The sequence below is a fragment of the Rhizobium sp. 18055 genome, assembly GCF_902706285.1.
GTDB lineage: Bacteria > Pseudomonadota > Alphaproteobacteria > Rhizobiales > Rhizobiaceae > Rhizobium.
In genome coordinates, this window is sequence record NZ_CACSKD010000006.1 from 1 (window position 1) to 57,189 (window position 57,189).

General features: G+C 61.0%; 53 protein-coding genes (1 of these 53 only partly in view). 27 read left to right on the forward strand and 26 right to left on the reverse strand.

Annotated elements, in window-relative coordinates; genetic code table 11:
- Positions 1-212: 212 nt before the first annotated feature.
- The 4 genes from GVL52_RS12405 (at position 213) to GVL52_RS12420 (ending at position 4,899) form a co-directional block, all read left to right on the forward strand.
- On the forward strand, positions 213-359 hold the full coding sequence (locus GVL52_RS12405; RefSeq protein ID WP_160007442.1) for a hypothetical protein: 147 nt from the start codon (positions 213-215) through the stop codon (positions 357-359).
- A 101-nt stretch (positions 360-460) separates the two neighbouring features.
- Positions 461-2,917, forward strand: a complete 2,457-nt coding sequence (hrpB, locus tag GVL52_RS12410; protein ID WP_160007950.1) for an ATP-dependent helicase HrpB — start codon at positions 461-463, stop codon at positions 2,915-2,917.
- A 27-nt stretch (positions 2,918-2,944) separates the two neighbouring features.
- Positions 2,945-4,255: an ActS/PrrB/RegB family redox-sensitive histidine kinase gene (locus GVL52_RS12415; RefSeq protein WP_160007444.1), complete on the forward strand. Its 1,311-nt coding sequence runs from the start codon at positions 2,945-2,947 to the stop codon at positions 4,253-4,255.
- 68 nt (positions 4,256-4,323) lie between these two features.
- Positions 4,324-4,899: an ActR/PrrA/RegA family redox response regulator transcription factor gene (locus tag GVL52_RS12420; protein WP_160007446.1), complete on the forward strand. Its 576-nt coding sequence runs from the start codon at positions 4,324-4,326 to the stop codon at positions 4,897-4,899.
- 3 nt (positions 4,900-4,902) lie between these two features.
- Here GVL52_RS12420 and GVL52_RS12425 read toward each other — a convergent pair whose 3' ends face one another.
- The gene (locus GVL52_RS12425; RefSeq protein WP_160007448.1) at positions 4,903-5,397 is read right to left on the reverse strand and encodes an MmcB family DNA repair protein; all 495 of its coding nucleotides are present in this window, start codon (positions 5,395-5,397) and stop codon (positions 4,903-4,905) included.
- Between the two features lie 182 nt (positions 5,398-5,579).
- On the opposite strand from GVL52_RS12425, the gene GVL52_RS12430 reads away from it, so the two are divergent.
- Positions 5,580-6,269 (forward strand): L,D-transpeptidase, encoded by a 690-nt coding sequence (locus GVL52_RS12430; protein ID WP_160007450.1) that lies wholly within the window; start codon positions 5,580-5,582, stop codon positions 6,267-6,269.
- A gap of 97 nt (positions 6,270-6,366) precedes the next feature.
- Here the strand turns inward: GVL52_RS12430 and GVL52_RS12435 are convergent, their stop codons facing one another.
- The 5 genes from GVL52_RS12435 to hslV all read right to left on the reverse strand — a co-directional run bounded on the left by GVL52_RS12435 (position 6,367) and on the right by hslV (position 13,139).
- The gene (locus tag GVL52_RS12435; protein WP_160007452.1) at positions 6,367-8,538 is read right to left on the reverse strand and encodes a malate synthase G; all 2,172 of its coding nucleotides are present in this window, start codon (positions 8,536-8,538) and stop codon (positions 6,367-6,369) included.
- 96 nt (positions 8,539-8,634) lie between these two features.
- The gene (locus GVL52_RS12440) at positions 8,635-10,041 is read right to left on the reverse strand and encodes a cytochrome P450 (RefSeq protein ID WP_160007454.1); all 1,407 of its coding nucleotides are present in this window, start codon (positions 10,039-10,041) and stop codon (positions 8,635-8,637) included.
- 51 nt (positions 10,042-10,092) lie between these two features.
- Positions 10,093-11,052 (reverse strand): DUF1402 family protein, encoded by a 960-nt coding sequence (locus GVL52_RS12445; RefSeq protein WP_160007952.1) that lies wholly within the window; start codon positions 11,050-11,052, stop codon positions 10,093-10,095.
- A 205-nt stretch (positions 11,053-11,257) separates the two neighbouring features.
- The gene (gene hslU, locus GVL52_RS12450; RefSeq protein ID WP_160007456.1) at positions 11,258-12,568 is read right to left on the reverse strand and encodes an ATP-dependent protease ATPase subunit HslU; all 1,311 of its coding nucleotides are present in this window, start codon (positions 12,566-12,568) and stop codon (positions 11,258-11,260) included.
- A gap of 40 nt (positions 12,569-12,608) precedes the next feature.
- On the reverse strand, positions 12,609-13,139 hold the full coding sequence (gene hslV, locus GVL52_RS12455) for an ATP-dependent protease subunit HslV (protein ID WP_160007458.1): 531 nt from the start codon (positions 13,137-13,139) through the stop codon (positions 12,609-12,611).
- Positions 13,140-13,316: 177 nt separating this feature from the next.
- Between hslV and hisB the strand changes: the two genes are divergently transcribed.
- Genes hisB through coaA form a run of 7 tightly spaced genes read left to right on the forward strand, consistent with a single transcriptional unit; the run spans position 13,317 to position 17,971 of the window.
- Entirely contained in the window at positions 13,317-13,925 is a 609-nt protein-coding gene (hisB, locus tag GVL52_RS12460) for an imidazoleglycerol-phosphate dehydratase HisB (RefSeq protein ID WP_160007460.1), read from the forward strand.
- 22 nt (positions 13,926-13,947) lie between these two features.
- Entirely contained in the window at positions 13,948-14,430 is a 483-nt protein-coding gene (locus GVL52_RS12465; RefSeq protein WP_160007462.1) for a DUF2628 domain-containing protein, read from the forward strand.
- A complete protein-coding gene (hisH, locus tag GVL52_RS12470) occupies positions 14,430-15,080 on the forward strand; it encodes an imidazole glycerol phosphate synthase subunit HisH (protein ID WP_160007464.1) in 651 nt (216 codons plus the stop codon). The genes GVL52_RS12465 and hisH overlap by 1 nt, the downstream gene beginning before the upstream one ends.
- Before the next feature lie 26 nt (positions 15,081-15,106).
- Complete coding sequence (hisA, locus tag GVL52_RS12475; protein ID WP_160007466.1) at positions 15,107-15,856, forward strand: 1-(5-phosphoribosyl)-5-[(5-phosphoribosylamino)methylideneamino]imidazole-4-carboxamide isomerase; 750 nt, start codon at positions 15,107-15,109, stop codon at positions 15,854-15,856.
- Positions 15,853-16,641 (forward strand): imidazole glycerol phosphate synthase subunit HisF, encoded by a 789-nt coding sequence (gene hisF / locus GVL52_RS12480; protein WP_160007468.1) that lies wholly within the window; start codon positions 15,853-15,855, stop codon positions 16,639-16,641. The genes hisA and hisF overlap by 4 nt, the downstream gene beginning before the upstream one ends.
- A gap of 14 nt (positions 16,642-16,655) precedes the next feature.
- Positions 16,656-16,976, forward strand: a complete 321-nt coding sequence (locus GVL52_RS12485) for a phosphoribosyl-ATP diphosphatase (protein ID WP_160007954.1) — start codon at positions 16,656-16,658, stop codon at positions 16,974-16,976.
- The gene (gene coaA / locus GVL52_RS12490; protein ID WP_160007470.1) at positions 16,976-17,971 is read left to right on the forward strand and encodes a type I pantothenate kinase; all 996 of its coding nucleotides are present in this window, start codon (positions 16,976-16,978) and stop codon (positions 17,969-17,971) included. Before GVL52_RS12485 ends, coaA begins: the two co-directional genes overlap by 1 nt.
- On the opposite strand, the gene GVL52_RS12495 is transcribed toward coaA, so the two are convergent.
- The 3 genes from GVL52_RS12495 to GVL52_RS12505 form a co-directional block, all read right to left on the reverse strand.
- The gene (locus tag GVL52_RS12495) at positions 17,968-18,579 is read right to left on the reverse strand and encodes an alpha-ketoglutarate-dependent dioxygenase AlkB (RefSeq protein WP_160007472.1); all 612 of its coding nucleotides are present in this window, start codon (positions 18,577-18,579) and stop codon (positions 17,968-17,970) included. The two genes, coaA and GVL52_RS12495, sit on opposite strands and share 4 nt — an antisense overlap.
- 14 nt (positions 18,580-18,593) lie before the next feature.
- On the reverse strand, positions 18,594-19,028 hold the full coding sequence (arfB, locus tag GVL52_RS12500) for an alternative ribosome rescue aminoacyl-tRNA hydrolase ArfB (RefSeq protein WP_160007474.1): 435 nt from the start codon (positions 19,026-19,028) through the stop codon (positions 18,594-18,596).
- 96 nt (positions 19,029-19,124) lie between these two features.
- Positions 19,125-20,735, reverse strand: a complete 1,611-nt coding sequence (locus GVL52_RS12505) for a phosphoenolpyruvate carboxykinase (protein WP_160007476.1) — start codon at positions 20,733-20,735, stop codon at positions 19,125-19,127.
- 343 nt (positions 20,736-21,078) lie between these two features.
- Between GVL52_RS12505 and GVL52_RS12510 the strand changes: the two genes are divergently transcribed.
- The 12 genes from GVL52_RS12510 to trxA all read left to right on the forward strand — a co-directional run bounded on the left by GVL52_RS12510 (position 21,079) and on the right by trxA (position 38,702).
- On the forward strand, positions 21,079-21,810 hold the full coding sequence (locus tag GVL52_RS12510) for a response regulator transcription factor (protein WP_200847815.1): 732 nt from the start codon (positions 21,079-21,081) through the stop codon (positions 21,808-21,810).
- A 77-nt stretch (positions 21,811-21,887) separates the two neighbouring features.
- The gene (locus GVL52_RS12515; RefSeq protein WP_160007956.1) at positions 21,888-23,675 is read left to right on the forward strand and encodes a sensor histidine kinase; all 1,788 of its coding nucleotides are present in this window, start codon (positions 21,888-21,890) and stop codon (positions 23,673-23,675) included.
- Entirely contained in the window at positions 23,672-24,124 is a 453-nt protein-coding gene (locus GVL52_RS12520) for an HPr kinase/phosphorylase (RefSeq protein ID WP_160007480.1), read from the forward strand. The genes GVL52_RS12515 and GVL52_RS12520 overlap by 4 nt, the downstream gene beginning before the upstream one ends.
- A 153-nt stretch (positions 24,125-24,277) precedes the next feature.
- Positions 24,278-24,679, forward strand: coding sequence for a PTS sugar transporter subunit IIA (locus tag GVL52_RS12525; RefSeq protein WP_160007482.1), 402 nt, complete (start codon positions 24,278-24,280; stop codon positions 24,677-24,679).
- Between the two features lie 13 nt (positions 24,680-24,692).
- Positions 24,693-24,971 (forward strand): HPr family phosphocarrier protein, encoded by a 279-nt coding sequence (locus GVL52_RS12530; RefSeq protein WP_160007484.1) that lies wholly within the window; start codon positions 24,693-24,695, stop codon positions 24,969-24,971.
- Between the two features lie 166 nt (positions 24,972-25,137).
- Positions 25,138-26,538, forward strand: a complete 1,401-nt coding sequence (gene ahcY / locus GVL52_RS12535; RefSeq protein ID WP_160007486.1) for an adenosylhomocysteinase — start codon at positions 25,138-25,140, stop codon at positions 26,536-26,538.
- Positions 26,539-26,738: 200 nt separating this feature from the next.
- A complete protein-coding gene (locus tag GVL52_RS12540) occupies positions 26,739-29,321 on the forward strand; it encodes a PAS domain-containing sensor histidine kinase (RefSeq protein WP_160007488.1) in 2,583 nt (860 codons plus the stop codon).
- A complete protein-coding gene (gene tsaE, locus GVL52_RS12545; RefSeq protein WP_160007490.1) occupies positions 29,318-30,835 on the forward strand; it encodes a tRNA (adenosine(37)-N6)-threonylcarbamoyltransferase complex ATPase subunit type 1 TsaE in 1,518 nt (505 codons plus the stop codon). Before GVL52_RS12540 ends, tsaE begins: the two co-directional genes overlap by 4 nt.
- Before the next feature lie 12 nt (positions 30,836-30,847).
- Positions 30,848-31,579, forward strand: a complete 732-nt coding sequence (locus GVL52_RS12550; protein ID WP_160007492.1) for a nucleotidyltransferase family protein — start codon at positions 30,848-30,850, stop codon at positions 31,577-31,579.
- A gap of 3 nt (positions 31,580-31,582) precedes the next feature.
- Complete coding sequence (gene addB, locus GVL52_RS12555; RefSeq protein ID WP_160007494.1) at positions 31,583-34,762, forward strand: double-strand break repair protein AddB; 3,180 nt, start codon at positions 31,583-31,585, stop codon at positions 34,760-34,762.
- Positions 34,755-38,306 (forward strand): double-strand break repair helicase AddA, encoded by a 3,552-nt coding sequence (gene addA / locus GVL52_RS12560; RefSeq protein ID WP_160007496.1) that lies wholly within the window; start codon positions 34,755-34,757, stop codon positions 38,304-38,306. The genes addB and addA overlap by 8 nt, the downstream gene beginning before the upstream one ends.
- Positions 38,307-38,381: 75 nt before the next feature.
- Positions 38,382-38,702 carry a thioredoxin gene (gene trxA, locus GVL52_RS12565; RefSeq protein WP_160007498.1) on the forward strand — a complete coding sequence of 107 codons (321 nt, stop codon included), beginning with the start codon at positions 38,382-38,384 and terminating at the stop codon, positions 38,700-38,702.
- 48 nt (positions 38,703-38,750) lie between these two features.
- Here the strand turns inward: trxA and GVL52_RS12570 are convergent, their stop codons facing one another.
- The 9 genes from GVL52_RS12570 to GVL52_RS12610 all read right to left on the reverse strand — a co-directional run bounded on the left by GVL52_RS12570 (position 38,751) and on the right by GVL52_RS12610 (position 47,701).
- Positions 38,751-40,103, reverse strand: a complete 1,353-nt coding sequence (locus GVL52_RS12570; protein WP_160007500.1) for a folylpolyglutamate synthase/dihydrofolate synthase family protein — start codon at positions 40,101-40,103, stop codon at positions 38,751-38,753.
- Between the two features lie 26 nt (positions 40,104-40,129).
- A complete protein-coding gene (gene accD, locus GVL52_RS12575) occupies positions 40,130-41,032 on the reverse strand; it encodes an acetyl-CoA carboxylase, carboxyltransferase subunit beta (RefSeq protein WP_160007502.1) in 903 nt (300 codons plus the stop codon).
- A gap of 39 nt (positions 41,033-41,071) precedes the next feature.
- Positions 41,072-41,911 carry a tryptophan synthase subunit alpha gene (gene trpA, locus GVL52_RS12580; RefSeq protein ID WP_160007504.1) on the reverse strand — a complete coding sequence of 280 codons (840 nt, stop codon included), beginning with the start codon at positions 41,909-41,911 and terminating at the stop codon, positions 41,072-41,074.
- A 3-nt stretch (positions 41,912-41,914) separates the two neighbouring features.
- The gene (gene trpB, locus GVL52_RS12585; protein ID WP_160007506.1) at positions 41,915-43,135 is read right to left on the reverse strand and encodes a tryptophan synthase subunit beta; all 1,221 of its coding nucleotides are present in this window, start codon (positions 43,133-43,135) and stop codon (positions 41,915-41,917) included.
- Position 43,136: 1 nt separating this feature from the next.
- Positions 43,137-43,805, reverse strand: coding sequence for a phosphoribosylanthranilate isomerase (locus tag GVL52_RS12590; protein ID WP_160007508.1), 669 nt, complete (start codon positions 43,803-43,805; stop codon positions 43,137-43,139).
- A 75-nt stretch (positions 43,806-43,880) separates the two neighbouring features.
- Positions 43,881-44,642, reverse strand: a complete 762-nt coding sequence (locus tag GVL52_RS12595) for a M48 family metallopeptidase (RefSeq protein WP_160007510.1) — start codon at positions 44,640-44,642, stop codon at positions 43,881-43,883.
- A gap of 129 nt (positions 44,643-44,771) precedes the next feature.
- A complete protein-coding gene (locus GVL52_RS12600; protein WP_160007512.1) occupies positions 44,772-45,206 on the reverse strand; it encodes a DUF2852 domain-containing protein in 435 nt (144 codons plus the stop codon).
- 145 nt (positions 45,207-45,351) lie between these two features.
- Positions 45,352-46,629 (reverse strand): polyhydroxyalkanoate depolymerase, encoded by a 1,278-nt coding sequence (locus GVL52_RS12605; RefSeq protein WP_160007958.1) that lies wholly within the window; start codon positions 46,627-46,629, stop codon positions 45,352-45,354.
- Between the two features lie 229 nt (positions 46,630-46,858).
- Positions 46,859-47,701, reverse strand: coding sequence for a fumarylacetoacetate hydrolase family protein (locus tag GVL52_RS12610; RefSeq protein ID WP_160007514.1), 843 nt, complete (start codon positions 47,699-47,701; stop codon positions 46,859-46,861).
- 247 nt (positions 47,702-47,948) lie between these two features.
- On the opposite strand from GVL52_RS12610, the gene GVL52_RS12615 reads away from it, so the two are divergent.
- A complete protein-coding gene (locus tag GVL52_RS12615) occupies positions 47,949-48,542 on the forward strand; it encodes a nitroreductase family protein (RefSeq protein ID WP_160007516.1) in 594 nt (197 codons plus the stop codon).
- 64 nt (positions 48,543-48,606) lie between these two features.
- On the opposite strand, the gene gyrB is transcribed toward GVL52_RS12615, so the two are convergent.
- From gyrB to GVL52_RS12640, 5 genes are all read right to left on the reverse strand, one after another.
- Positions 48,607-51,042 (reverse strand): DNA topoisomerase (ATP-hydrolyzing) subunit B, encoded by a 2,436-nt coding sequence (gyrB, locus tag GVL52_RS12620; protein WP_160007518.1) that lies wholly within the window; start codon positions 51,040-51,042, stop codon positions 48,607-48,609.
- A 133-nt stretch (positions 51,043-51,175) separates the two neighbouring features.
- On the reverse strand, positions 51,176-51,553 hold the full coding sequence (locus GVL52_RS12625; protein WP_160007520.1) for a helix-turn-helix domain-containing protein: 378 nt from the start codon (positions 51,551-51,553) through the stop codon (positions 51,176-51,178).
- On the reverse strand, positions 51,550-52,128 hold the full coding sequence (locus GVL52_RS12630) for a Smr/MutS family protein (RefSeq protein ID WP_160007522.1): 579 nt from the start codon (positions 52,126-52,128) through the stop codon (positions 51,550-51,552). The genes GVL52_RS12625 and GVL52_RS12630 overlap by 4 nt, the downstream gene beginning before the upstream one ends.
- Positions 52,128-53,246 carry a murein transglycosylase A gene (locus tag GVL52_RS12635; protein WP_160007524.1) on the reverse strand — a complete coding sequence of 373 codons (1,119 nt, stop codon included), beginning with the start codon at positions 53,244-53,246 and terminating at the stop codon, positions 52,128-52,130. Before GVL52_RS12635 ends, GVL52_RS12630 begins: the two co-directional genes overlap by 1 nt.
- Complete coding sequence (locus tag GVL52_RS12640) at positions 53,239-53,943, reverse strand: Tim44/TimA family putative adaptor protein (protein WP_160007526.1); 705 nt, start codon at positions 53,941-53,943, stop codon at positions 53,239-53,241. The genes GVL52_RS12635 and GVL52_RS12640 overlap by 8 nt, the downstream gene beginning before the upstream one ends.
- Positions 53,944-54,069: 126 nt before the next feature.
- Here GVL52_RS12640 and GVL52_RS12645 point away from each other — a divergent pair, with 126 nt between their 5' ends.
- Together GVL52_RS12645 and secB are read left to right on the forward strand one after the other, a co-directional pair.
- The gene (locus GVL52_RS12645) at positions 54,070-54,570 is read left to right on the forward strand and encodes an FxsA family protein (protein WP_160007528.1); all 501 of its coding nucleotides are present in this window, start codon (positions 54,070-54,072) and stop codon (positions 54,568-54,570) included.
- Between the two features lie 96 nt (positions 54,571-54,666).
- Positions 54,667-55,143 carry a protein-export chaperone SecB gene (gene secB / locus GVL52_RS12650; RefSeq protein WP_160007530.1) on the forward strand — a complete coding sequence of 159 codons (477 nt, stop codon included), beginning with the start codon at positions 54,667-54,669 and terminating at the stop codon, positions 55,141-55,143.
- A 48-nt stretch (positions 55,144-55,191) separates the two neighbouring features.
- On the opposite strand, the gene dnaQ is transcribed toward secB, so the two are convergent.
- The 3 genes in view from dnaQ to GVL52_RS12665 are tightly spaced (each overlapping or abutting the next) and all read right to left on the reverse strand, a layout consistent with a single transcriptional unit that may run on beyond the window.
- Positions 55,192-55,905, reverse strand: a complete 714-nt coding sequence (gene dnaQ / locus GVL52_RS12655) for a DNA polymerase III subunit epsilon (protein WP_160007532.1) — start codon at positions 55,903-55,905, stop codon at positions 55,192-55,194.
- Positions 55,898-56,509, reverse strand: a complete 612-nt coding sequence (gene coaE, locus GVL52_RS12660; protein ID WP_160007534.1) for a dephospho-CoA kinase — start codon at positions 56,507-56,509, stop codon at positions 55,898-55,900. The genes dnaQ and coaE overlap by 8 nt, the downstream gene beginning before the upstream one ends.
- Positions 56,509-57,189, reverse strand: the 3' portion of a protein-coding gene (locus tag GVL52_RS12665) for a shikimate dehydrogenase (protein WP_160007536.1). It continues 177 nt past the right edge of the window; 681 of the gene's 858 nt are visible here — the last part of the coding sequence; the start codon falls outside the window, past its right edge — the gene reads right to left on this strand; its stop codon occupies positions 56,509-56,511. The genes coaE and GVL52_RS12665 overlap by 1 nt, the downstream gene beginning before the upstream one ends.

Genomic DNA, 57,189 nt, shown 5'->3' on the forward strand with positions numbered 1-57,189 from the left:
AGCCCCAAACCTCAATCAGCATCGCAGCCAATTCGGAAACACATGAGCGAAAGTCGTCGTCGCCAGCAGCGCCGCCGCCCTCGTTCAGTGAGGCGCTTATACGGCTACCAACCTTTCTAAGTCAACACGCACATCAAAAGTTTTTTGACAGTTTTATAACAGTCTGTTTTTATTGAAGGAATTTCAGATGAGGAGGTTGTGGATCAGCGACCGTGCCGAACGGCGAACCGCCGATCTTTATCAAACGGTCAAAAAACCCGGTGAAACTGCGCTCCAGCGGTCAATTTCGCGACCGGATCACCCGCAAGAGCGCGCGCAAGGCTCACGGCAAGGCTTGGGAATCGGCTTCAATGGTATAGCGAGGGCCCAAAATGCTTGCGTGACGGCTTCGAATGGCTAGTTTCGCCGATCACAGAGCTGCCTTACCTATATAGAGAGGACATAAGCAGGCGTGATCGATATGCGTGTTCTGCCGGAGCTTCCGGTTTCCCATGTTTTGCCGCAGATAGGCGCCGCCTTGACGACAGGGCGGCGGGCGGTTCTTTCGGCGCCACCCGGCGCCGGCAAGACAACGCTGGTGCCACTTTATCTGCTCGATCAGGACTGGCGCCACGACGGCCGTATCATTCTGCTCGAACCACGGCGGCTGGCGGCACGCGCGGCGGCGGGCCGGATGGCGTCGCTGCTGAACGAAGCCGTCGGCGAGACAGTCGGTTATCGGATGCGACTGGATACCCGGATCTCGGCGAAGACAAGGATCGAAGTGGTGACCGAGGGCGTGTTCGCGCGGATGATCCTCGACGATCCGGAACTGTCGGGCGTGTCTCTCGTGATCTTCGACGAGTTTCACGAGCGGTCGCTGGATGCCGATTTCGGCCTGGCGCTGGCGCTCGACGTGCAATCGGCGCTGCGCGAGGATCTCCGCATCCTGGTGATGTCGGCGACATTGGATGTGGCCGGCGTGGCCGAGCTGCTCGACCATCCGCCGGTGATCGAGAGCATGGGGCGCGGTTTTCCGATCGACATCCGCTATCAGGACCGGCCGGGCGGTGAGCGGATCGAAGATAGCGTGACGCGGGCTGTGGTCGAAGCGCATAGAACAGAGAGCGGATCGATCCTGGCCTTCCTGCCCGGACAGGCGGAGATCACCCGGACGGCCGAGCGGCTGCAGGGCCGGTTCGGCAGCGAGACGCTGATTGCACCGCTCTACGGCAATCTCAGCCAGAGGGAACAGGATGCGGCGATCAAGCCGGCGGCATCGGGCACGCGCAAGATCGTCCTGGCGACATCGATCGCCGAGACCTCCATTACCATCGATGGCGTCCGCATCGTGATCGACAGCGGCCTACAGCGGCTGCCGGTGTTCGAGGCATCGACCGGCATTACCCGGCTGGAAACGGTGCGGGTATCGCGGGCTTCTGCCGACCAGCGGGCCGGGCGCGCCGGGCGAACGGAGCCGGGAATTGCCATCCGGCTGTGGCACCAAGGGCAGACGGCGGCGATGCCGGCGTTTACACCGCCGCAGATTCTATCGACCGATCTCTCCGGCCTGGTGCTCGATCTCGCGCATTGGGGCGTGCAAGATCCTCGCACGCTCGGCTTCATGGACCAGCCGCCGGAGACCACACTTGGCGAGGCGCGGGCGCTGCTGCGCCAGCTTGGCGCGCTCGACGCCCAAGGCGCGCTGACGCCGCGCGGCAAGGTGATGCGCGACATGGCCCTGCCGCCGCGGCTGGCGGCGATGGTGATTTCATCAGGCGAGACCGGTCATGCCAGGGATGCGGCGATGGTGGCTGTACTGCTGACGGAGCAGGGCCTGGGTGGAACCAGCATCGATCTCGAGGATCGGCTGCGGCGGTTCAAAGCGGAGCGTGGCGAGCGGGCCGAAGCGGCGCGGCAGCTGGCGGGACGACTGGCGAAGGGGATGGATCTCGCGAAAGCAAGTGAGCCGAGCCTGGCCGGCCGGCTGCTGATCCATGCTTTTCCCGATCGTATCGCGCTGCAGCGTGGCGGCCGCGGGCGTTTCGTGATGGCCAATGGACGGGGTGCGGAGATTGTCGAGACGGAGAGGCTGGCGAGCAGTCCGATGCTTGTCATCGCCGATCTGACCGGACGGGCGGCACAAGCGCGCGTGCTGGCCGCGGCCGAGGTGACGCGCAGCGATATCGAGGCGGAGCTGCCGGGCGCCATCCGGAGCGACGACCAGACATTCTTCGACCGGCAGAGTAAGCAGGTGCGGGCGCGGCGGGCGACGCGGCTCGGCGCGATTGTTTTTGACGAGACGCCCCTGCCCCGGCCGGCCGGAGAAGCGGTGACCCGGGCGTTGGCCGAGGGGGTGCAGGAGCTTGGGCTGGAGACGCTGCCTTTTTCCAGGGAGGCCACCCAATTGCGTGAACGCATCGGCTTTATCTTCAGAAGCATTGGCGAACCCTGGCCCGACGTCAGCGACGCGGCGCTCCTGGCGCGGATGGAGGATTGGTTCATTCCCTATCAGGCCGATGCACGCGGGATTTCCGACATCTCTGCGAGCGGTCTCTCGAACGGGCTGATGGCGCTGGTGCCGCATGAGTTGCAGCGCGAGCTGGCGCGGATGGCGCCGACGCATTTCGAGGCGCCGACCGGGCAGCGGCATCCGATCCAGTATGATGGTGAGGAGCCGACACTGACGATCCGGGTGCAGGAGCTGTTCGGGCTGAAGCAGCATCCGGCGATTGCCGGCGGGCGACTATCACTGCTTCTTGAACTGACATCGCCGGCGCACCGGCCGATCCAGACGACACGCGATCTTCCGGGCTTCTGGGCCGGGTCGTGGAAGGATGTGCGGGCCGATATGCGCGGGCGCTATCCCCGGCATCCCTGGCCCGAGCGGCCGGACGAGGCTCTGCCGACGACAAGGGTCAAGCCGCGTGGTACATGAGCCGCAAAGCCGTTCAGGAAAGCAGACATGGTCGATAATGTGGAAAGCATGCCGGAAGAAGACAGACATAGCAGCCGCCGGCTGAGGCTGGAAACACTGGTGCGGCTTCGCTGGCTTGCCGTCTGCGGGCAGACGGCGACGGTGCTGATCGTTGCCTTCTGGCTGAAGTTTCCGCTGCCTTTGTCTGCCAGCATGGCGCTGATTGCAGCGCTTGCGGTGGTCAATTTCCTTCTGATGATCCGCTACCCGCCGACGCACCGCATCGATCCGGTGGCGGCCTTCGTGCTGCTCGGCTTCGATCTGCTACAGCTCTGCGCTCTGCTGTTCATCACCGGCGGATTGGCCAATCCGTTTGCGGTGCTGGTCTGCGTTCCTGTGATCATTTCGTTTGCATCGCAGCCGATCCGCTACAGCATGCCGCTGATCGTGGTGGCGTTGATCTGCATCACCATTCTTGCCTTCTCTCCATTTCCGCTTCCCTGGTTCGGCGGCGCCGAGATCAATGTTCACAGCGTCATGCAGTTCGGCATGTGGTGCTCGATCGCATCGACCATGACCTTTGCGGCCTTCTATGCCTACCGCGTCTCGATGGAGGCGAGCCAGCTGGCAGGGGCGCTGGCGGCAACCGAACTCGTGCTGCAGCGGGAAAAGCATCTTTCGCAACTGGATGGTCTGGCAGCGGCGGCCGCCCATGAGCTTGGGACACCGCTTGCCACCATCAGCGTCGTTGCCAAGGAGATGGAGCGGGAGCTGAAGGAGGACGATCGTTTCCGCGAAGACGTGATGCTGTTGCGCAGCCAGAGCGAGCGATGCCGCGATATCCTGCGTCGACTGACGACGCTGTCGGCCGAGGGAGACGCGCATCTGCGGCGGCTGCCTCTGTCTTCGATGATGGAGGAGATCGTTGCGCCGCATCGCGAGTTCGGCATCAAGCTCAACCTGATCGAGAAGGACCCACGCAAGGGCGAGCCGGTCACCGACCGCAATGCCGGGATGATGTATGGCCTCGGCAACCTGGTCGAAAACGCCGTGGACTACGCGCGCAAAGATGTAACGGTGACCGTCGAGCACAATCAGGAACGGGTTCTGATTGTCATCGAAGATGACGGCGAGGGTTACTCGCCCGACATCCTGATGCGGATCGGCGAGCCTTACGTGACCAAGCGGCAGAAGGAGGACCGGGCCGGCGGGTTGGGGCTCGGGCTGTTCATTGCCAAGACGCTGCTGGAACGCTCCGGCGCAGTCCTGACCTTCGAAAACCGCGCGCCGGAAAGCGCCGGAGCCCGCGTTCGCGTCGAATGGCCGCGCATGCTGATCGATGCGCATTCGACAAAATGAACAGATCGGATTAATGAAAACGCCATGCAATCGGCCTATGTCAGGCTGACAGCGCCAGGATTGAACAGATGAGCGAGCAGATAAACGACCCTTCTTCAGCCAACGAGGATCACATCGGTCCCGATGCGAGCCTGCTGATCGTCGATGACGACGGTCCGTTTCTGCGCCGACTGGCGCGGGCCATGGAAACGCGCGGCTTTCAGGTGGAGACAGCCGAATCGGTTGCCGAAGGGGTCGCCAAGTCGAAAAGCAATCCGCCGAAATATGCCGTGGTCGATCTGCGGCTCGGCGACGGCAACGGGCTCGACGTGATCGAGGCGATCCGCCAGAAGCGCGACGATACCCGCATCATCGTCCTGACGGGATATGGAAACATCGCCACCGCCGTGACCGCCGTGAAGCTCGGTGCGGTCGATTATCTGGCAAAGCCGGCAGACGCCGACGACGTCTATGCGGCGTTGACGCAGCGCGTCGGCGAGAAGGCCGGCCTGCCTGACAATCCGATGTCGGCCGACCGGGTGCGGTGGGAGCATATCCAGCGCGTTTACGAGATTTGCGAGCGCAATGTCTCGGAGACAGCGCGCCGGCTCAACATGCACCGCAGGACTCTTCAGCGGATTCTTGCCAAGCGCGCGCCGAAGTAAAGCTTACGCCTCGTCGGTCCCGAACGGCTTGCCGTTGGCCCACTCGGCCGCCAACAGGCGCTGGGCGGCGGTGCGCGAGAAATTCAGCGTGACGGATTTGCGGGTGGCGGGCGCCAGACGATGCTCCGGCGCTTCGCGGATCATGTGGGCGCCGTAGCCATCCGATAGGAACAATCCGCATTCCTCTGGGAAGATGTCGAGCGGGACGTCCTTGTGGGTGGCGAAGAACAGACGATCGCAATGCAGGCGGTAGTCCGGCCACTTGCGATCGACCTTGAAGTCTTCGATCGAGGTCTTGATCTCGATGATCCAGATCTCGCCGCGTTCCGAAATGGTGATGAGATCGGCGCGACGGCCGCTGGCCAAGGACAATTCCGGCAGCACGGCGTGGCGCATGTCATGCAGCAGGATCTGAGTGCCGCGGCGCACGAGCATCGCCCTGTCCGATTGCCGGCCATCTATTAACGGATTGTTATTGTAAATACTCAAAATCGTCATGGATAAGCTGGGGTCCAGTGCCTGCGTTGTTGCAAAAAAGCCATGCGGTTCTAGTTTGCCGTTGCGTATTGGCTTCGCTGCACTGCAACAGCTTGCAAAGGCGAAGTTAATCGAAAATAAACCATACTCAAAGATGGTTCAGAAGAACGATTCTCCCTTGCCCCATTTCTTAAGAGACATCCATGCGCATCCGTAATGCACTTCCTGTATTCGGCCTGATGGCGACACTCGCACTGGCCGGCTGCTCCACGACTTCCGAAAGCGCTTCTGTCGAAGACAAGACCGCCGCTCCAGGGCCGATCGTCCAGACCGCACAAATTTTCGACGACGCCTATGGCGTTACGTCGGATTCGGGATACTCGCTTCCGGCGATCCCGATCCAGAAGGTCAAGCCGCAGTTCCATCGCCAGGTTGTCTCCTACGAAACCACGGAACGCCCGGGCACGATCATCGTGAATACCCGCGAGCGCTTCCTTTACTACATCATGCCCGGCGGCAAGGCGATGCGCTACGGTATCGGCGTTGGCAAGCAGGGCTTCGCATGGGCCGGCACGGCTTACGTTGCCTGGAAGCAGGAATGGCCGAACTGGCACCCCCCGAAGGAAATGGCTGTTCGCCGTCCTGAAATCGCCAAGTACGTCGAAGACGGCATGGGCCCAGGCCTGAGCAACCCGCTCGGTGCGCGCGCCATGTACCTCTTCAACGAAGACGGCAAGGACACGTTGTTCCGCCTGCACGGCACGCCGGAATGGGCTTCGATCGGTACCGCCGCTTCATCCGGCTGCATCCGCCTGATCAACCAGGACGTCATCGACCTCTACAGCCGCGTCCGCCCGGGCAAGACGACCTCCAAGGTCATCGTTATCCAATAAGTTTCTGCTATCCAGCAAGCTGGACCTGAAATTCGGTATTAAAAAGGCCGCCGGAACGTTCGTTTCGGCGGCCTTTTGGTTTCTACAGTCTTGACGATCAGGCGGCTTGGGCTGCCTTCAGCTGCAGACGGCGGCGGTGCAGGACCGGCTCGGTGTAGCCGTTCGGCTGCGCCCTGCCCTTCAACACCAGTTCCAGCGCCGCCTGGAAGGCGATCGAGCCGTCGAAATCCGCTGCCATCGGCTGATAGAGCTTATCACCTGCGTTTTGCTGATCGACGACGGCTGCCATGCGCTTCATCGTCTCGACGATCTGCGCTTCGCTGACCACCTTGTGGTGCAGCCAGTTGGCCATGTGCTGGGCGGAAATGCGCAGCGTTGCGCGGTCTTCCATCAGGCCGACATTGTTGATGTCGGGCACCTTTGAGCAACCGACGCCCTGATCGACCCAGCGAACGACGTAGCCGAGGATGCCCTGCGCATTGTTGTCGAGCTCGCGCTGGACCTCTTCCGGTGTCCAGTTCGGCCGGACGGCGACCGGGACCGAGAGGATATCGCTGAGCTTGGCGCGCGGACGATCCTTCAAGCCCTGCTGGACACGAGCAACGTTGACCTTGTGATAGTGGGTGGCGTGCAGGGTGGCAGCCGTCGGCGACGGCACCCAGGCGGTGTTTGCACCTGCCTTCGGATGGGCGATCTTCTGTTCGAGCATGGCCGCCATCAGATCCGGCATGGCCCACATGCCCTTGCCGATCTGCGCATGGCCGGAGAGGCCGCATTCCAGGCCGATATCGACGTTCCAGTTTTCGTAGGCGGCGATCCACGAGGCCTGCTTCATGTCGCCCTTGCGGATCATCGGGCCGGCTTCCATCGAGGTGTGCATCTCGTCACCGGTGCGATCGAGGAAGCCGGTGTTGATGAAGACGACGCGCTCGCGGGCGGCGCGAATGCATTCCTTGAGATTGACGGTGGTGCGGCGCTCCTCGTCCATGATGCCCATCTTGATGGTGGTACGGGCCATGCCAAGCGCATCCTCGACGCGCGAGAAGATCTCGACGGCGAAGGCGACTTCCTCAGGCCCGTGCATCTTCGGCTTGACGACGTAGACCGAGCCGGCGCGCGAATTCTTGCGGCGACCGTTCGGCCCGATATCGTAGAGCGCGATCAACCCGGTGATCATCGCGTCCATGATGCCCTCAGGCACTTCGTTGCCGTCGCGATCAAGGATAGCCGGATTCGTCATGAGGTGACCGACATTGCGGATCAGCATCAGCGAGCGGCGATGCACTTCGAAAGGCGCCCCATCCGGGCCGGTATAATCGAGATCCGGATTGAGCTTGCGGATAAAGCTCGCGCCGCCCTTGGCGACTTCTTCCTGAAGATCGCCCTTCATCAGGCCGAGCCAGTTGCGATAAACGTCGGTCTTGTCCTCGGCGTCGACGGCGGCGATCGAATCCTCGCAGTCCATGATCGTGGTGATCGCCGATTCGAGCCAGACGTCGGAGATGTGGGCCGGATCGCTCTTGCCGATCGCCGTGGAGGCATCGACGACGATGTCGATGTGGATGCCGTTGTTCTTCAGCAGGATGTTGGTGGGGGCCGATGCGTCACCTCGATAGCCGGCGAAATGAACGGCGTCCTTCAGCGAGACATGCTCGCCGTCGGTGGAGGTGATTGCCAGCGCACCGTCCTTGACGGCAAAGCCGGCGACGTCCTTCCAGCTCCAATCGGTGAGCGGGACGGCCGAATCAAGAAAATCGCGGACCCAGGCGATGACCTTTTCGCCGCGCTTCGGATTGTAGCTCTTGCCCTTTTCGGCGCCATCGCTCTCGGCAATCGCATCGGTTCCGTAGAGCGCATCATAAAGCGAACCCCAGCGGGCATTGGCGGCATTCAGCGCATAGCGGGCGTTCATGACCGGGACGACAAGCTGCGGCCCAGCGATGGAGGCGATTTCGGGATCGACGTTGGTGGTCGAGACGTGGAAGTCGGAGCCCTCCGGCAGAATGTAGCCGATTTCGCGCAGGAAAGCCTGATAGGCTTCCATATCGCTCGGGGCGCCGTGCTGCCGGTACCAGTCGTCAATGCGCATCTGCAGCGCGTCGCGCTTGGCCAGCAGTTCGCGGTTCTTCGGTGCCAGATCGTGGACGATGGCCGAGAAGTCTGCGAAGAACTTGTCCGTATCGATACCAAGACCGGGCAGTGCCTCCTTGACCAGGAAATCATGAAGGGCGGCTTCGATCGCAAGACCGTTTTTTTCGATGCGGCTCATAAAATATCTCCTCGCGCGGCGGCGGCTGTTTGCATGCTGCCACTTTGACCGGCTTTCATTGATAGTCAATTCTGCAATAGTTCGAAAGATTTATGCCTATTTTGGCAAATTGCGCGGCGTGACCCGCATCGGCAGGCCATTCTGCGGCTGCGTCGTCAGTTTCTGCACCGGCCAGGGGTTGGTCTCCGCGGTCATGTCGAAGCGGAAGCGGTGCATCATCACGGCGAGCGCAATCACCGCTTCCTGCAGCGCGAAGGTGGCGCCGATGCAGACGCGCGGCCCGGCACCGAACGGCAGGAACTGGAATCTGCCGATAGTGCCGCGGTTTTCCGGCAGGAAGCGCTCCGGCATATAGGCACGCGGCTTGTCCCAGTAGAGTTCGTGGCGGTGCAGGGTCCACGGCATAATGAGAACGGTGACGCCGGCTTCGAGCTCTATCGCTTCGCCCTTGGCATTGGTCCAGCGATCGTCGGCAATGGCGGCGCGGTTTATCGAAGGGGCCGGCGGATAGAGCCGCAGGGCTTCCTCGAAGGCAGCGCGAGTATAGGGCATCAGGTCGAGCCATTTCACCGGCTCGGCGCCTGAGGCCAGCACGCCGTCGATCTCCTCTTCCATCGCGTCACGGAAATGCGGGGTGTTGGCGACGCAATAGAGCGTCCAGGCCAGTGCCCGCGCCGTGGTTTCGTGGCCGGCGCCGATGAAGGTGAGGATGTTGTCTTCGATTTCGGCGTTGGTGAGGCCGCCGCTTGCCGCCTGATCGAGCAGCAGGGTCAGAAAATCTTCGGGCGTCGCGGCACGATCGGCCTGCATGCGCCAAAGGCGGGCATCCATGGTTTCGCGGACAATGGTGCGGAATTTCTCCAGCACCTTCTTGCCGCCGATACGGGTGACGCGCGGGACCCAGGACGGCGCGCGGAGCAAATCCATCGGATCGACGCGGCCCATGCGATGCAGCAGCGCGTTGACGTCGTCGGCGAAGCTGTCGGACGAGGTGACGATTTCGCCGGAGAACAGCGTATCGGCGAGGATGGCGAAGGTGAGTTCGGCCATGTCGCTGGCGATCTCGAAGGTCTGGCCATCGCTGCCTGATGTTTCGTATTTGCGCACATATTCCTCGGACTGGCGCAGCATCTGGCCGGCAAAACCGTTGGCGTGGCGCGGCGTGAAGACGGGTGCGACGGCCTTGCGCGATCGCTTCCAGACTTCACCCTCGGCGGTCAGCAATCCATCGCGCAGGATCGGGCGCAGGATCAGCTGGCGGATATCGGACATGCGGTAATTGGCGGCGTTGTCGACGAGGACGTGCTTGATCAGCCCGGGATCGTTGACGATGATCGTGCTTTCGCGAAAGAACCGCGTCTTGATCCAGGGAAGCGTATAGGACGGTTCGCCCCATAGCTCGAGCGGATTGCGCAGGATGGTGCGGATGATTTCAAGCCGGCTCGGCGGCACGGTGCGCGGAACGGGCGCTGGCGGAAAAAACGGATCTGGACGCATGTCCATCGGATGCAAGCCTTTCGCGGAAGAGTGGCGCCTTCCCCGGCAAGGCTAGAGTTAGAGCAGGCGCTCCAGATCGTCCAGCTTGTCGTTGATCAACCATCCGTAATAGTTCTCTTCCGGCCAGGTGGTCTCACCTGACGCCCGGTTCTTGGCGGCGAGCGCTGCGGCGCGCTGGCGGGAATTGCCGAGATTGTAGAGCGTTGCCGTCAGGCCGGGATTGTTGGAAATGTCCATGCCGGCAATCTGCTTGTAGTCGTCGATCGAGCGGCGAACGGCCGCGGCGACGAAGGCCAGCGAAATGTCCGGCTGCATGATCGCCTTGTAGACGCTGCCGGCATCCTTTTCGTCGAGCTTGTCATAGCCTGAGACCTTGCTGACGAGGTCAGACAGCATCAGCGCGGTCAGCGGATTGATCTGGCCGAGGCCGAATGTCTGGCCGGCATAGAATGGCTGGAAGAACACGGCGCTGAAGCGATTGTTCGGGAAGCTCTTGCCGCCGACGGTCTTGCCGCGGAAATCGCTTTCCCAGACATCCTCGCGGCAGCTCCACAGCGTGTAGGAATCACTCTTGCCGTTGCATCCGGCAAACTGCGGGCGCTTGATGAAATCATCGACGTCCTCGCCATCATAGGCGAAGCGGAAGCTCTGGCCGGCGTAGGACGCGGCCTTGACGTAGTAAGACTGCAGGCGGTCGTAGGCATCGACATTGTAGGTGTGCTCGCCGACGATGGCGCCGACCACATGGATCGGGTCGATGCCGTAGGCGGCCGAGATCTTCTTGATCTTGCCCATCAGTTCGTGGTCGGTGGCGAGTAGCTCGTGGACCTTGTCGTATTTGCGATCAAACGTCGTCTTGGTGCCCTTGGTGCGGCGCACCGATGCGCCAGGAACGTTCGGCTGTTCGACATTGCGATTGCCTGCGGGCACGACCTGCATGGAAAATGCGGGTCCTGCGGTGAACAGCGTGGCGACAATCAGAAGGCTTGGCAAAAGGCTTGTCAGAAGGCGTCGCACGATCAGTGTTCCCATCATTCCCGGCATGGCCGGCATTTCCAGCATGGCAATCAGGCGCGCTGACTGGACTACAATCTTGGCCGAATAATGCTGGCGCGCATAACAAAACGGGCCCTTCACTAAAAAGTAAAAGGCCCGTTGTCGAGAGTTTAAGCTGTCAAAGTTTCGGCATCACCGGAGTAAAGACCAAGACCGGTGCTTGCGATCACAGGATGAAGCGCGACAGATCGGTGTTCTGGGCGAGATCGCCAACATGCTTGCGGACATATTCGGCGTCGATGGTGACGGCCGTGCCGCCGCGATCCGGGGCGTTGAACGAAATTTCGTCGAGCACACGCTCCATCACCGTCTGCAGGCGGCGGGCGCCGATGTTTTCGACCGACGAGTTCAGGTGAACGGCAACATCGGCAAGAGCATCGAGCGCATCATCGGTGAATTCGAGGTTCAGGCCCTCGGTCTGCATCAGCGCGATATACTGGCGGATCAGGCTGGCCTCGGTTTCCGTCAGGATGCGGCGGAAATCTTCCTTGGTCAGCGGACGCAGCTCGACACGGATCGGCAGGCGGCCCTGCAATTCCGGCAGCAGGTCCGACGGCTTGGACACGTGGAAGGCGCCAGACGCGATGAAGAGGACGTGATCGGTCTTGACAGGGCCGTACTTGGTCGAGACCGTCGTGCCTTCGACCAGCGGCAGCAGATCGCGCTGCACGCCTTCGCGCGACACGCCGGCACCCATGCCGCCATCGCGGGCGGCGATCTTGTCGATCTCGTCGAGAAAGACGATGCCGTCGTTTTCGACCGCACGCACAGCTTCGCGCTGGATGACCTCGTTGTCGATCAGCTTGTCGGACTCATCGCGGATCAGCTCGGCGTAGGAGGCCTTGACTGTCGTGCGCACCTTCTTGGTGCGGCCGCCCATGGCCTTGCCGAACATCTCCGACAGGTTGATCATGCCGACATTGCCACCCTGCATGCCGGGGATGTCGAAGCCGCCCATGCCGCCGGTGTTGGTATCGGCCACTTCGATGTCGATTTCCTTGTCGTCCATCTCGCCGCTGCGCAGCTTCTTGCGGAAACTGTCGCGGGTGGCCGGCGACGCGGTGGCGCCGACCAAAGCATCGAGAACACGTTCCTCGGCGCTCATATGGGCTTTCGCCTCTACTTCGGAGCGCTTCTTTTCACGCGCCAGGCCGATGCCGACTTCGACCAGATCGCGGATGATCTGCTCTACGTCGCGACCGACATAGCCGACTTCGGTGAACTTGGTGGCTTCGACCTTGATGAAGGGTGCGCCGGCGAGCTTGGCGAGGCGACGGGAGATCTCCGTCTTGCCGACGCCGGTCGGGCCGATCATCAGGATGTTCTTGGGCATGACTTCATCGCGCAGATCGGGCTCGAGCTGCTGGCGGCGCCAGCGGTTGCGCAGCGCAATCGCCACGGCGCGCTTGGCCTCATGCTGGCCGATGATGTAGCGGTCGAGCTCGGAAACGATCTCGCGGGGGGAAAATGTGGTCATCTTCTATGTCCCATCAGGGGTGAAATCTGTTCGATAAGGATCAGGCGTCCGCGTCCAGCGTTTCGACCACCAAGTTGTGGTTGGTATAGACGCAGATATCGGCGGCAATATCGAGGGCGCGGCGGGCGATCTCTTCGGCCGACTTGTCGGTGTCCATCAGTGCACGGGCGGCCGCGAAGGCATAGTTGCCGCCGGAGCCGATGGCGATGGCACCATGCTCGGGCTCAAGCACGTCACCATTGCCGGTTATCGCCAGCGTCACCGACTTGTCGGCGACCAGCATCATGGCTTCGAGATTGCGCAGATACTTGTCGGTGCGCCAATCCTTGGCAAGTTCGACGGCGGCGCGCATCAGCTGGCCGGGATATTGCTCAAGCTTCTTTTCCAGACGCTCCAACAGCGTGAAAGCATCAGCCGTGGCGCCAGCGAAGCCGGCAATGACGTCGCCGCCCTTGCCGATGCGGCGCACCTTGCGGGCGTTGCCCTTCATGACGGTCTGGCCGAGGCTGACCTGACCGTCGCCCGCCATGATGACCTTGCCGCCCTTTCGAACTGTAATAATCGTTGTCATCGCATATACCTTTGCCCGCCGGGCGGGCCGTTACCCCGGGTCGTGCATCGACCCTGTTGAGCCCTATGTAAGTTGGCAAGTGCCGATTGCAATTGGCATCGTTTTCTGCAGCCGCGCTTCTGGATATTTCCCGGTACGCCTGATATGGAACCCGCGTATTTCCGGAGGGAGAGCCATATGGCCGAGACCGCAGCAAGCCGCACGGGATCCGTATCCCGCAAGACCAACGAAACTTCGGTATCCGTTTCCGTCAATCTCGACGGCACCGGACAGTCGACGATTTCGACCGGTGTCGGCTTCTTCGACCATATGCTCGACCAGCTGTCGCGTCATTCGCTGATCGACATGGAGATCGAGACCAAGGGTGACCTGCATGTCGACGATCACCATGCGGTCGAAGACACCGGCATCGCCATCGGCCAGGCCATCTCGAAGGCGCTGGGCGATCGCCGTGGCATCACCCGCTACGCCTCGATCGACCTCGCCATGGACGAGACGATGACGAAAGCCGCCGTCGATCTTTCCGGCCGTCCCTTCCTTGTCTGGAACGTCGCCTTCAGCGCGCCGAAGATCGGCACCTTCGACACCGAACTGGTGCGCGAATTCTTCCAGGCGCTTGCCCAGAATGCCGGCATCACCTTGCATATTCTCAACCATTATGGTGCCAACAATCACCATATTGCCGAGACGTGCTTCAAGGCCGTTGCCCGCGCACTGCGCACGGCGACAGAGATCGATCCAAGGCAGGCGGGCCGTGTACCCTCGACGAAGGGCACGCTCGTCTGAGCCCCTTGAGGGAGCTGACGATATGACTTCCAGCTATCTGGTTCTGACCGCTCCCGATGGAGCCGATACCACCCACGAGAAGACACGCTTCATCCGTGACGGCTTTACCGTGCTCGGCTTCCTGTTTCCGTGGATCTGGCTGGCGTCGCATCGGCTCTGGCTGCACGCAATTGCCGCCTTCCTGCTGCAGAGTGTCGGCGGGGCGTTGATGGACCGGTCGGGGCTCTGGCTCGTCGGGGCCGCGATCACCTTCGGCACCAGCCTGCTGGTGGCGCTGGAAGGACAGAATTTCCGCGTTCGCAACCTGGTCTCCAAGGGCTGGGACGAGGATGCGCTTGTCTCGGCTGACTCGCTTGACGGGGCCGAGGACATCTATTTTTCGACAGTACAGACCGATCTGCGTGACGAAAACCCAATGCCCACGCCGCAATGGGACCACACGTCCCGTGGCGATCGCGGCAACGCCACGTCGCTTGGTCTCTTTGGCTTTGATGGAGGACGCTGATGCGCGTCGCAATTATCGACTACGGTTCCGGCAATCTGCGCTCGGCGACGAAGGCGTTTGAACGGGCCGCCCGCGAGGCCGGCATCGACGCGCTGATCGACCTCACCGACAAGGCCGAGGACGTTGCCGCTGCCGACCGCGTGGTGCTGCCGGGCGTTGGTGCCTATGCCGACTGCCGGCGCGGGCTCGATGCCGTTCCCGGGATGACCGAGGTGCTGATCGAGGCGGTGGAGAAGAAGGCGCGGCCTTTCCTCGGCATCTGCGTCGGCATGCAGCTGATGTCGTCGCGTGGTCTGGAGAAGACGACAACCGAAGGCTTCGGCTGGATTCCAGGCGATGTCGTTGAAATGACGCCTGACGATGCCAATCTGAAGATCCCGCAGATCGGCTGGAACACGCTCGACCTCCATAGCCCTCACCCGCTGTTCGACGGCATTCCGACAGGCCCGGACGGGTTGCACGCCTATTTCGTGCATTCCTACCATCTGGCCGCGCAGAACCCCGCCGATATCATCGCGACCACCGGTTACGGCGGACCGCTGACGGCCTTTGTCGGTCGCGACAACATGGCGGGCGCGCAGTTCCATCCGGAGAAGAGCCAGAAGCTCGGCCTCGCCCTGATTGCCAATTTCCTGCGCTGGAAGCCCTGAGCTCGCGCCATCCGAGGACTGACAGAATGATCCTATTTCCCGCCATCGACCTCAAGGACGGCCAGTGCGTTCGCCTCAAGCTTGGCGACATGGAGCAGGCCACCGTCTACAATCCAGACCCCGGCGCGCAGGCGAAAGCCTTCGAGGACCAGGGGTTCGAATGGCTCCATGTGGTTGACCTCAACGGCGCGTTTGCAGGTGAAAGCGTCAATGGCGCGGCCGTCGATGCGATCCTGGCCGCGACGAAGAACCCGGTGCAGCTCGGCGGAGGTATTCGCACGCTCGATCATATCGAGAGCTGGCTGTCGCGTGGGCTGTCGCGGGTGATCCTCGGCACCGTTGCGGTGCGCGATCCGGCGCTGGTGATCGAAGCCTGCAGGAAATTCCCCGGCCATGTCGCCGTCGGCATCGATGCCAAGGGCGGCAAGGTGGCTGTCGAGGGATGGGCGGAGGCGTCCGAGCTCGGGATAATAGAGCTGGCTAAGAAGTTCGAGGGCGCCGGTGTTGCGGCGATCATCTACACCGATATCGATCGCGATGGCATTCTGGCCGGGATCAACTGGGATTCGACGCTGGAGCTTGCCGGTGCCGTGTCCATTCCGGTGATTGCGTCGGGTGGGCTGGCGTCGATCGACGATGTGAAGCGGATGCTGCAGCCGGATGCGCGCAAGCTCGAAGGTGCGATTTCCGGCCGGGCGCTCTATGATGGCCGGATCGATCCTGCCGAAGCGCTGGTACTGATCAAGGCGGCACGGGCGAAGGAGACTGCGCAATGACCCTGAAGGCTCGCGTCATCCCCTGCCTCGACGTCAAGGACGGCCGTGTGGTCAAGGGCGTCAACTTCCTGAATCTCGTCGATGCCGGCGATCCCGTCGAGGCCGCCAAGGCCTATGATGCGGCCGGTGCCGACGAACTCTGCTTCCTCGATATCACAGCTTCGTCAGACAATCGCGAGACGATCTTCGACGTGGTGTCGCGCACGGCCGAGCAGTGCTTCATGCCGGTGACGGTGGGCGGTGGCGTTCGCACCATTGCCGATATCCGAAAGCTGCTGCTCTGCGGCGCCGACAAGGTGTCGATCAACTCGGCAGCTGTCAGCAATCCGGATTTCGTCGCCGAAGCGGCCGACAAGTTCGGTGACCAGTGCATCGTCGTGTCGATCGACGCCAAGCGCCGGCTGACCCAGACGGTTGGCGGCGACAATTTCAGCGCCTGGGAGATATACACCCACGGCGGCCGCAACGCGACCGGCATCGATGCCGTCGAGTTTGCCCGCAAGATGGTCGAGCGAGGTGCCGGTGAACTGCTGGTAACGTCGATGGACCGGGATGGAACCAAAGTCGGCTACGATCTGGAACTGACACGAGCAATTGCCGATGCGGTACGCGTGCCTGTCATCGCGTCGGGCGGCGTCGGCGATCTCGACGATCTGGTGGCCGGCATCAAGGAGGGCCATGCGACGGCTGTTCTGGCGGCATCGATCTTCCACTTCGGCACCTATTCCGTCGGCGAAGCGAAGCGCTATATGTCGTCCTGCGGCATCGACATGCGTCTGGATTGAGTGAAAGCGACATCATGAGCGAATTTACCCTCGATGACCTCGAAAAGATCGTCGATGCACGATCGAAAGCCTCGCCGGAGGAATCGTGGACGGCGAAGCTGGTTGCTGCAGGGCAGCCGAAGGCCGCGAAAAAGCTGGGCGAAGAGGCGATCGAGGCCGTGATGGCTGCCGTCACCGACGATCGCGACAATCTCGTCTATGAATCCGCCGACGTTCTTTATCATCTATTGGTCGTATTGAAGGTCGCGGGCATTCCGTTGCAAGATGTGATGGCGGAGCTTGAGCGCCGTACTGCTCAATCCGGCCTCAAAGAGAAGGCCAGCCGGCAAAGCTGATGGGTATCGCAAGACAGATCACCGGAGCGCCCGAGGCGCTCGATCACTTCCAGGCGAATGCCTATTCGCCCTATCACTTCTTTTCTTCCGAGGAATGGGCGCATTTCCGGGCCGATACGCCGATGACGCTGACCGCGGACGAGGTCAAGCGGCTGCGCTCGATGGGCGACCCGATCGATCTCGACGAAGTCCGGCGGATCTATCTGTCGCTGTCGCGGTTGCTCTCGGCGCATGTCGAATCATCGCAGCTGCTGTTCAAGCAGCGCAACCGCTTCCTCAGCCTCTCAAACGTGGCAAAGACGCCGTTCGTGATCGGGATTGCCGGATCGGTGGCGGTCGGCAAGTCGACCACGGCGCGTATCCTGAAGGAACTGCTGCGCCGCTGGCCTTCGAGCCCGAAGGTCGATCTGGTGACGACCGACGGTTTCCTCTATCCGAACGCCGTGTTGCAGCGGGAAAACCTGATGCAGCGCAAGGGTTTTCCGGAGAGCTACGATACCGGTGCGATCCTGCGGTTTCTGGCGGCGATCAAGGCCGGGCAGCCGAACGTCAAGGCGCCGTCCTACTCGCATCTGGTCTATGACGTGCTGCCGAACGAGCACAAGGTCATCGATCGGCCAGACATCCTGATCTTCGAAGGCATCAACGTGCTGCAGTCGCGCGATCTGCCGGCCGGCGGCAAGATCGTGCCGATGGTTTCCGACTTCTTCGACTTCTCGATCTATATCGACGCGGAAGAAAGCCGGATTCACGATTGGTACGTGACAAGGTTCATGGGCCTGCGCGAGACGGCGTTCCGCGATCCGAACTCGTTCTTTCACCGCTATGCATCGATCAGCGAGGAGGAAGCGCTGTCGATCGCCGAAGGGCTGTGGGAGAACATCAACCTGAAGAACCTGCGCGAAAACATCCTGCCGACGCGGCCGCGCGCCGACCTGATCCTGCGCAAGGACCAGAATCACCTGACCGAGCAGGTTGCGTTGCGAAAGCTTTAGGGAGTCACGCGGCGGAGCGTGAGATTGATGCGGCCGCCGTTTTTCAGCAGTGTCGAGGTGGCGGGATAGATTCGGTCTACGCCGTGGAAGCACAGGCGCCCCTCCCCGCCGAGAATGACGACATCGCCGCTGGATAGCCTGAGCGACGAGGTCTTGTCGGTGCGCGTCAGGCCGCCGACGCGGAAGAGGCAGGTGTTTCCCAGCGAGATCGAGACGACCGGTGCTGTCAGGTCCTTTTCGTCCCTGTCCTGATGCAGGCCCATCCTGGCATCGTCCGAATAGAAGTTGACAAGGCATGCCTCCGGCGGCTTGTCGTAGCCGGACACATCGTTCCAGATTTCCAGCAATTCACCAGGAATCTCCGGCCACGGCCTGCCTGTTGCCGGATGGGTCGGCTGGTATCGGTAGCCGCGCTCCTTGTCGGTGACCCAGCCGAGCGAACCGCAATTGGTCATCCTCACCGACATCGGCTTGCCATTACCGGGCATGACCGGAACATAGAGCGGTGCTTCGGCAACGATGGCTCGGATGATCTCGACCAGCGCTTCCTGCCGCGGACGGTTCAGGTAGTCAGGACCGTGGCGGACACCGTTCGGCAGTTGCAGCATCTCACTCTCCGCACTTACTCGCCGCTGGGGCGGCCGCGCATCTTCTTGACGTCGGAGCGGCCGGATTTCGCCTTCAGCCGGCGCTCGACCGAGCCTTTTGTCGGCTTGGTCTTTCGGCGTAGCGGCGGTGGCGGCTTGGCGGCTTCGAGGATCAGCTCCTTCAGCCGCTCGCGCGCATCTTCGCGGTTGCGCTCCTGGCTGCGGAAGCGGCTGGCCTCGATCATCAGCACACCTTCCTTGGACATGCGCCGGCCCGCGAGCTTGATCGCATTTATCTTGACCCGCTCGTTCAGCGCCGGGGACGTCTGGAGATTGTAGAACAGCTGGACGGCGGTGGAGACCTTGTTGACGTTCTGCCCGCCGGGACCGCCCGCCAGAACGAATTGTTCCGTCAGTTCCCATCCTGCGATGGTGATCCTGTCATTGATATAGAGCGGGTCGCTGGCCATGGGATTTCTATCTCACATCGCCGGCTGCTTGAAAATATGCAAAACCCGGCCGCAGGGACCGGGTTTCACGTGAATCATCAATGCGTTGTTGCTTATTTACTCAGCGGCGACCCGAAAACCCGGCGCCGCATCGCGCACCCCGCCATCTACATGGTCTTCGAACTTGGCGAAGTTGTCGATGAACATGGTGACCAGCTTGGTCGCCTGCGCGTCATAGGCAACGGCGTCCTGCCACGTCGAACGCGGATCGAGGATGCCGGTCTCGACGCCCGGCACGGCAACCGGAACGGCGAAGCCGAAGTTCGGATCGACGCGGAAATCGGCCTTGTTCAGATCACCCGAAAGGGCTGCGGCCAGCAGCGTTCGCGTCGCCTTGATCGGCATGCGCTTGCCGGTGCCGTAGGCGCCGCCGGTCCAGCCGGTGTTGACAAGCCAGCATTCGACGCCGTGGCGGCCGATCAGTTCCTTCAGCAGATTGCCGTATTCCGACGGATGGCGCGGCATGAAGGGGGCGCCGAAGCAGGTCGAGAAGGTGGCTTCCGGCTCGGTGACGCCACGCTCGGTGCCGGCAACCTTCGCCGTGTAACCGGACAGGAAGTGGTACATGGCCTGATCCGGCGTCAGCTTGGCGATCGGCGGCATCACGCCGAAGGCATCGGCGGTCAGCATGATGATCGTCTTCGGATGGCCGGCAAGGCCGGTCTTCGAGGCGTTCGGGATGAAATCGAGCGGATAGGCGCAGCGGGTGTTCTCCGTCAGCGAACCGTCGTTGAAATCCGGCTCGCGGTCGGCATTGAGCACGACGTTTTCGAGCACGGTGCCGAAGCGCTGCGTCGTCGCGTAGATTTCGGGCTCGGCTTCCGGCGACAGGCGGATGGTCTTGGCGTAGCAGCCGCCTTCGAAGTTGAAGATACCATCCTCACCCCAGCCGTGCTCGTCGTCGCCGATCAGCGTGCGGGCAGGATCGGCCGACAATGTTGTCTTGCCGGTGCCCGACAGGCCGAAGAACACGGCGGCATCGCCATCCGGGCCGACATTGGCGGAGCAGTGCATCGGCATGACGCCCTTGGCCGGCAGCAGGTAGTTGAGTGCCGTGAAGACCGACTTTTTCATCTCGCCGGCGTAGAAGGTGCCGGCGATCAGGATCTCGCCGCTGGTGAGGTCGCAGGCGATGACGGTTTCGGTGCGGCAGCCATAGCGCTCGGGATCGGCCTTGAAGGTCGGCAGGTCGATGATCGTCAGCTTCGGCACGAAACCTTCAAGCGTCGAGCGCTCCGGGCGGATCAGCAGGTTGCGGATGAAGAGCGAGTGCCAGGCAAGCTCGGTGACGACGCGGGTCGGCAGGGCGTTGCTTTCATCGGCACCGCCGATCAGGTCCTGAACGAACAGCTCCTTGCCGGCTGCATGCGCCAGCATGTCCTGTTTCAGCAGGGCGAAATGCTCCGGCGACATCGGCTTGTTGTTGTCCCACCAGATCTGGCCGTCGGTGTTCGCATCGCGAACCACGAACTTATCCTTGGGCGAACGACCGGTGTGCTGGCCGGTCAGGGCGCGGAGCGCTCCATGTGCGGTGAGTTCGGCCTCGCCCCGGCGAATCGACTCTTCATAGAGAGACGCAGCGGTAAAGTTATAGCGAACACTCTTGGCGCTCGCAAAACCTGCCGTTGCCAACTCTATCGCTGGGTTGTGGATACCGAACTGCTCCATGGTCATTTCCTTCCCTTGGGGCTCACGCCGTTAAGAACTGAGCGCGACCGTACGGATAGGTTTTTTAAAACGCAAGATGCCTAAATCGATATTATCAAACGATATCAGTTATTTAATCGATTTAAATTATGGCCATTTATTTTAAATCGTTTGAATTGCGCTGCGATGCACATTTCGACGGTGCGACTTTTGGTTGTCAGCGCAATTTTCCGAAACCCCTGCCCTTTATCTTTGCCACAATTTGTTCCACCTTTATCCCCATAAGCGCATCCGGTTCATATGGCCGCCTGGGGGACCTTTCAAACATCCTGGAGACGCGCATTAGATGACGGAGACGAACACCATGCCGACAATCGCGCTCGTTGACGACGACCGCAACATCCTCACCTCAGTGTCGATTGCACTCGAGGCCGAAGGATACAAGGTCGAAACCTACACGGATGGAGCCTCGGCCCTCGACGGTCTTCTTGCCCGCCCGCCGCATCTGGCGATCTTCGATATCAAGATGCCGCGCATGGACGGGATGGAACTGCTGCGCCGTCTGCGCCAGAAATCCGACATGCCGGTGATCTTTCTCACCTCCAAGGATGAAGAGATCGACGAACTGTTCGGCCTGAAGATGGGCGCCGACGACTTCATCACCAAGCCGTTCTCACAGCGACTGCTGGTCGAGCGCGTTCGCGCCGTTCTGCGTCGCGCCGCCGGGCGCGAAGCGGCCGCTGCTGCCGCAAGCGGCACGGCGCCGAAGCCAGGTGCCGCACAGCTCGCCCGCTCGCTGGAGCGTGGCCAACTGGTGATGGACCAGGAACGCCATACCTGCACATGGAAGAGTGAGCCGGTGACACTGACCGTCACCGAATTCCTCATCCTTCACTCGCTTGCGCAACGCCCCGGCGTCGTCAAGAGCCGTGATGCGCTGATGGATGCGGCCTATGACGAGCAGGTCTATGTGGACGATCGCACCATCGACAGCCACATCAAGCGGCTGCGTAAGAAATTCAAGATGGTCGACAACGACTTTGATATGATTGAAACGCTCTACGGAGTGGGATACCGCTTCCGCGAAGCAGCCTGACGCCGAAGCGGCGCGGCATATCAGAATTGCAGAGAGCTGGCGCCGCCGACGCGGCCCACTCTCCGAAAGGCCTGTCGTTGGCACAGATGGTGCAGGAAAGAGATCTGGACGACGTGGAGGGCATAGGCCGCCGCGTCAAGGGACGCCGTTGGTCGCATCCCTTCACGATCATCCGTCGCATCTTCGGCAATGCCGTCTTCTCAAGCCTGACGCGCCGCTTCCTGTTCTTCAATCTTGTCGCACTCGTGGTGCTCGTCGGCGGCATTCTCTATCTCAACCAGTTCCGCGAGGGCTTGATCGACGCGCGCGTCGAAAGCTTGCTGACGCAGGGCGAAATCATTGCCGGCGCCGTGTCTGCGTCGGCATCGGTCGATACCAACTCGATCACCATCGACCCGGAGAAGCTGCTGGAGTTGCAGGCCGGCCAGAGCATCACGCCGGTTCCGAACGACGAGGATCTCGAATTCCCGATCGACCCGGAGAAGGTGGCACCGGTTCTGCGCCGGCTGATCTCGCCGACACGCACCCGCGCCCGTATCTTCGACGCCGATGCCAATCTCTTGCTCGATTCACGCCATCTCTATTCACGCGGGCAGGTGCTGCGCTTCGACCTGCCTCCCGTTGCCGACGAGAAGCAGACGTGGAGCGAGTGGTTCACGACGATCTTCAACAAGGTTCTGCAGCCGGGCAACCTGCCGCTCTACAAGGAAGCGCCGGGCGGTGACGGCTCGATCTATCCCGAGGTGATGAATGCACTGACCGGGGTTCGCGGTGCGGTGGTTCGCACCACCGAGAAGGGCGAGCTTATCGTCTCGGTCGCAGTGCCCATCCAGCGTTTCCGCGCCGTGCTTGGCGTGCTGCTGCTATCGACGCAGGCGGGTGATATCGACAATATCGTTCATGCCGAGCGTCTCGGCATCATGCGCGTATTCGGTGTTGCGACACTGGTGAACGTGCTGTTGTCGCTTGTTCTGTCCTCGACGATCGCCAATCCGCTGCGGCGACTTTCGGCTGCCGCCATTCGCGTGCGCCGCGGTTCCAAGGAGCGTGAGGAAATCCCTGACTTTTCCGCCCGCCAGGACGAGATCGGCAACCTGTCGATCGCGCTTCGCGACATGACGACGGCACTCTATGATCGGATCGACGCGATCGAGAGCTTCGCGGCCGATGTGAGCCACGAGTTGAAGAACCCGCTGACATCGCTGCGCAGCGCCGTTGAGACGCTGCCGCTCGCCAAATCCGATGATTCGAAGAAGCGCCTGATGGACGTGATCCAGCATGACGTGCGCCGCCTCGACCGGCTGATCAGTGATATCTCCGACGCATCGCGCCTTGACGCCGAGCTTGCCCGCGTTGACGCCGGATCGATCGATCTGGAAATCCTGCTGCGTGATCTCGTGGACATTTCGCGGCAGATCCGCAGCCGCAAGAAGGAAGTGCAGATCGAATTTGCCATCGAGCGCAAGCCCGGTGTGAAGACGCGTTTCCTGGTCAATGGCCACGACCTGCGGATCGGCCAGATCGTTACCAATCTGATCGAGAACGCCCGCTCGTTTGTCTCCGACAAGGACGGAAAGATCACCGTGAGGCTGGTCCGGACCCGCTCGCGTTGTATCGTCTATATCGAAGACAATGGTCCCGGCATCCAGGCCGAGAACATCGACCGCATTTTCGAGCGCTTCTATACGGACCGGCCGGAAGCCGAAGGTTTTGGACAGAATTCCGGCCTCGGCCTCTCGATCAGCCGGCAGATTGCCGAAGCACATGGCGGCTCGCTTCGGGCCGAGAACATCATCGACCCCGAAACCGAAGAGATCGTCGGCGCCCGGTTTACGCTGGCCCTGCCCGCTGACCAGGCATCATGAGCACCGCACCGATCAATATCCACGCGACAGCCGTTATCGTCGGCAAGACCGGGCTGCTGTTCCTGGGCCCGTCGGGCTGGGGGAAATCGATGCTGGCGTTTGCCTGCATCACCGAAGCACAGCGAGCCGGGCTTGACGCTGCACTAGTGGCCGACGACCAGGTCATAATCTCGATGCAGGGTGACGCGGTGATCGCGGCTTGCCCGCCTTCGATCGCCGGGATGATCGAGTTGCGCGGCACCGGCATCGTTCGCGTGGCTCACATCGAGGACGCCCGGATGCACTACGCAATCCTTCCCGGCAGTGCTTCGGGAGAAGATCGGTTGCCGCCGGACGCAGAGATGGCCTCGATCGCGCCCGGTATTGAACTTCCCGTCATTCGGTTGCTGGCTAACGTGCCGTTTCCACTTGCGGTCCTGATGGCCAAAGCGCCCGATATTGGGCGCTAATGCCCATGAAACCGGCAGGTAGAGCGCATATGCGTGCATTTTTGTCTTGCACTTCGGCTTTTCATGGCCAAGATGTGCCCCCACGGTGGACGCGATTGCTGCATTGCGATATTGGGCCTACCGTTTGCATACGCCATGAGGAGCAGTAGTATCATGATCGGACTTGTGCTTGTCACACACGGCAAGCTGGCTGAAGAGTTTCGTCATGCGGTCGAACATGTTGTCGGTCCTCAGAAATTCATCGAAACGGTCTGTATCGGCCCCGAAGACGACATGGATCAACGGCGCCAGGATATTCTTGCCGCCGTCGCAAGTGCCGATGACGGTCATGGCGTGGTCATCCTGACCGACATGTTCGGCGGAACACCATCCAATCTGGCGATATCGGTGATGAGCAGCGGCCACACCGAAGTGATTGCCGGCATGAACCTGCCAATGCTGATCAAGCTCGCAGGCGTGCGTGGCGAAAACAACATGGAAAAGGCGCTCGTCGAAGCATCCGAGGCCGGCCGTAAATACATCAATGTCGCCAGCCGCGTCCTCAGCGGCAAGTAACGAGCTCCCCGCCATGACCTCCCCGCTCTCCCGCGAAATTCTGATCATCAACAAGCGTGGCCTGCATGCGCGCGCTTCGGCCAAGTTCGTGCAGACGGTCGAGACGTTCGATGCTGCGATTACCGTGTCGAAAGACGGCATGACCGTTGGCGGCACGTCGATCATGGGATTGATGATGCTGGCGGCGAGCCCCGGTTCCAGCGTGCTTGTTTCGGCGAGTGGCAACCAGGCGTCTCAGGCGCTCGAGGCGCTGGACCAGCTGATCCAGAACAAGTTCGGCGAAGAGATGTAAGGTCCGTCGCGACCATATAAACATATAAAGACTTCTTTATATCATTATTGCCTTCGTCATGGAAGCCTGCTAAACGGCTGGCATAGCCGCGTTCTACGCGGAGCCATTCGCCGCGCGACCCGTTTCGCGCCTTCGCCTTCTGAGACGCTTCAGCCTGGAGAACCCAATGAGCACTGAAAAAGATTACGTCGTCGCCGATATCGGCCTCGCAGACTTTGGTCGCAAGGAAATCACGATCGCTGAAACCGAAATGCCGGGCCTGATGTCCTGCCGCGAGGAATTCGGCACGACCAAGCCGCTCAAGGGCGCGCGCATCACCGGCTCGCTGCATATGACGATCCAGACGGCCGTTCTGATCGAGACGCTGGTCGAACTCGGCGCCGAAGTTCGTTGGGCATCGTGCAACATCTTCTCGACGCAGGACCATGCTGCCGCTGCAATCGCTGCCTCCGGCGTGCCTGTGTTCGCCATCAAGGGCGAATCGCTGCATGACTACTGGGTCTACACCGACAAGATCTTCCAGTGGACCGATGGCGGCCTGACCAACATGATCCTCGACGATGGCGGCGATGCCACCATGTACATCCTGCTCGGCGCCCGCGCCGAAGCCGGTGAAGACGTTCTGTCGAACCCGCATTCGGAAGAAGAAGAAATCCTCTTCGCACAGATCAAGAAGCGCCTTGCCGCTTCGCCTGGCTGGTTCACCAAGCAGCGCGATGCGATCAAGGGCGTCACCGAAGAAACCACCACGGGCGTCAACCGCCTGTACCAGCTCAGCCAGAAGGGTCTGCTTCCCTTCCCGGCGATCAACGTCAACGATTCGGTCACCAAGTCGAAGTTCGACAACAAGTACGGCTGCAAGGAATCGCTGGTTGACGGTATTCGCCGCGGCACCGACGTGATGATGGCCGGCAAGGTTGCCGTCGTCTGTGGCTACGGCGACGTCGGCAAGGGTTCTGCTGCATCGCTGCTTGGCGCGGGCGCCCGCGTCAAGGTCACGGAAGTCGATCCGATCTGCGCCCTGCAGGCTGCCATGGACGGTTTTGAAGTCGTCACGCTCGAAGACGTCGTGTCTTCGGCCGACATCTTCATCACCACGACGGGCAACAAGGACGTCATCCGCATCGACCACATGCGGGCGATGAAGGACATGGCGATCGTTGGCAACATTGGCCACTTCGATAACGAAATCGAAGTTGCAGCGCTGCGTAACCTGAAGTGGACCAACATCAAGCCGCAGGTCGACCTGATCGAGTTCCCGAAGGGCAACCGCATCATCCTTCTGTCGGAAGGTCGCCTGCTCAACCTCGGCAACGCAACGGGCCACCCATCCTTCGTGATGTCGGCTTCGTTCACCAACCAGACGCTGGCGCAGATCGAGCTTTTCACCAAGCCCGACCAGTACAAGAACCAGGTCTACATCCTACCGAAGCACCTCGACGAAAAGGTCGCTCGCCTGCACCTCGCCAAGCTCGGCGTCAAGCTGACGAAGCTTTCCGAAGAACAGGCATCCTATATCGGCGTGACGCCGCAGGGTCCTTTCAAAGCTGACCACTACAGATACTAATTTCCGAATCGATATCCACAACATCTAGAGGGCGCCGCATTGACAAATGCGGCGCCCTTATTTTTTAGCACAGACCTTCCCGCGGAATCCCTTACGAAGTATTGTTTCAGCACTCGATTCGTGGACACGGACGCGTCCGTTTGCTTCGAAAATGGGATGTCTTGTCGTAATGCGGCACAAAGGACGGAGACATACCGCGCATGTCGGAAATGATGCACAGCCTGATCAAACAGGCAGGGGATAGCGTTCGCGCCTCTTCCTGCCCGGCCCAATCAGGCAACCAAAAACCTGTCGATGCCCGTAAGGCCCCGGCGAAAAGACGCGGCGTGTTGGCTCGCGTGGCAACGATGTTTGCCGCGGGCACTGCCATTGCATCTGTCGCCCGCCCGGTCTTCGCACAGGTCGAAGCGGAAGGCGCTTCGACGGCGCATCTTTTCACATCGTCTCAGGTTGTCGGTCTGTCGATCGTGATCGGCGTAATTTCCGCGGCGCTTCTCTCCACGCTCTGGGTCGTTCGCCAACGCGGCAATCTCGAAAGCGAAAGCCGCGAGATTCGTACAGCACTTTCCGACGCGCAACAGCGCATTTCGCAGTACCAGGCCCTGATTGCCGACAAGAACCGCCGCATCGTGATCTGGGACGGCGACGAACGCCCGGAACTGCTCGGCCAGCTGCCCGTCGAAACCGGCGCGCCGCAGGACAATGAATTTCTCGCCTTCGGCATGTGGCTGAAGCCGCGCTCGGCATCGGAACTCGACCGCGCCATCGACGGCCTGCGCCAATCGGCAACCAGCTTCGACATCATCGTCGAAACGCATCGCGAAGAGGTTCTGGAAGCGCAAGGCCGGGTGTCCGGCGGCCGCGCCTTCGTTCGCTTTGTGGCGTTGAACAATCTGCGCGCCGAACTTGCCGAATTGAAGATCGAGCGCGATCGCCTGATGTCGTCAATCTCGGCATTCCAGGGCCTGCTCGATTCCATCGATCTGCCTGCATGGCAGCGCGATACGGGCGGTCGGCTGACATGGGTAAACCATGCCTATGGCGCGGCTGTGGATGCGGTCTCGCCTGATCAGGCGATCTCAGAAGGCCGGGAAATTCTGACGACGATTGCGCGCGAGCGCATCCGCTCCGTCGCGACGCCAGAGTCGCCATTTCACGATAAGATTTCCACCGTCATCCACGGCAACCGCACCTTTCTCGACGTCGTCGATGTCAAGGTGCCCAGCGGTTCGGCCGGTATTGCCATCGATGTCTCCGGCATCGAAACGGTGCGCGCCGAGCTGGAACGGACGCTGAAAAGCCATGCCGAGACACTCGATCACCTGGCGACCCCGGTCGCCATTTTCGACGGCGATCGGCGCCTGCAGTTCTACAATCAGGCGTTTGTTTCGCTGTGGAAGCTCGACATCGCCTTCCTGGAGAGCAAGCCAGACAATGCCGAGCTTCTGGACCGGCTGCGCGCCGCCAAGAAGCTACCGGAACAGCTGAACTGGAAGACCTGGAAGGACACAGCCCTTTCGGTCTACCGTTCGCTGGAAACCCAATCCGACCTATGGCACCTGCCGAACGGCCAGACGCTACGCGTTTTCGCGACCGCGCACCCGCAGGGCGGCGCCACCTGGGTGTTCGAGAACCTGACCGAACAGGTCGATCTGGAGACCCGCTACAACACGCTGGTGAAAGTTCAGGGCGAGACGATCGACCATCTTTCCGAAGGCGTGGCGGTGTTCGGCCCCGATGGGCGTATCCGTCTTTCGAACCCTGCCTTCCGGGCACTCTGGGGGATTACCGAGGCCGAAGCCAAGCCCAGCACGCATATCCGTGCGCTCGGCGAGGCCTGTGCGCCATCCTATGACAAGCCGGATGGCTGGAAGACCTTTGCCGAGCTGATCACCAGCTTCGACGACGAGCGCCGCTCCAGCCAGGGGACGCTGGAACTGTTCTCCGGCCTGGTGCTTGACTACGCGATCATTCCGCTGCCGAACGCGCAGACGATGCTGACTTTCGTCAACATGACCGACAGCGTTCGCGCCGAACGGGCGCTGACCGAGAAAAACGAAGCGCTGCGCAAGGCCGACGAACTGAAGAACGATTTCGTCCAGCACGTGTCCTACGAGCTGCGCTCGCCGCTGACCAACATCATTGGCTTCACCGACCTGCTGCGGACGCCGGGCGTTGGCGACATGAACGACCGACAGGCCGAGTATATCGATCACATCTCGACGTCCTCATCTGTGCTGCTGACGCTGGTGAACGACATTCTCGATCTGGCAACCGTCGATGCCGGCATCATGCGGCTGAACTATTCGGAGATCGACCTCGGTGACCTGCTCGACGACGTCTCGATCCAGATTGCAGACCGGCTGCAGGAAAGCGGCGTGACCCTCGAGATCACCGCGCCGGCCCGCCTCGGCTCGATCATTGCCGACCCGCAGCGCCTGAAGCAGATCCTCGTCAAGCTTCTGTCGAATGCTGCAAACTTCTCGCCCGAGGGTTCCGCGATCTCGCTGACCTGCCAGCGCGAGGGAACCGATTTCGTGTTCACCGTCGCTGACCATGGACCGGGTATATCGCAGGACATGATTACCAACGTCTTCGACCGCTTCGCCACTGGCGCAAAGAGCGGCAAGCGCGGCGGTGCCGGTCTTGGCCTGTCGATTGTCGACAGCTTCGTCAATCTGCACAACGGCCAGGTCGTCATCGACAGCCAGCCAGGCAAGGGAACAACGGTGATCTGCCGCATTCCTTCGGCCAATCTCCCCTCCTACGCCGCAGCAGAATGACGACGAACGGAACCGTCATTTCGCTTTTCCTGGAAGACGAAGCGGCAACCGATCGCTTCGGCGAAGATCTGGCGCTGGCGCTGAAGCCGGGCGACTGCGTGGCTCTGTCAGGCGACCTCGGCGCCGGGAAATCCTCGTTGTCGCGCGCCCTTATCCGGGCGATTGCCGATGATGCGGAACTGGAGGTTCCGAGCCCGACCTTCACGCTGGTGCAATCCTACGACCTGCGCATTCCGGTCTCGCACTTCGATCTCTATCGCCTCAGCGATGCCGCCGAACTGACGGAGCTCGGTTTCGACGAGGCGCTGCAGGGCGGCATCTGCCTCGTCGAGTGGCCCGAAATGGCCGAGAGCGAGCTGCCGGATGATCGCATCATTCTGACGCTGGCGCATGAGGGAGCCGGACGCCGGGTCAACATTGCCGCGCCCGATAAACAGGCTGCCCGTATTCGCCGCGTTCTGGCCATCCGCGAGTTCCTAGGCAAGGCCGGGTATCCCGAGGCAGAACGCCGGTTTCTAACTGGCGACGCGTCGCTTCGAGCCTATGAAGCCGTCTATTCGGACGACGGCATTCGCCGCATCCTGATGGACTGGCCGCCGCTGCCCGAAGGGCCACCGGTGCTCGATGGCAAGCCCTATCCGAAGGTCGCGCATCTGGCGGAGAACGCCTATCCCTTTGTGGCGATTGCCGATCACTTGCGCCGACAAGGGTTTGCCACGCCCGAAATCTACCGGGTGGACTACGCGCAGGGGATTCTGCTGATCGAGGATCTTGGCAGCGACGGCGTTCTCGACGACGATGGCACGCCGATCGCTGATCGTTATCTGGAAAGCGTCGCGTGCCTGGCGGCGCTGCATGCGCAGCCGATGCCGCACGACATCCGCGTCACCGACAGCCATATCCATCACATTCCGGACTTCGACCGTACCGCCATGAAGATGGAGGTGCGTCTGCTCCTCGACTGGCACCTGCCGTGGAAACGCGATGGCGCATCGGCAACAGATGGCGAGCGCGAGGACTATCTCTCGATCTGGGACGGGTTGATCGACCAACTGGATCTAGCGGAGAAAAACCTGCTTCTGCGCGATTTCCACTCGCCCAATATCATCTGGCGCGAAACGGAGACCGACATTCAGCGGGTCGGATTGATCGATTTCCAGGATGCGATGATCGGGCCGACGGCTTACGACCTCGCCTCGATCGCCCAGGATGCCCGCGTCACCATCGAGCCGAATCTGTTCCAACGGTTGATGGAACACTATCTGTCGCTGCGGCACGCCCAAGGTGGTTTCGACGAGGCCGGCTTCCTGGCGAGCTGGGCGATCATGTCGGCGCAGCGCAATTGCAAGCTTGCCGGTCTCTGGGTCCGGCTGATGCAGCGTGATGGCAAACCCGGTTATATCAAGCATATGCCGCGCACGCTTGCCTATCTCGACGTCGCGCTTCAGCATGAAACGCTTGCCCCCTTGCGCGACTGGTGCGTAAGGACTGGAATAGTCACCAGCGAATCATAAGTTCCGGACGATATGACCATCAAACAAGCCATGGTGCTGGCTGCCGGTCTCGGCACCCGCATGCGCCCGATTACCGATACGATCCCGAAACCGCTGGTGAAGATCGACGGCAAGGCGATGATCGACTACGCCCTGGATTCACTCGCCGAGGCGGGCGTCGAGAAGGCGGTGGTCAATGTGCATCATCATGCCGACCAGATGCTTGAGCACCTCAATCGCTACAAGGCGCTGGAGGTGATCATTTCCGACGAGAGCGACGGACTGATGAACAACGGCGGCGGGCTCGCCAAGGGCCTGAAGCTGCTGGAGCGCGGCCCTGTTTTCGTCACCAACGCGGATCTTTTCTGGATCGGCGAGCATGCCGACCGGCCAAGCAACCTACGACGATTAGCCGGATTCTTCGATGCTCAGCAGATGGACATGGCCATGCTATGCGTCAATCTCGAAGACACGACGGGACACAACGGCAAGAACGACTTCAACCTTGACGCCGAGGGGCGGCTGAGCCGCTTCAGCGCCGATGGCCCCCATCCTGTCGTCTATGCTGGAGCCATCGCCATGCAGACGTCGTTCCTGGACGACGCACCTGCGGACGCGTTCAACCTCAACATCTACTTCGACAAGGCCATTGCCCGCAGCCGACTTTACGGCATGATGCTCGAGGGACATTGGTTGACGGTCGGCACGCCCGAAGCGATCGGCGATGCGGAAGAGACGATCCGGCGTTACCGGGCATTGGCGTAGGCCATGAGCGAGCGTCATCAGCCCAGGGTTCTGACCATTCCGGCGGGGTTGCCGTTTCTTGCCACCCTCGCCGAGACGCTGTGCGACGGGCGACTGACGCCGCTGTTCCGCCACGACCCCGGTGATCCACTCTCGCTTTCCAAGGTGACCATCTACCTGCCGACCCGGCGTGCGGTGCGCGTGCTGCGCTCCGAATTCGTCGATCTGCTGGGTGGACGTTCGGCGATCCTGCCGGTGATCCGGCCGCTCGGCGAAACCGACGATGACAGCGGTTACTTCGACGAGGCGCTGCCGGCGACGCTGGATCTCGCCCAGCCGCTTTCCAACACCGCGCGCCTGCTGGAGCTTGCGCGGCTGATCCTCGCCTGGCGCAACAAGCTGCCGGAGATCGTGCGGAGCATCCATTCGGACTCGCCGCTTGTGGCGCCGGCCAGCCCGGCCGATGCGATCTGGCTGGCCAGAAACCTCGCCGAGCTGATCGATTCGATCGAGACCGAGGACCGCGACTGGAGCGAGCTTGGCAAGCTGACGGCCAAGGACCATGCGCTGTGGTGGCAGCTGACAGCGGAATTCCTGCAGATCGCCAGCGCCTTCTGGCCCGAGCGACTGAACGAACTCGGCAAGTCCTCACCGGCACGGCACCGCAACGCAATCCTGCGCGCCGAGGCAAACCGCATTTCGACGATGCAGGCGAGCGGACCGATCATCATTGCCGGTTCGACGGGCTCGGTACCGGCAACGGCCGATCTGATCGCGGCGGTGGCAGCGCGCGCCGAGGGCGTCATCGTACTGCCCGGGCTCGATGTCGGCATGCCGGACGAGCATTGGCGGATGGTGGCACCCGATATGGCCGATGCCGCCAGTCGCAGCCATTCGCAATACGGGCTTGCGCAACTTCTGAAGCGCCTAGACCTGACGCGCGAAGACGTCGCTACGCTTGGCGACGCGCCCGATGCGCTTGCGCGGCGCGCGCAGATCCTGTCGCATGCGCTCTCTCCCGCCGAGGCGACCAGCGACTGGGGCATCTGGAAGGCTGGTCTTTCGGATGACGACATCGCGGCGGCCTTTGCCGATGTATCGCTGATCGAAGCCGGCAACGAACGCGAAGAAGCAACGGCGATTGCCATTGCGCTGCGTCTGGCACTGGAGCGGCCGGGCAAGGATGGCGAGAGCCGTGCGGCGCTGATTACCCCGGACCGAAACCTTGCGCGCCGGGTGATGGCGGAACTGTCGCGCTTCGGCATCGTCGCCGACGATTCTGCCGGTACGCCGCTTTCGGCGATGCCGCAGGGAACGCTGCTGCAGCTGCTTCTCGAAGCGGCGCTGCGCCCAGGCGATCCCGTCGCGATCGTCAGCCTGCTCAAGCATCCGTTGGCCCGCTTCGGGCTGACGCGGGAGGCGATGACCGAGGCTGTTGCTGCATTGGAGCTGCTTGCCCTGCGTGGCGGCGTTTCGGAAGTGGATATCAGCGCGCTGGCGCCATTGCTGGAGCATCAGCTTTCCGAGCAGGCGCTCGACCGGCATGCACCGCAGTGGCGCAAGGCATTGCCGGTCCATGCCGTTGATCTGGCACGTGATCTTGCGTTGCGGGTCGGCAAGGCGACGGAACCGCTTGCGTCTGCGCTGGTGCGCCACCAATCAAGCAGCCGAGGGTTGACAACGCGCTTTGCGCTATCCGATTGGGCGGAGCGCACCGGTCGCGCGGTCGAGGCGGTAGCCCGCGACGAGAAGGATGATCTTTCCGGTCTCTGGTCGGGTGAAGCCGGCGATACGCTGGCGACGCTGCTTCGCGAGGTGATCGAGACCGAAGGTCAGATCGAGGCGGATGGGGCGCAGTGGATCGACATCATGGCGGCACTTTCTGCCGGCCAGGCGGTGAAGCCGCGGGCGCTCAGTCATCCCCGGCTGTTCATCTTCGGCACGCTGGAAGCGCGCCTGCAGAGCGTCGATACGTTGATCCTCGGCGGCCTGAACGAGGGCTCATGGCCGGGGCAGACGGCCAACAATCCGTTCATCTCGCGATCGATGAAGACCGAGATCGGACTGGAGCCCCCGGAACGGCGGATCGGGCAGCTGGCGCATGACTTCGAGATGGCCAACGGCACGCGGCATCTCGTCTATACGCGCGCGCTGCGCAAGGGCGCGACACCGACGGTGGCTTCGCGCTGGCTACAGCGGCTGATGGCGTTTGGCGGCAAGCGTTTCGAAGCCGAATTGAAAGACCGTGGGGAGCAGTTCGTTCACTGGGCTGGCCTACTCGACCAGGGCGCGCGGCAGGCACCAACCCAGCGGCCGAGCCCGACGCCGCCGCGCGAGGTGCAGCCGAAATCCTATTCCTTCAGCGAGGTCGGCCGGCTGCGGCGCGATCCCTATTCGATCTACGCGCGGCGCGTGTTGCGGCTCGATGCCCTCGATGCCTTCAACCGCGATCCGGGTGCCGCAGAGCGCGGCACGCTCTATCACGCGATCATCGACCGGTTCATTCGCGACGGCAATATTGCCGGGACGCCTGCTGCAGCCGCAGCGATGGAGCAGATCCTGACAGAGCTGTTCGACATGGAACAGCTGCCTGGTCATATCGACGCGGTGTGGCGGCCGCGTTTCCGCGAAGTCGCGCGTTCGTTTTTGGCCTGGGAAGCGGACAGGCGGCCAAGCATTCAGCGGACGCTGACGGAAGTGCGCGGCGGCATGCAGCTGGAGCATGTCGACATCCGGCTCAGCGGTGTTGCCGACCGGATCGACATCACCGGCCCGAACGCGGCCGATATCATCGATTACAAGACAGGATATAACCCCTCGCCATCGCAGGCGCGGGCGCTTCTCGATCCGCAGCTGGCGCTGGAAGCAGCAGTTCTCCAGGCCGGTGCCTTTCAGGATACGGGGAAGCTGGTACCGCAGGACCTGCTCTATGTCAGGCTGCGACCCGGGAGCCGGTTTCAGGTGGATACAGTCAACAATGAGTTCTCTGCACGGGCCGACAAGGCGAAGTCGGCACTCGATCTTGCTGCCGACTCAATCGAACAGTTGGTAAAATTCGTCTCCCTCCTGCAGTCGGGCGAGAAGGGTTTCACGTCGCGGCTGATCCCGGCGCAGCAGTTCGAGTTCGGTGGCGACTACGACCACCTTGCCCGCGTCTCGGAATGGTCGACGGCCGAAAGCGATGAGGCCAGCAATGATGAATGACGAAACCGCTCTGCCAGAGGGTGACGATCCGCTCGATTGGACAAGCTGGACGACGGTGCAGCAGTCGATCGCTTCGGATCCGCAACGATCTGCGTGGGTGTCGGCCAACGCCGGCTCCGGCAAGACACATGTGCTGACGCAGCGGGTGATCCGGCTGCTGCTGGCCGGTGCGCGACCTTCGGCGATCCTCTGCCTCACCTACACCAAGGCCGCCGCCTCGGAAATGTCGAACCGCGTGTTTGATCGTCTGGCCGAGTGGGCTGTGCTCTCCGATGATGAGCTTAGCCAGCGTATTGCCCAGATCGAAGGCGCGGCACCCGATATGTTCAAGCTGGCGGAGGCACGCCGGCTTTTTGCCAAGGCGCTGGAAACGCCGGGCGGGCTGAAGATCCAGACGATCCATGCTTTCTGCGAGGCGTTGCTGCATCAGTTTCCGCTGGAAGCCAACGTCGCCGGCCATTTTTCGGTGCTCGACGACAGGGCGGCGGCAACGCTGCTGTCCGACGCGCGCCGATCGCTGCTGACAGCGACCACCCCGGAGCAGGACCGCGCGCTGGCGGATGCCTTTTCCTACGTGCTCAACCTCGGCGATGAATCCGGGCTGGAAACGCTGCTTGGAGACATCGTTGCCAACCGCAATGCCATCAAGGCGTTCACGCTGGCTGCAGAGCGGGCCGGCGGGCTCGAGAAGGTCTTGCGTGCACAGCTTGGCCTTTCCGACAACGATACGGAAACGGGTATCGCCGAGCAATACTGGCCACTACCCGGTCTTACCGGCGCCGCGCTCAGCCTTTATCTTGAGCTTGCTGACCTCAAGGGCGGCGCCAAGGCGCAGGACGTGGCGGCCGCACTGAAAGCGGTGGTGAGCGAGCGCGATGTTCTCCGTCGCATTCCGCTGCTGGAAAAGATCTTTCTCACTGTGAAAGGCGAACCTAAGGCGGATTCGCAGTTTTTCGTGAAGGCGATGCTGAGCGAGGCACCGCAGCTTGCCGATGCCGTGAGCGAAGCACGGGCGCATGTGGTTTCCTGCCGGGATCGGCTGAAGATCGTGCGGATGTATGACGCCACGCGCGCGGCACTGATCCTCGCAGACCGGCTGAACCGCGACTACGATGACCTGAAGAAGCAGCGCAGCCTGCTCGATTTCGAGGACCTGATTACCCGCACCGCCGACCTGCTGACGATGAGTGATGTCGGGCCGTGGATCCACTACAAGCTCGATCAGGGTATCGACCACATTCTTGTCGATGAGGCGCAGGATACCAGCCCGATCCAGTGGAGCGTGATCCAGTCTCTCGCGGAAGACTTTTTCTCCGGCGACAGCGCGCGCAGCGTGGTGCGCACGCTGTTTGCCGTCGGTGACGAGAAGCAGTCGATCTATTCGTTCCAGGGCGCCCGGCCCGAGCGCTTCTCGGAAGAAAGCCGGCGGACGCGCCAGCGGGTTTCGCAAAGCGGGTTGGCGTTTTCGTCGGTGCGGCTGCCGCTGTCGTTCCGCTCGACATCAGACGTGCTTGCTGCCGTCGATCACATCTTCACGCCGCCGGAGAACGCGCGCGGCCTGAGCGCCGGCGGTGAGCCGGTGGTGCATCGGTCGAACCGCATCGGCCAGCCTGGCGCCGTCGATCTCTGGGAGATGATCGCGCCCGAGGTGGCGATCAAGGAAGAGGATTGGACGGCTCCCTTCGATGCGACGCCGGAAAGCGCACCGGCCGCTATCCTGGCGCGGCAAATGGCGCACACGATCGACACGCTGGTCGGCAAGCAGACCATCATCGAGAAGGGCAAGGAAAGGCTGATCGAGGCCGGCGATATTCTGGTGCTGGTGCGCAAGCGCGATGCCTTCGTCAACGCGCTGACGCGGGCGCTGAAGCGCCGTGGCAATATTCCGGTCGCCGGCGCCGACCGTCTGCGCCTGACGAGCCATATCGCCGTGCAGGATCTCGTGGCGCTGGGACGCTTCCTGCTTTTGCCCGAGGACGATCTTTCGCTGGCTTCCCTGATGAAGAGCCCGCTGTTCGACCTGACCGAGGGCGATATCTTTGCCGTCGCGGCGCTCCGCGACGATGGTGAAAGCGTCTGGGCGCATTTCCAGAAATTTGCGGCCGATGGCAACGAGCGCCTTGGCGTTGCGGTTCGTCTGCTGCGGCTGTTCCTGGAGGAATCCAAGGCCCTTTCCGTGCATGACTTTTATGCCCGGGTGCTCGGTGTTCATGGCGGTCGGAGACAATTCCTGGCGCGTCTCGGCACTGAGGTCAGCGATATTCTCGACGAGTTCCTGACCTTTACGCTCGATCATGAAACGGCAGCCCTTCCCGGCCTGCAGTCCTTCATCTCGACGCTCGAACTGGAAGCCCCGGTCGTCAAGCGCGAGCAGGACAAGGGCCGCAACGAAGTGCGGATCATGACCGTGCATGCCTCGAAGGGCCTCGAGGCGCCGATCGTGTTTCTGGTGGACGGCGGCTCCAAGGCCTTTACCCATTCGCACATGCCGAAGCTCCGGCTGCTGGAGCAGCACAACGACAGGCCGCCGATGCCGGTCTGGGTGCCGCTCGGCGATCTTGCCAACTCGTTGACGCAGGCGGATGCGGCGCGCATTCAGGTGCTGGCGGAAGAGGAGTATCGCCGGCTGCTCTATGTGGCGATGACGCGAGCGGCCGACCGGCTGGTGGTTTGTGGATACCGGGGCGTGCGGCTCAACACCGACAGCTGGCACGCGATGATCACAGCGGCGATGGACGACAGTCACCCGCATGTCAGTGCCGCCACCTTCTCCGGGCCTGATGGAGAGTGGCAGGGCATTCAATGGCGCGTACCGGCGGTCGATCGGCGCTTCGAGCGCGCCGATCGTGTTGAGGAGACCGCGGCCCGGGGCGCGCTGCCTGCCGATCTCAGCCGACCGCTGCCGCCGCAAAAGCAACTGCCTCGCCCGCTCAGCCCTTCCGGCGCCGGAACGATCATCGACGAGGAGGCCGACAATCTGCTCGTTGCCTCGCCGCTCTTCAGCGACAAGCCGAAATCCGATCGCGCCCTGCAGAAAGGCCGGTTGCTGCACCGCATGCTGCAGATGCTGCCGGAGATCGCAGTTGATGAGCAAGCGGATGCGGCCAGACGCTATGTCGAGCGCGCCGCCCGCTTCTGGCCCGAGGCGGAGCGCATCAGGCTGGTCGATTCGGTTCTGAAACTATTGGATGCGCCTGATCTGAAAGCTGTGTTTGCAACGCATGCGCAGGCCGAAGTGTCGATCATGGGAACGCTGTCGCTCGAGGATCGCGACTATGCCGTTTCCGGTCGCGTGGATCGACTGGCCGTGCTCGACGACCGGGTGGTGATCCTCGACTACAAGACCAACCGCGTGCCGCCGGAGACCGCGGAGGCCATCCCGTTTGCGCATCGGGCACAGCTTTCCATCTACCGGACGATCCTGGCGCCGCTCTATCCCGGCAAGCAGATCGACTGCGTTCTCGTCTATACCGAGAACGGGTCGGTTCATACGCTGACGCCGGAGGCGATGGCATTGGCGCTTGCACAGCTCAAGACAAAGTGAAATACCGGTCATTGAAATCCCGCCACCGCACCCTCACATGTGCTTCAACAGGAAATCCTTTAAAGGAGCGGCCTAATGGCTACCGTGAAAGTCGATATCAATAATTTCCAGGCTGAAGTGCTGGATTCCGCAGAACCCGTCGTTGTCGATTTCTGGGCTGAATGGTGCGGCCCGTGCAAGATGATCGCGCCGAGCCTCGAAGAACTCGCCATCGAGTTCCAGGGCAAGGTGAAGGTCGCCAAGCTCAACATCGACGAAAATCCGGAACTTGCCGCCCAGTTCGGCGTACGCTCGATTCCGACGCTTGCCATGTTCAAGGGTGGCGAAGTTGCCGACATCAAGGTTGGCGCTGCGCCGAAGACCGCTCTGTCGAGCTGGATTTCAAGCGCCGCTTAATTCAGCGATCAGAGACAAGGACAAAGCCCGGCATCGACCGGGCTTTTTTCATTTGGGGGGCGTGCCGTTGTCGGCAAGCACATCGCCAACCAGATAGAGCGATCCGCCGATCAGGATGCGTGGCGGGTGCTGCTGTTCGAAGGCGGTTTCCCTGATGGCTTCCAGCGCCTCGCCGACCGTTGACATCGGTTCGGCGATCAGGCCCGCGTCATAGGCGGCGTTGGCGAGGATGACCGGGTCGATCATCGCGTCGCTGCCGCGGATCGGCACACAATAGACCTTTTCCGCCAGCCCCTTGAAGGCCTGGAAGTAGCCGGCCGGGTCCTTGGTGTTGATCATGCCGATGATCAGGAACAGCGGCCGTGGCTGGCGCTCCTCGAAATTGGCCATGGCTTCGGCAATGACTTCGCCGGCACCGGGATTGTGGCCGCCATCGACCCAGATTTCCGCGCCCGCAGGGGCGCTTGCCATCAGGTGACCTTCGCTGAGCTTCTGCAGACGGCCGGGCCATTCGACCGAGGTCATCGCCTTTTCCATCATCGCTTCGGTGACGACAAAGCCTGCGGCCTTGACGGCGCGGATTGCGGCCGCGGCATTGGCATATTGGTGGCGACCGGGAAGCCGCGGCAGCGGCAGGTCGGCAAGGCCGAATTCGTCCTGATAGACCAGCCGACCGTATTCTTCATGGGCCATGTAATCCTGGCCGAAGGCAGCGGTAGGGCAGCCAAGGCGCTCGGCGGTGGACATCAGCACATCAAGGGCGGCGTCATACTCCTGCTTGCCGATCACAACGGGGCATTTGCGCTTCATGATGCCGGCCTTTTCGGCGGCAATCAGTTCGACGCGGTCGCCGAGATAGGGCTGGTGATCGAGCGAGATCGGCATGATGACCGAAACCGCGGGCTCATCGATGACGTTCGTTGCGTCGAAGCGGCCACCAAGGCCAACCTCGATGATCGCGGCATCGGCCGGATGCTCGGAAAACAGGATGAAGGTCACGGCCGTCAGGATTTCGAAGACGGTGATCTTCTGGCCGGCATTGGCGTCGGCAACGCGGCGCAGAGCGTCGGCAAACACCGCGTCATCGACCAGCTGACCGCGACCGCCTTCGACGCCGATGCGATAACGCTCGTGCCACTTGACCAGATGCGGAGAAGTATGGACGTGAGCGCTGTAGCCGCCAGCCTCAAGCAGGGCCCGGCAAAAGGCCGTGACAGAGCCTTTGCCGTTGGTGCCGGCCACATGAATGACCGGCGGCAGCTTCTTTTGCGGATCGCCGAGAATGGCGAGAAGCCGGGTGATGCGATCCAGCGAGAGATCAAAGCCCTTGGGATGCAATCCCATCAGCTTGTCGATCTCCTGCGCTGCTTCGCTGACTGCGGTTTGACCTCTTGGTATCATCGCTCAACCGCCTGTGATTGTTACGATCAGGCGCTTGCGGCAATCGCAAGCGCACCGGTGCTTTCGGTAGAAACGGTCGCCGGCTTCTTGGTCAGTATCTTCAATATCCGCGCCAGCGTTTCCGGAATGTCGTGGCGCTTGATTACCATGTCGATCATGCCATGTTCCAGCAGGTATTCCGAGGTCTGGAAGCCTTCAGGCAGCTTTTCGCGGATGGTCTGCTCGATGACGCGCTTGCCGGCAAAGCAGATTTCGGCGCCCGGCTCCGCCATCTGGATATCGCCAAGCATGGCGTAGGAAGCAGTGACGCCACCGGTGGTCGGGTTGGTGAGAACCACGATGTAGGGCTGGCCAGCTTCCTTCAGCATATCGACGGCAACGGTCGTGCGTGGCAGCTGCATCAGCGACAGGATACCTTCCTGCATGCGGGCGCCGCCCGAGGCCGGGAACATTACCAGCGGGCACTTCTCGGCGATGGCGCGCTCGAAGGCCTTGACGATGGCTTCACCGGCAGCGATGCCGAGCGAACCGCCCATGAAATTGAACTCATGAACGACGGCAACCAGCTTCAGGCCACGCACCTTGCCGAGGCCGGCAACGATGGTGTCTTCCTGATCGGTCTTGATGCGGCTGTCGCGCAGGCGATCGGTGTACTTCTTGGAATCGCGGAACTTCAGCGGATCCTGGGCGACCTTCGGCTGAACGAACGCCTCATAGGCGCCATCGTCGAACAGATCGGTCAGCCGGGCCTTGGCCGGCATCTTCATGTGATAGCCGGAGGCCGGGATGACCCACTTGTTGTCTTCCAGATCCTTGTGAAAGACCATTTCACCCGTTTCCGGGCACTTGATCCAGAGGTTCTCCGGCACTTCGCGACGGCCCAGCATGGAATTGATGCGGGGGCGAACGTAGTTGGTGATCCAGTTCAAGTCGAAAACTCCTGATTAACTCTTGCCAATGTGGGGAAACTATTCGGCAGCAACAAGGCGCGCCGAACGTGTTCCCGATGACAGCCCGCGAACGAGCGTTGCGACCGCCTGCACGGTATCGGCTGTCGCCTTCCCGTCCTTGCTCAGGCTGAGGGCGACCTGGTTGACGATTGCCGTGCCGACAACGACACCATCGGCAGAGCCGCCGATCACCTTTGCATGCTCGGCCGTCTTGATGCCGAAGCCGACGCAGACGGGCAGATTGGTGTGCTGCTTGATGCGCTGGACAGCGCCAGAGACCAGCGATGGATCGGGCATGGCCGAACCGGTGATGCCGTTCATCGAGACGTAATAGACGAAGCCGGAGGTGTTCTTCAACACGGTGGGCAGACGCCTTTCGTCGGTGGTCGGCGTCGCCAGGCGAATGAAGTTGATGCCCTTGCGAATTGCCGGGATGCAGAGTTCGTCATCCATCTCAGGTGGCAGATCGACAACGATCAGGCCGTCGATGCCAGACGCGATCGCATCATCCAAGAAGGTTTCGACACCGTAAATGTAGATCGGGTTGTAGTAGCCCATCATGACGATCGGCGTCGCATCGTCGGTCTTGCGGAAATCGGCGGCGAGCTGCAGCGTCTTCTTCAGCGTCTGTCCCGCTTTCAGCGCGCGCTGACCTGCCAGCTGAATGGCCGGGCCGTCGGCCATCGGATCGGAGAACGGCATGCCGAGCTCGATAATGTCGGAGCCAGCGTCCGGCAGGGCCTTCATGATGCCGAGCGAGGTGTCGTAGTCGGGATCGCCGCCCATGAAATAGGTGACCAGCGCCGGGCGGCCTTCGGCTTTCAGATCGGCAAAGCGTTTGTCCATACGTGCGGTCATGACTTAAGCATCCATTCCGAGAATCTTGGCGACAGTGAAGATGTCCTTGTCGCCGCGGCCGGAGAGGTTCATCAGGATGATCTCGTCCTTGCCCATCTTCGGTGCACGCTTGATGACTTCGGCCAGCGCATGTGACGGTTCGAGCGCCGGAATGATCCCTTCGAGGCGCGTCAACATCTGGAAGGCTTCGAGCGCTTCGTGGTCCATGATCGGCACGTATTCGACGCGACCGATATCGTTCAGGTAGGAGTGCTCAGGGCCGATGCCCGGATAATCGAGGCCGGCCGAGATCGAGTGGCCTTCCTTGATCTGGCCGTCGCCATCCTGCAGCAGATAGGTACGGTTGCCGTGCAGAACGCCCGGCGAACCGGCCGTGATCGAGGCACAGTGTTCGTCGCCCTGCAGGCCCTTGCCGCCGGCTTCGACGCCGACGATCTTGACGCTGGGGTCGTCCAGGAACGAGTGGAAGATGCCGATCGCATTCGAACCGCCGCCGACGGCAGCGATAACCAGATCAGGCAGCCGACCTTCGGCTTCCATCATCTGTTCCTTGGATTCGGCGCCGATCACGGACTGAAAATCGCGCACCATCTCAGGATAAGGATGAGGACCGGCAGCGGTGCCGATCAGGTAGTAGGTGTCATCGACATTGGTGACCCAGTCGCGAAGCGCTTCGTTCATCGCGTCCTTCAGCGTGCCGTGGCCAGCCGTCACCGGCTTCACTTCGGCGCCGAGGAGCTTCATGCGGAACACGTTCGGCGCCTGGCGCTCGACATCGGTCGCGCCCATGTAGACAACACATGGAAGGCCGAAGCGGGCGGCGACGGTTGCCGAGGCAACGCCGTGCTGGCCGGCACCGGTTTCAGCAATGATGCGGGTCTTGCCCATGCGCTTGGCAAGCAGGATCTGGCCGATGCAATTGTTGATCTTGTGCGAACCGGTGTGGTTCAGCTCTTCGCGCTTGAAATAGATCTTGGCACCGCCGAGTTCGGCGGTCAGGCGCTCGGCGAAATAGAGCGGGCTCGGGCGGCCGATATAATGGGCGCCGAGGTGCTTCAGTTCCGCCTGAAATTCCAGATCGGTCTTCGCCTTGTCCCATTCAGCCTGGAGCTCCAGGATCAATGGCATCAGCGTTTCGGCAACAAAGCGGCCGCCGTAAATGCCGAAACGGCCATCCTCATCGGGGCCGGAACGGAAGGAATTGGGTTTTGGCGTCTCGTTCATTTCAACTCCCTGAGGCCATTTCAGGCTGGCATGCCTGCTCGACCGCATCGAAAAATTCATCGATCATTGCGACGTTTTTCACGCCGGGTGCGCTTTCCACGCCTGAGGATGCATCGATCCCCGGTGCCTTGGTGATGGCAAGCGCTTCGGCAATATTGCCTCTGTTGAGACCACCGGAAAGCATGTAATCCACGCTGCCGTCAAGCCAGCTGAGCAAGCCCCAATCGAAGGACACGCCATTGCCGCCTGGCAATTCGGAGCCCTTCGGGGGCTTTGCGTCGAACAGGAAGCGGTCGGCGATACCGATATAGGCTTCCACGCGCTTCAGATCATCAGCGGTTCGTATCGAAAACGCCTTCATCACAGGCAGACCGTAGACAGCCTTTATAGTGAGAACACGTTCGGGGCTTTCGTCGCCATGAAGCTGCAGCATATCCGGCTTCAGTAGCGCGACGATCTCATCCAGATCATCGTTGGTCGGGTTGACAACCACGGCAACGATCTTGGCGCGTCCACGGATGGCCTCAGCCAACTGTCCTGCAACGTCGGGCTCGACATAACGCGGGCTCTTTTCAAAAAAGATGAATCCGATATGGGTCGCGCCACGCGTCAGCGCGCGATCAATCGCTTCGGCCGTCTTCAGACCGCAGATTTTTATATCCGGTTTCATGGCAGCGAAGTGACACGAAAAACGCTGTGAGTCGAGCCAATTTGCGACGGTGACTGTATTTTGAGCGCTTATGCCTCAGTCAAAATCGATCGCGTGCAGCAGGCTGCCATGCCGCTTCAACCAGGACTTGGATACTTCCATATCCGGGCAGAGCTTCTTGCAAAGGGCCCAGAAGTGCGGGCCGTGGTTCATTTCCTTGAGATGGGCAACCTCGTGGGCGGCGAGGTAATCGACGACGGCGGGCGGCGCCATGACAATCCGCCAGGAAAAGCTCAGGTTTCCCTCTGCAGAACACGAACCCCAGCGGCTGCGGGTGTCCTTCATCGAGATCGACTTGATCGTCGCCTTGATCGACCGTGCGTGCAACCTTGCCAGCCGCTCGAGTTCGGCGCGTGCTTCCTTCTTCAGAAAGGTGGCGATGCGGCGGCCGATATGCTCGGGCATGCCGCTAACCTTGATAACCGGCCTGCCGTCGAGAGTAATGGCCTCAGTCAGGCCACGCAGGCTGCCGGTGTGCTGGATGCGATGGGAAACGCCGCGAAAGAGGATGGTGCCGCCGTCATGCAGTCCGGCATCGGTGGAAAATTTCGCGAGCTTGGTGAGGAGCCAGCCCTGGTGCCGGTCGAGGAAATCGTTGACTTCGCGTTGAGGAAGACCGCTTGGGATCGTCATCTTCAAGGCGCGCCCGCCGGGCTCGATGCGGAGCGTGATGCGGGTCGCCCGTTCGTGCTGTTTGATCGTCAGCGGCATCAGCCGTCCGGCAACGTCAAGCGTCCGGGTCTCGGGCGGAGCCGGTTTACGGACGCTGCGGCGTGGCTTGGCGAGAAGCGGGAACATCGGCATTTTCTATATGATTCGTGGCAATTCCAGTCAAAGAAAAACCGGCATCGGGGGATGTCGGCTGGTCCAATCAAAGAAAAACCGGCATCGGAGGATGCCGGCTGGAGTTTTCGGTGCGGAATGTGATTACGGCGTCTGATACTCGGCAACCGGACCGTTGTCGTCGCGCTTGGCGTTCTTGCGATCGCGCATGAAGCGGTCGAACTCGTCCTGGTCCTTGGCGCGGCGTAGTTCTCGCGCGTAGGTGTCGAATTCCTCGCGCATTTCATTGAGCTTGCGGCGTTCTTCCTCAAGCCTGTCGAGCTCGGCCTTGCGCCAGTCGTCAAACGCAACGTTGCCCGTGGTGAAGTGCGGGCGGTGACGGTGGCTCGAACGGCGGCAGCTGGAGAACAGCCCATCGGCGGCGCTGTTGGCGTCGCGCTTGAAGCCCTGCAGGCGCTCCCCGAAGATGATGTAGGCGAGCATGGCGAGACCCAGAGGCCAGAAAACCACGAAGCCGAGCACCATCAGGGCAATGGTAGCCGGAGTCCAATCCGGTCGAAGCAATGCTGACTGGTTCATCGTGCGGTATCCTCGCATTTCCGCGTCGGCGAAATGCCGAACGCTGGAAATCGATGTGGTTACCGAACCAAGGCGCTTCAAGACGGTTTTCGTTCAAATCGAACAAAGCCTTGAAATGAAATCACTAATTCAGCCCCCCCCTAAATCAGGTTGACTTTCCACCCTTGATCACGCGCTTGACCACAGGCTTGCCGGAGCGGGCATGCTCGCGCACGAAGTTGATGATGCGCGGTGCAATCTCCTTGCGGAAACGCGAGCCGTTGAACACGCCGTAGTGACCGACATCCGGCTGCACGTAGTGCATGCGCATGTTTTCAGGGATGTTGACGCAAATCGTCTGTGCCGCCTTGGTCTGGCCCACGCCTGAGATATCGTCGTTCTCACCTTCGACGGTGAGAAGTGCCACGTTGCGGATCGCCGCCGGATTAACCAGCCTGCCGCGATGCTCGAGCTCCCCCTTCGGCAGGGAATGCTTGATGAACACCTGATCGACGGTCTGCAGATAGAATTCAGCCGTCATATCCATCACCGCGAGATATTCGTCGTAGAAGTCGCGATGCTTTTCGGCAGGCTCGCCATCGTTCTTCACAAGGTGCATGAAGAACTCCTTGTGGGCGACGAGATGCTTGTCGAGGTTCATCGACATGAAGCCGGAGAGCTGCAGGAAGCCTGGATAGACCGGGCGCATGAAGCCCGGCTGCGGCCAGGGAACGTTCATGATGACATTGTCGGCGAACCACTGCAGCGGCTTGTCCTTGGCCAGCTGGTTGACAGCGGTCGGATTGATGCGGGTATCGATCGGGCCGCCCATCAGCGTCATCGACGCAGGCGACAATGGATCGTTTGCCTCTTCCATCACCGCGGCGGCGGCCAGGACCGGCACCGACGGCTGACAGACAGCAACCACATGGGTGTCGGGACCGAGGAAATGCAGCATCCCGATGACATAGTCGACGTAATCGTCAAAATCGAAGGTTCCGTCGGTCATCGGCACCATACGGGCGTCGATCCAATCGGTGATGTAGACATCGGCGCTCGGCAGCAGCGCCTCGACCGTGCCGCGCAGGAGCGTGGCGTAATGGCCCGACATCGGCGCGACGATCAGGATGCGCGGATCCTGCCCGTGGCCGTTCGGCACGTTGCGGGAGAAATGCAGGAGATCGCAGAAGGGGCGCGACCAGACGACCTCTTCCCTCACGGCAACCGACCGTTCGCCGATCACCGTTTCGGGCAAGTCGAAAGACGGCTTTCCGTAGCGGCGAGTCGTGCGCTCGAACATTTCGAGCGACGCAGCCATGGTCCGGCCCCACGGGGTTTGGGACAATGGGTTGAGCGGATTTGCATAGGCAAGGCGCATGACATCAGCCATGGCGCGGTACGGTGCCATCGCGGCATGGTTCAATTCATAGAGCTGATAGAACATGAGATGCGCCACCTTTTGTTTCACTGGGAAGACGATGTCTTTCACCTGAAAGATGATACCTGTTGAAGCGGCATCGAACTCTTTCCAACGACGTGCTGGCATCTCAACGCACTGTAACAGGTTTTTGTTGCACAGCAACATTAGCTATCCGCACCGCAAAAAAGAAATGCCGGAGATCATATCCCCGGCATGATGGTGCGCTCCAATGCTTAAGACTCGTAAAATGAGCCTATGCGTCGGCAAGAAATGTCTGTTTCTGGGTGCCGAGCCCTTCGATGCCAAGTTCGACGACATCGCCCGCCTTCAGGAAACGCTGCGGCTTCATGCCGAGGCCGACGCCCGGAGGCGTACCGGTCGATATTACATCGCCCGGATGAAGCGACATGAACTGGCTGAGGTATGAAACGACAAAGGCGACGCCATAGACCATGGTCTTCGAGGAGCCGTTCTGCATCGTTTCGCCATTCACCTTCAGCCACATGCCGAGGTTCTGCGGGTCCGAGATCTCGTCCTTGGTAACGAGCCATGGGCCGATGGGGCCGAACGTGTCGCAGGACTTTCCCTTGGTCCACTGGCCCGCGCGCTCGGACTGGAAGGCGCGCTCGGATACATCATGAGAAACACAGTAGCCGGCTACGTAATCTAATGCGTCCGCTTCGTTGACATATTTCGCAGTCTTGCCAATGATAACGCCGAGTTCGACTTCCCAGTCGGTCTTTTCAGAGCCGCGGGGGATCAGAACATTGTCATCAGGGCCGACGATAGCCGAGGTGGCCTTCATGAAGATGACAGGTTCGGGCGGCACCGCAGCACCGGTTTCGGCGGCGTGGTCGGAAAAATTGAGGCCGATGCAGATGAACTTTCCGGTACCGGCCACGCAAGCGCCGATACGGCCCGGTTGCAGCTCCGGAAGGCTCCTGGGATCAAGCTTTGCCAGCTTCGCGAGGCTGTCTGGCGAGATCGCTTTCCCTGCAATATCGGGCACATGGGCCGATAAATCGCGAATCTTGCCATCGGCATCCAGCATGGCCGGCTTCTCTTGGCCCACCTCTCCAACGCGCATGAGTTTCATGGAATATCCTCCTCAGCATGAGCAACGTTTCAATCACCTATGAACGAATTATTCACGGGTGTCATTACGGCTTTTCACCGGAGCGGTACGCCTTGCTCGGAAAATCTCGGTGAAGGGCGATCTTCTCGTGCGTTCGTCGAGGCCCTCCAGATGCGTGTTGGAGGCTTTGTTCTTGAAACTGTCCATTTAGCTGCCATGTTCGCGTTTAACCTTGAAGACCTATTTCCCTTAACCCGCCGGAATACCCATGACAAAAAGCAATAGCCGCGAATCCCAGTATCCGATTGACGTGATCTTTCTCGACCGATGGTCGCCGCGCGCCTTTACCGGAGAGGTCATTGAAGAGTCTGACCTGTTGACCGTTCTCGATGCAGCGCATTGGGCGCCGTCCTCCGCCAATCAGCAGCCATGGCGCTTTATCTATGCGTTGAAGGGCTCTGATGATTGGGACAAGTTTGTTGACCTGCTTGTCGAGTCAAACCAGGAATGGGCGAAAAATGCCTCCGCCCTGATCTTCGTTGTCTCCAAGGGGTTCAATGGAGAATTCTCCGAAGGGCGGAAGAGCTACACACATTCCTTCGACGCCGGCGCCGCCTGGGCGCAGCTTGCCCTGCAGGCCAAGTCCTCCGGCTTTTATGCGCATGGGATGGGCGGAATCAAACACGACGAGATCCGCGACACGTTTGCTATCCCCGAGGGCTACAGGGTCGAAGCGGGGATCGCCTTCGGACGCCTTGCAGACAAGGGCGTGCTTTCGGAACGCAATCAGGAACGAGAGTTTCCAAGCCAGCGCAAGCCTCTTGCCGAGGTGGCTTTCAAGGGAATGTTCGTGGCCGGCTAACGATAGACGCAAAAAAGCCCCGCAGCTTGATGGCAGCGGGGCCGTCTCAGCGAATATATCGCGTTTAGATGTCCAGGTTGGCAACGTTGAGGGCGTTTTCCTGGATGAATTCGCGCCGAGGCTCGACTTCATCACCCATCAGGCGGGCGAACAGGCCATCTGCATCCGTTGCGTCGGGCACGCGAACCTGCAGCAGCGAACGAACGTTCGGATCAAGCGTGGTTTCCCAGAGCTGTTCGGCATTCATCTCGCCAAGGCCCTTGTAGCGCTGCATGGTCAAGCCCTTGCGGCCGCTGGCGAAAACTGCTTCCAGAAGGGCGCGGGCACCTGACAGCTCGAGCTGACCTTCGCGACGCGTGAGCTTCGGCGGCGTCTGATAGATTTCCTTCAGTCGTAGCGATAGCTGATCAATCAGGCGCGCATCCTGCGAGCCGATCAACGCCATATCCAGCACAACGACTTCCTTGACGCCGCGAACCATGCGTTCAAGACGCAGGCCGCCTTCGCTCGTCAGGCCACCTTCCCAACCGCGTTCGGTTTCTTCGGCAATGATGTCGAGACGCCGCGCGACCTCGGCTACCAATTCCGTGGCGCGGGCCTGGTCGCTGACCGCCTCGGCGTTCAGCGCGCCGGCAATAGCTGCCTGCTCGACGACCGAGCGATTGTAGCGCGAGTGCAGATTGTCGAGCAGTGCGCGCAGGCGCAACGCATCGACGATCACTTCGCGTAGGTCCTGCCCGACGCGGACTTCTCCGCTGCCAAGCGTCAGCGCCGCATCATCCAGCCCCTGGGCGATGAGATATTCCTCGAGCGCCTTTTCGTCCTTCAGATACTGGATCGATTTACCGCGCGACACCTTATAGAGCGGCGGCTGGGCGATGTAGATGTGGCCGCGTTCGATAAGCTCCGGCATCTGGCGGAAGAAGAAGGTCAGCAGCAGCGTTCTGATGTGGGCGCCATCGACGTCAGCGTCCGTCATGATGATGATCTTGTGGTAGCGCAGCTTGTCGGCGTTGAACTCGTCCTTGCCGATGCCGGCGCCGAGTGCAGTGATCAGCGTGCCGATTTCCTGGCTCGACAGCATCTTGTCGAAGCGCGCGCGCTCGACATTCAAGATCTTGCCACGTAGCGGCAGGATTGCCTGGTTTTCGCGCGAACGACCCTGCTTGGCCGAACCGCCAGCCGAGTCGCCCTCGACGAGGAAGACTTCTGATTTGGCCGGATCACGCTCCGAGCAGTCGGCGAGCTTGCCGGGAAGAGAGGCAATGTCGAGGGCACCCTTGCGGCGGGTCAATTCGCGCGCCTTGCGCGCGGCTTCGCGGGCGGCGGCGGCTTCGACCACCTTGCCGACCAGGATCTTGGCGTCAGCTGGATGCTCTTCAAGCCAGGTGCTGAGCGCTTCGCTAACCAGATTTTCGACAACGGGGCGGACTTCCGAAGAAACCAGCTTGTCCTTTGTCTGCGACGAGAACTTCGGGTCCGGCACCTTGACGGAGAGAACGGCCGTGAGGCCTTCGCGGCAGTCATCGCCTGTCAGCGAGACCTTTTCCTTTTTGGTGATACCTGAGGTATCGGCATAGGAGGTGATCTGGCGCGTCAAGGCTGCGCGGAAGCCTGCCATGTGCGTGCCGCCATCGCGCTGGGGGATGTTGTTGGTGAAGCAGAGCACGTTTTCGTGGTAGCTATCGTTCCACCACATCGCCACTTCTACCGTGATGCCGTCCTTTTCGCTGCGAATGGCAACAGGCTTATCGACCAGCGGCTTCTTGGCGCGGTCGAGGTAGGCGACGAATGCTTCAAGGCCGCCATCGTATAGCAGCTCTTCCTGGCGCACATCGGAATGACGCTTGTCGGTGAGCAGGATGCGAACGCCGGAATTCAGGAATGCCAGTTCGCGCAGGCGGTGCTCAAGCGTTGCGAAATCGAATTCGATCATCGTGAAGGTATCGGTGCTCGGCATGAAGCTGACTTCGGTGCCAGTCAGACCTTCTGAATCGCCTGTCGACTTCAGCGGTGCGTCGGCCACGCCGTGGGTGAAGCTCATCTCGTGAACCTTGCCCTGGCGACGAATCTTGAGCTTCAGCCAAACCGAAAGGGCGTTGACGACCGAAACACCAACGCCGTGGAGACCGCCCGAGACCTTGTAGGAATTCTGGTCGAACTTACCGCCGGCGTGCAGCTGGGTCATGATGACTTCGGCAGCCGAGATGCCCTCGCCGGTGTGAATGTCCGTCGGGATGCCGCGACCGTTGTCGGTGACGGTGACCGAGCCATCTGAATTGATCGTCACCGTGACGATATCAGCATGACCGGCCAGCGCTTCGTCGATGGCGTTGTCGACGACCTCGTAGACCATGTGATGCAGGCCGGAGCCATCGTCAGTATCGCCGATATACATGCCGGGGCGCTTGCGCACGGCGTCGAGGCCCTTCAGGACCTTGATCGAGTCTGCGCCATACTCGGTGCTAACGCCGTTTTCCGTCGCGGGTGTATCGGTCATATTGTCGAGAATTCCCTGTTGTCGATGCCGTCGCGAAACGCTTGCGAATCACCGGCCTTAGTCACGCCGAATATAGGGTTTTTGGTTTAAGTTCCCAATGCCAGCGGCCCCAAAGAGCGCATAAAACAGGGGATTATGACCGTTTTCCGTCCGCATTTTCTGCATTTTCCAGAAGCTCCGACAGTTTTGCCAAAGTCGCCTCGTCCAGATGGCGGATGGACCCCGCCAAACGGTTGGCAAAGGTGGTATATTCAGCCGCCAAACCCGACGTATCGATGACAATCCGCGGGTCGGAAAAGCGGGCGACAAGGAAAAGATCGTCGGCTTCGTCCCAGATAATGTTGAAATAGCCGGCGATGCGCTGCAGCAGATCAAACGTGGGCAAGCCGCGCTTTCCGTGCTCAAGCGCCGAGAGATAGGCGGGCGAGACATTCAGTGCAGCCGCCATCTGCTTTTGGGACACACCCTTGCGCTCCCGCAGCTTGCGGATGGCCTCTCCGAAGGGTGTCATGCGTGATCACCCGGACGACGTGACAGGCGGATGTAAAGCGCGCCTTCGCCCCCATGATGCTGCGCAGCCGGCTCGTAAGAGGAGATCAGGTAGCGGAACTCGGCCTGCGAAAACCACATGGGAACCGCCCGCTTCAGAGCCCCCTCACTGCCCATCGAGCTGCCCTTGCCGGTGATGACGAGAACATGACGCATGCCGCGCTCGTGCGCCCTGATCAGGAAGTCGAGGAGCATGACATGCGCTTCGCTTTGATAGAGCCCATGCAGATCGAGGCGCGCTTCGAGCGCCAGGCGACCCTTGGCGATCTTGCGCTTGACCGGCCGCTCCAGCGGATGATGGATGCCGCCTGGTGGCTTTGCCGGCGCGGGAGGTTCGGGCTGGCCGCCTGCCCTGATGCCTGGTTTCGGTGTGCTAAGGTTTTTCTGCTCAGCAGCAGCCGCTTCGATTTCAGCCTCGGCGAGGAAAGCATCCAGTTCGTTCACGACACCGGCATTGCCTGGCATCGGGCGGGTACTGCGTGCCACCTTACCCCAGAGAATGCGTTCATCGGTGCTGAGCTTGCGATCCTTCGCCATCAACCAAACCTCGCCGCGGCTTTGTTCGGTATCAGGATGGCAAAATCGGCATCGTGCCGCACCGTGCCGGCAAGTTCGCCAGCGGCATCGCCGGAGCCGGTGAAGATATCGCCGCGAGCCGGACCGACAATCGCCGATCCGGTATCGAGCGCCAGCATCAAGCGCTGGAACGGTTTGCCGCCATCAAGGTGAAGCAGGTTTTGCGAACGGATGAAGAATGGAAATCCAAAGGTGTGGATGATGCGATCGACGGCAAGCGATCGGCCGGCGACGAGCGGAACCTTGGCCGCGGCGATCGGTCCGGCACCCTCATCGCCGAGCGAAACCTCGCGAAAGAAAATGTAAGACCTGTTGTGCCAGAGGATTTCGTCGATGCGATCCGGATGCATGGCAAGCCAGTGCCGGATGGACTGCATCGAGATGTCCGCGCGGTCAATCTCGCCGCGGTCGATCAAGAGTTTGCCGATTGCCGAGAACGGATGGCCGGCTTTCGCTGCGTAGGTAATACGACCCATGCGACCGTCGCTGTAACGCAAGCGAGCTGCACCCTGAACGTGAACGAAGAAGACATCGACCTTGGATTTTGCCCAGGCGATCTCAAGCCCCTGGCCCTGCAGCGCGCCCCGATCGATTGTGCCGCGGTCGAGATAAGGCTCGATGGTTCCGTCACGCGATCGACCAAAGCAGTAACTCGGATCCATCGTTGCCGGGCGATTTTGCTCATCGAGGTCGATCAAATCATCAGGACGGCGATAGAAGGGGAAGCGGTATTCGTCATCCGGCTGTGCCGACACCGCGATCTCGGGCTCGTAGAAGGCAGTGACAAAGCCACGGTGTCCGTCGCTGCGTCTGATCCGGAAAGGCCGACAGTGCGATTCGAAAAATCCCCGCGCCTCAGCCGCCGAGGTCGGCCCGACAGTGCGCGCGGCGATCAGAAGCTCTAGGAGATCATCGCTGGTAAGCCCCAGCGATCCCCTTCGGTACGGTTTCGTATCCTCGATATGGCGGCGACAAGCCTCCATAACTTCAAAAAGGCCGGAGGGGTCGTCATCCCTCCAGCCATCCAGTTCATCAAAGCCTATCGCCTGAAGGGCATAGCCCTGCCCGTCTTCACTCATGTTCCGATTCGGTGGCCACGAGTTTCCAGTTCGGGTCGCGCGACCGCGTGTCTCGGGCAAACGTCCAGACATCGCTCACCTCGGCGACGGCTTCCGCATCGCCATCCACCAGAACCTCGGCCTTGTCGTAGGTTGCCGAGATCATCTGGCTGACGATCCTCAGGGTGATCTGCGCTTCGCTGCCGTTGACTTCGACATTCTTGATCTCTGCCTTGTCGATGCCGACAAAGGTGGACTTCACCTTTTCGCCCTTGCTTTCACGATCTGCAATTGCCGCATCGAAGCCGTCGTAGACTTCCTTCGACAGCAGGTTCTTCAGCGCCTTCCGATCACCGTCGGCAAAGGCCATGACGATCATCTCGTAAGCCATGCGGGCACCGTTGACGAATTCCTTGGGGTTGAACGAAGGATCTGCCTTGTTCATTTCACGCAGCTGTTCATTGAGCGGCGTGCCTGCGGGCGTAAAAGCGTCGATGGCTGCGAAACGGTCTGCTTCCTCTACAGATGTATCTCGACGCGGCAGCGTCACCACCTTGCCGGCATCCGGTGTCTCCGGTCCTGCGGCATCGCGCGGCGTGTAAAGATCGCGTGGGGGCTTCTCATTTCCCGTGCGCCGACCAAGAACGTTGCGCAACTGCAGAAATATCAGCACCGCCGCCACGAGAAAAAACAAAGTGATGAAGTCGTTTGAACCCATATCCCGCCGCAATCTGTTAGCATCTATGATTTGTATACCCATATAGGCTGCATATACAGATGATTCAAATGGGTCCCGTACGATGGGCCAATTTCAATGGAGACCGGTGAAGACCGGAATGACACGATGCGCCTCACAATGCTGCCCGGTTTTCTCCTGCTTTTGCCTCTGGCCGAGATCGCAGGCTTCGTTCTTGTCGGGAAGACGATCGGGCTTTGGGCAACGCTGGCGCTGGTGATGCTGAGTTTTGTCGCCGGCATGATGCTGCTGCGCCGGCAGGGCATCGGCATATTGCAGCGCATGTCAATGGAAGGCCGGAGCGGAGCGTTGCCTGGGCGCGAATTGTTGCGGCCTGCCATGTTTGTCATCGCGGCGCTGTTGCTGATCATTCCGGGTTTTATCACCGATATCATTGCGCTGTTGATGTTCATCCCGGCAGTGCGAGATTTCGGCTGGAACTATGTCAGCCGCCGTTTCGTGGTGGTGGGTACAGCGGGAAACGTCAGGCGACCGTCGCAATCGCCTGACCGGGATGGTGGCTCGACCGTCGTCGATCTTGATGAGGGCGATTATCAACGCACCCCGAACGGCAAGTCGCCGTGGTCCGGCAAAAGCCTCGGCGAATGAGGCCATAGGCGAGATAAACCGCGCCGGGCTCAGGGTTGTAACGGCATCATCGAAATGATAGATGCGGCACAATCCAATGCCCTCGAGGAAAAGCCAATGGACAGCGAAAACAGCAATAACGGCGCAACGAGCCCGAGCCTTACCATCCTAGCACAGTACACCAAGGACCTCTCTTTCGAGAATCCAGGTGCACCACGTTCGCTGCAGGCCCGCGACAAGGCACCCGCCATCAACATCAATGTCAACGTCAACGCCAACCCGCTTTCCGACACGGATTTCGACGTCGTTCTTTCTCTGAACGCCGAAGCCAAGGAAGGTGACAAGACCGTGTTTCATACGGAACTGGTTTATGGCGGCGTGTTCCGGATTGCCGGTTTCCCGCAGGAACACATGCTTCCGGTCCTCTTCATCGAGTGCCCGCGCATGCTCTTCCCGTTCGCACGCCAGATCATTGCCGACGTGACACGCAACGGCGGCTTCCCGCCGCTGATGATCGACCCGATCGATTTCTCGCAGATGTTTGCCCAGCGCGTCGCCGAAGAGCAGACTCGCGACAAAGTTCAGACAAACTGATCTTCCGATCGACAGACTTTTAGAGATGCCCGGGTCCGCCCGGGCATTTTAGTTTGGGCGATCGTATTTTGCCCAGATGCCTTTTTGGCCGAGCTTGGCAATCAGCGCATCGTGCTGCTGCTCTTCGAGGTTACTCAGACGTCGTGCCAACGGCCGTGGTCGCTCAAGGGCAACGAGGACAACATCCTCATTGTCATCATTGCGCTCCGATGCCCCGTTGTTCTGGGACATGCCGAGACCGAGTGCCGTCTGACGGCCACCGATCATCTCGATATAGACCTCTGCCAGCAGTTCGGAGTCGAGAAGCGCGCCATGCTTTGCGCGGTGCGAATTGTCGATACCGTAGCGGCGGCAAAGGGCATCGAGCGAATTCGGACCCATTGGATGCTTCCGCCGGGCCATCGACAGCGTGTCGGTCACATATTCCGGCGAAATTGGCGGCAAGGCCATCCTTGCAAGTTCGGCATTGATAAAACCCATATCGAATGTCGCATTGTGCGCGATCCACTTGCCGTCGCCGAAGAAATCGAGGATCTCCTGCGCCACCGATGCGAACGGCTGCTTGTCCTTCAGGAACTCATCGGTGATCCCATGCACTGCAAGCGCATCCGGGTGAACCTTCTGGTCTCCCGGACTGATATAGATGTGCAGCGTTCTCCCCGTCGGGAAGTGATTGAACAGTTCGATGCCGCCGATTTCGATGATGCGATCCGTGCGGTTGTCCAGACCTGTGGTTTCCGTATCGAAAATGATCTCACGCATTCTGGAAATCTCCGTTCGCCATCCGGCGCTTCAGGTCTGCAATGATCTCTGCGACCCGTTGTTTGGCTGGTTCGATACCCTGTCCGGTATCGATGACATAATCAGCTCTTGCGCGCTTTTTCGCATCGGGCGTCTGGCGAGAGAGAATCATGTTGAATTTCTCGTCCGTCATGTTCGGCCGCGCAAGTACCCGCTGGCGCTGAATCTGTGGATCACAGCTGACCACGACGATGACATCCACCCTGTCCTGCGCGCCGCTTTCGAAGAGTAGCGGAATGTCGAGCAGGATCATCGCAGTTCCTCTCTCTCGCTCCTTTTCGATAAAAGCAGCTTCCCGCTTGCGGACGAGTGGATGGACGATCTGCTCCAGCTGTTTGAAACCATCCGATCTCAACGTGAGCTGTCGAGCCAGTTCCTGCCGATCGACAACGCCATCCTTAACAGAGCCGGGAAAGGCGGCCTCCACCAGTGGCGCTGCTTCACCGCGGTAAAGATTATGAACCACCGCGTCAGCATCATTCACCGGCACACCTGCTTCAGCAAAGAGATTTGCCGTTGTCGATTTCCCCATTCCGATCGAGCCGGTCAGGCCAACCCTGAGCATCAGTGCTGTTCCATATCCGCGATGATCAATGCCCGAAGGACTTCATCGACAACGGGGCGCTGCCCGAACCATTTTTCGAAGCCGGGCGCTGCCTGGTGCAACAGCATACCCAAGCCATCGACGGTCGCAAAACCCTGAGCCTGCGCTTGTGCCAGAATTGGTGTCATGAGCGGTATATAGACAATGTCGGTGACGACGGCATTCTGCTGCATTGGCGAAAAATCGATAGCGGGTGCCGCTTCCCCTTCCATGCCGAGCGACGTGGTGTTGATAAAAAGACCAGCACCTTTCATGACCTCAGCCAGAGCGCCCATCGGATGCGGATGCACGGTCATGCCAAAACGGTCGGCCAATTCCACAGCCCTGGCGACAGTTCGGTTGACCAGATGGATTTCTCTGACACCACGATCTCGAACAGCCTGAACAACAGCCCGGCTCGCGCCGCCGGCTCCAAGGATCACCGCAGAGCCGGATTTATCCCAGCCAGGATGGCGCTCGTCGAGATTGGCGGTGAAGCCCTGGCCGTCCGTGTTCGTCGCCTTGAGTTTCCCATCTTCGAGCCAGAGCGTGTTGGACGCGCCAAGTTCGCACGATAGATCGTCCGGCTCGTCGGCCAGCTTGAACGCCATTTCCTTGTGCGGGATGGTGACGTTGCCGCCAACGAAGCCAGACGTGCCTGA

Bases quoted from the DNA above. Each gene is read 5' to 3' on its own strand.
- hrpB (WP_160007950.1), top strand. From the start codon at position 461: ATGCGTGTTCTGCCGGAGCTTCCGGTTTCCCATGTTTTGCCGCAGATA.
- GVL52_RS12415 (WP_160007444.1), top strand. From the start codon at position 2,945: ATGGTCGATAATGTGGAAAGCATGCCGGAAGAAGACAGACATAGCAGC.
- GVL52_RS12420 (WP_160007446.1), top strand. From the start codon at position 4,324: ATGAGCGAGCAGATAAACGACCCTTCTTCAGCCAACGAGGATCACATC.
- GVL52_RS12425 (WP_160007448.1), bottom strand. From the start codon at position 5,397: ATGACGATTTTGAGTATTTACAATAACAATCCGTTAATAGATGGCCGG.
- GVL52_RS12430 (WP_160007450.1), top strand. From the start codon at position 5,580: ATGCGCATCCGTAATGCACTTCCTGTATTCGGCCTGATGGCGACACTC.
- GVL52_RS12435 (WP_160007452.1), bottom strand. From the start codon at position 8,538: ATGAGCCGCATCGAAAAAAACGGTCTTGCGATCGAAGCCGCCCTTCAT.
- GVL52_RS12440 (WP_160007454.1), bottom strand. From the start codon at position 10,041: ATGGACATGCGTCCAGATCCGTTTTTTCCGCCAGCGCCCGTTCCGCGC.
- hslU (WP_160007456.1), bottom strand. From the start codon at position 12,568: ATGACCACATTTTCCCCCCGCGAGATCGTTTCCGAGCTCGACCGCTAC.
- hslV (WP_160007458.1), bottom strand. From the start codon at position 13,139: ATGACAACGATTATTACAGTTCGAAAGGGCGGCAAGGTCATCATGGCG.
- hisB (WP_160007460.1), top strand. From the start codon at position 13,317: ATGGCCGAGACCGCAGCAAGCCGCACGGGATCCGTATCCCGCAAGACC.
- GVL52_RS12465 (WP_160007462.1), top strand. From the start codon at position 13,948: ATGACTTCCAGCTATCTGGTTCTGACCGCTCCCGATGGAGCCGATACC.
- hisH (WP_160007464.1), top strand. From the start codon at position 14,430: ATGCGCGTCGCAATTATCGACTACGGTTCCGGCAATCTGCGCTCGGCG.
- hisA (WP_160007466.1), top strand. From the start codon at position 15,107: ATGATCCTATTTCCCGCCATCGACCTCAAGGACGGCCAGTGCGTTCGC.
- hisF (WP_160007468.1), top strand. From the start codon at position 15,853: ATGACCCTGAAGGCTCGCGTCATCCCCTGCCTCGACGTCAAGGACGGC.
- GVL52_RS12485 (WP_160007954.1), top strand. From the start codon at position 16,656: ATGAGCGAATTTACCCTCGATGACCTCGAAAAGATCGTCGATGCACGA.
- coaA (WP_160007470.1), top strand. From the start codon at position 16,976: ATGGGTATCGCAAGACAGATCACCGGAGCGCCCGAGGCGCTCGATCAC.
- GVL52_RS12495 (WP_160007472.1), bottom strand. From the start codon at position 18,579: ATGCTGCAACTGCCGAACGGTGTCCGCCACGGTCCTGACTACCTGAAC.
- arfB (WP_160007474.1), bottom strand. From the start codon at position 19,028: ATGGCCAGCGACCCGCTCTATATCAATGACAGGATCACCATCGCAGGA.
- GVL52_RS12505 (WP_160007476.1), bottom strand. From the start codon at position 20,735: ATGGAGCAGTTCGGTATCCACAACCCAGCGATAGAGTTGGCAACGGCA.
- GVL52_RS12510 (WP_200847815.1), top strand. From the start codon at position 21,079: ATGCCGACAATCGCGCTCGTTGACGACGACCGCAACATCCTCACCTCA.
- GVL52_RS12520 (WP_160007480.1), top strand. From the start codon at position 23,672: ATGAGCACCGCACCGATCAATATCCACGCGACAGCCGTTATCGTCGGC.
- GVL52_RS12525 (WP_160007482.1), top strand. From the start codon at position 24,278: ATGATCGGACTTGTGCTTGTCACACACGGCAAGCTGGCTGAAGAGTTT.
- GVL52_RS12530 (WP_160007484.1), top strand. From the start codon at position 24,693: ATGACCTCCCCGCTCTCCCGCGAAATTCTGATCATCAACAAGCGTGGC.
- ahcY (WP_160007486.1), top strand. From the start codon at position 25,138: ATGAGCACTGAAAAAGATTACGTCGTCGCCGATATCGGCCTCGCAGAC.
- GVL52_RS12540 (WP_160007488.1), top strand. From the start codon at position 26,739: ATGTCGGAAATGATGCACAGCCTGATCAAACAGGCAGGGGATAGCGTT.
- tsaE (WP_160007490.1), top strand. From the start codon at position 29,318: ATGACGACGAACGGAACCGTCATTTCGCTTTTCCTGGAAGACGAAGCG.
- GVL52_RS12550 (WP_160007492.1), top strand. From the start codon at position 30,848: ATGACCATCAAACAAGCCATGGTGCTGGCTGCCGGTCTCGGCACCCGC.
- addB (WP_160007494.1), top strand. From the start codon at position 31,583: ATGAGCGAGCGTCATCAGCCCAGGGTTCTGACCATTCCGGCGGGGTTG.
- addA (WP_160007496.1), top strand. From the start codon at position 34,755: ATGAATGACGAAACCGCTCTGCCAGAGGGTGACGATCCGCTCGATTGG.
- trxA (WP_160007498.1), top strand. From the start codon at position 38,382: ATGGCTACCGTGAAAGTCGATATCAATAATTTCCAGGCTGAAGTGCTG.
- GVL52_RS12570 (WP_160007500.1), bottom strand. From the start codon at position 40,103: ATGATACCAAGAGGTCAAACCGCAGTCAGCGAAGCAGCGCAGGAGATC.
- trpA (WP_160007504.1), bottom strand. From the start codon at position 41,911: ATGACCGCACGTATGGACAAACGCTTTGCCGATCTGAAAGCCGAAGGC.
- trpB (WP_160007506.1), bottom strand. From the start codon at position 43,135: ATGAACGAGACGCCAAAACCCAATTCCTTCCGTTCCGGCCCCGATGAG.
- GVL52_RS12590 (WP_160007508.1), bottom strand. From the start codon at position 43,805: ATGAAACCGGATATAAAAATCTGCGGTCTGAAGACGGCCGAAGCGATT.
- GVL52_RS12595 (WP_160007510.1), bottom strand. From the start codon at position 44,642: ATGTTCCCGCTTCTCGCCAAGCCACGCCGCAGCGTCCGTAAACCGGCT.
- GVL52_RS12600 (WP_160007512.1), bottom strand. From the start codon at position 45,206: ATGAACCAGTCAGCATTGCTTCGACCGGATTGGACTCCGGCTACCATT.
- GVL52_RS12605 (WP_160007958.1), bottom strand. From the start codon at position 46,629: ATGTTCTATCAGCTCTATGAATTGAACCATGCCGCGATGGCACCGTAC.
- GVL52_RS12610 (WP_160007514.1), bottom strand. From the start codon at position 47,701: ATGAAACTCATGCGCGTTGGAGAGGTGGGCCAAGAGAAGCCGGCCATG.
- GVL52_RS12615 (WP_160007516.1), top strand. From the start codon at position 47,949: ATGACAAAAAGCAATAGCCGCGAATCCCAGTATCCGATTGACGTGATC.
- gyrB (WP_160007518.1), bottom strand. From the start codon at position 51,042: ATGACCGATACACCCGCGACGGAAAACGGCGTTAGCACCGAGTATGGC.
- GVL52_RS12625 (WP_160007520.1), bottom strand. From the start codon at position 51,553: ATGACACCCTTCGGAGAGGCCATCCGCAAGCTGCGGGAGCGCAAGGGT.
- GVL52_RS12630 (WP_160007522.1), bottom strand. From the start codon at position 52,128: ATGGCGAAGGATCGCAAGCTCAGCACCGATGAACGCATTCTCTGGGGT.
- GVL52_RS12635 (WP_160007524.1), bottom strand. From the start codon at position 53,246: ATGAGTGAAGACGGGCAGGGCTATGCCCTTCAGGCGATAGGCTTTGAT.
- GVL52_RS12640 (WP_160007526.1), bottom strand. From the start codon at position 53,943: ATGGGTTCAAACGACTTCATCACTTTGTTTTTTCTCGTGGCGGCGGTG.
- GVL52_RS12645 (WP_160007528.1), top strand. From the start codon at position 54,070: ATGCGCCTCACAATGCTGCCCGGTTTTCTCCTGCTTTTGCCTCTGGCC.
- secB (WP_160007530.1), top strand. From the start codon at position 54,667: ATGGACAGCGAAAACAGCAATAACGGCGCAACGAGCCCGAGCCTTACC.
- dnaQ (WP_160007532.1), bottom strand. From the start codon at position 55,905: ATGCGTGAGATCATTTTCGATACGGAAACCACAGGTCTGGACAACCGC.
- coaE (WP_160007534.1), bottom strand. From the start codon at position 56,509: ATGCTCAGGGTTGGCCTGACCGGCTCGATCGGAATGGGGAAATCGACA.